Source organism: Petropleomorpha daqingensis, assembly GCF_013408985.1.
In the GTDB taxonomy this organism is placed as follows: Bacteria; Actinomycetota; Actinomycetes; order Mycobacteriales; family Geodermatophilaceae; genus Petropleomorpha; species Petropleomorpha daqingensis.
The window spans coordinates 2,985,981-3,042,025 of sequence record NZ_JACBZT010000001.1 but is presented as its reverse complement, the minus strand read 5'-3'; the positions used below and the strand labels follow the sequence as shown (position 1 = coordinate 3,042,025).

Annotated in this window: 57 protein-coding genes and 1 tRNA gene (2 of these 58 cut by a window edge); 21 read left to right on the top strand and 37 right to left on the bottom strand. The window is 73.2% G+C overall.

Going from position 1 to position 56,045, the window contains the following annotated elements; genetic code table 11:
* Together GGQ55_RS15040 and GGQ55_RS15035 are read right to left on the bottom strand one after the other, a co-directional pair.
* Positions 1–1,365, bottom strand: the 5' portion of a protein-coding gene (locus GGQ55_RS15040; protein WP_179718022.1) for an ATP-dependent Clp protease ATP-binding subunit. 1,173 nt of this gene lie to the left of the window's left edge; the window shows 1,365 of its 2,538 coding nt (coding positions 1–1,365); the start codon lies at positions 1,363–1,365; the stop codon falls past the left edge of the window.
* A gap of 350 nt (positions 1,366–1,715) precedes the next feature.
* Positions 1,716–2,387: a TetR/AcrR family transcriptional regulator gene (locus GGQ55_RS15035; protein ID WP_179718020.1), complete on the bottom strand. Its 672-nt coding sequence runs from the start codon at positions 2,385–2,387 to the stop codon at positions 1,716–1,718.
* Between the two features lie 128 nt (positions 2,388–2,515).
* Here GGQ55_RS15035 and GGQ55_RS15030 point away from each other — a divergent pair, with 128 nt between their 5' ends.
* Positions 2,516–3,442, top strand: a complete 927-nt coding sequence (locus GGQ55_RS15030) for a LysR family transcriptional regulator (protein WP_179718019.1) — start codon at positions 2,516–2,518, stop codon at positions 3,440–3,442.
* Here the strand turns inward: GGQ55_RS15030 and GGQ55_RS15025 are convergent.
* The 7 genes from GGQ55_RS15025 to GGQ55_RS14995 all read right to left on the bottom strand — a co-directional run bounded on the left by GGQ55_RS15025 (position 3,426) and on the right by GGQ55_RS14995 (position 10,356).
* The gene (locus GGQ55_RS15025) at positions 3,426–4,712 is read right to left on the bottom strand and encodes a sensor domain-containing phosphodiesterase (RefSeq protein ID WP_179718017.1); all 1,287 of its coding nucleotides are present in this window, start codon (positions 4,710–4,712) and stop codon (positions 3,426–3,428) included. The two genes, GGQ55_RS15030 and GGQ55_RS15025, sit on opposite strands and share 17 nt — an antisense overlap.
* A 134-nt stretch (positions 4,713–4,846) precedes the next feature.
* Positions 4,847–5,917, bottom strand: a complete 1,071-nt coding sequence (locus GGQ55_RS15020; RefSeq protein ID WP_179718016.1) for a hypothetical protein — start codon at positions 5,915–5,917, stop codon at positions 4,847–4,849.
* Positions 5,910–6,563 (bottom strand): DUF1345 domain-containing protein, encoded by a 654-nt coding sequence (locus GGQ55_RS15015; protein ID WP_366489382.1) that lies wholly within the window; start codon positions 6,561–6,563, stop codon positions 5,910–5,912. Before GGQ55_RS15015 ends, GGQ55_RS15020 begins: the two co-directional genes overlap by 8 nt.
* Before the next feature lie 180 nt (positions 6,564–6,743).
* Positions 6,744–7,682: a LysR family transcriptional regulator gene (locus tag GGQ55_RS15010; RefSeq protein WP_179718012.1), complete on the bottom strand. Its 939-nt coding sequence runs from the start codon at positions 7,680–7,682 to the stop codon at positions 6,744–6,746.
* Between the two features lie 48 nt (positions 7,683–7,730).
* Positions 7,731–8,579, bottom strand: a complete 849-nt coding sequence (locus tag GGQ55_RS15005; RefSeq protein ID WP_179718010.1) for an aldo/keto reductase — start codon at positions 8,577–8,579, stop codon at positions 7,731–7,733.
* Between the two features lie 48 nt (positions 8,580–8,627).
* The gene (locus tag GGQ55_RS15000; protein ID WP_179718008.1) at positions 8,628–9,230 is read right to left on the bottom strand and encodes a hypothetical protein; all 603 of its coding nucleotides are present in this window, start codon (positions 9,228–9,230) and stop codon (positions 8,628–8,630) included.
* A 16-nt stretch (positions 9,231–9,246) separates the two neighbouring features.
* Positions 9,247–10,356, bottom strand: a complete 1,110-nt coding sequence (locus tag GGQ55_RS14995; RefSeq protein ID WP_246323820.1) for a zinc-dependent alcohol dehydrogenase — start codon at positions 10,354–10,356, stop codon at positions 9,247–9,249.
* Between the two features lie 275 nt (positions 10,357–10,631).
* Between GGQ55_RS14995 and GGQ55_RS14990 the strand changes: the two genes are divergently transcribed.
* The 6 genes from GGQ55_RS14990 (at position 10,632) to GGQ55_RS14965 (ending at position 15,822) form a co-directional block, all read left to right on the top strand.
* The gene (locus GGQ55_RS14990) at positions 10,632–11,348 is read left to right on the top strand and encodes a type 1 glutamine amidotransferase domain-containing protein (protein ID WP_179718004.1); all 717 of its coding nucleotides are present in this window, start codon (positions 10,632–10,634) and stop codon (positions 11,346–11,348) included.
* 148 nt (positions 11,349–11,496) lie between these two features.
* Entirely contained in the window at positions 11,497–12,525 is a 1,029-nt protein-coding gene (locus GGQ55_RS14985; protein WP_179718002.1) for a helix-turn-helix transcriptional regulator, read from the top strand.
* Positions 12,522–13,844, top strand: coding sequence for a DUF2254 domain-containing protein (locus GGQ55_RS14980; RefSeq protein WP_179718000.1), 1,323 nt, complete (start codon positions 12,522–12,524; stop codon positions 13,842–13,844). The genes GGQ55_RS14985 and GGQ55_RS14980 overlap by 4 nt, the downstream gene beginning before the upstream one ends.
* 133 nt (positions 13,845–13,977) lie before the next feature.
* Entirely contained in the window at positions 13,978–14,868 is an 891-nt protein-coding gene (locus GGQ55_RS14975) for a methyltransferase (protein ID WP_179717998.1), read from the top strand.
* Positions 14,869–15,104: 236 nt separating this feature from the next.
* Positions 15,105–15,401 carry a hypothetical protein gene (locus tag GGQ55_RS14970; RefSeq protein ID WP_179717996.1) on the top strand — a complete coding sequence of 99 codons (297 nt, stop codon included), beginning with the start codon at positions 15,105–15,107 and terminating at the stop codon, positions 15,399–15,401.
* A 10-nt stretch (positions 15,402–15,411) separates the two neighbouring features.
* Positions 15,412–15,822, top strand: a complete 411-nt coding sequence (locus tag GGQ55_RS14965; RefSeq protein WP_179717994.1) for an ANTAR domain-containing protein — start codon at positions 15,412–15,414, stop codon at positions 15,820–15,822.
* Between the two features lie 603 nt (positions 15,823–16,425).
* Here the strand turns inward: GGQ55_RS14965 and GGQ55_RS14960 are convergent.
* Both GGQ55_RS14960 and GGQ55_RS14955 read right to left on the bottom strand, forming a co-directional pair.
* Entirely contained in the window at positions 16,426–16,872 is a 447-nt protein-coding gene (locus GGQ55_RS14960) for a VOC family protein (protein WP_179717993.1), read from the bottom strand.
* A gap of 46 nt (positions 16,873–16,918) precedes the next feature.
* On the bottom strand, positions 16,919–17,515 hold the full coding sequence (locus tag GGQ55_RS14955; RefSeq protein ID WP_218859285.1) for a TetR/AcrR family transcriptional regulator: 597 nt from the start codon (positions 17,513–17,515) through the stop codon (positions 16,919–16,921).
* A 92-nt stretch (positions 17,516–17,607) separates the two neighbouring features.
* Here GGQ55_RS14955 and GGQ55_RS14950 point away from each other — a divergent pair, with 92 nt between their 5' ends.
* Positions 17,608–18,798, top strand: coding sequence for a winged helix DNA-binding domain-containing protein (locus GGQ55_RS14950; RefSeq protein ID WP_179717991.1), 1,191 nt, complete (start codon positions 17,608–17,610; stop codon positions 18,796–18,798).
* 84 nt (positions 18,799–18,882) lie between these two features.
* Here the strand turns inward: GGQ55_RS14950 and GGQ55_RS14945 are convergent.
* The 9 genes from GGQ55_RS14945 to GGQ55_RS14905 form a co-directional block, all read right to left on the bottom strand.
* Positions 18,883–18,955: transfer RNA gene (locus GGQ55_RS14945), tRNA-Ala, on the bottom strand.
* A gap of 83 nt (positions 18,956–19,038) precedes the next feature.
* Positions 19,039–19,449, bottom strand: coding sequence for a VOC family protein (locus GGQ55_RS14940; RefSeq protein ID WP_179717990.1), 411 nt, complete (start codon positions 19,447–19,449; stop codon positions 19,039–19,041).
* Between the two features lie 20 nt (positions 19,450–19,469).
* Positions 19,470–19,883 (bottom strand): helix-turn-helix domain-containing protein, encoded by a 414-nt coding sequence (locus tag GGQ55_RS14935; protein WP_179717988.1) that lies wholly within the window; start codon positions 19,881–19,883, stop codon positions 19,470–19,472.
* Between the two features lie 13 nt (positions 19,884–19,896).
* Positions 19,897–20,658 (bottom strand): M23 family metallopeptidase, encoded by a 762-nt coding sequence (locus tag GGQ55_RS14930; protein ID WP_179717986.1) that lies wholly within the window; start codon positions 20,656–20,658, stop codon positions 19,897–19,899.
* A 235-nt stretch (positions 20,659–20,893) separates the two neighbouring features.
* Positions 20,894–21,946 (bottom strand): hypothetical protein, encoded by a 1,053-nt coding sequence (locus GGQ55_RS14925; RefSeq protein ID WP_179717984.1) that lies wholly within the window; start codon positions 21,944–21,946, stop codon positions 20,894–20,896.
* Positions 21,943–22,617 (bottom strand): SCO family protein, encoded by a 675-nt coding sequence (locus GGQ55_RS14920; protein ID WP_179717982.1) that lies wholly within the window; start codon positions 22,615–22,617, stop codon positions 21,943–21,945. The genes GGQ55_RS14925 and GGQ55_RS14920 overlap by 4 nt, the downstream gene beginning before the upstream one ends.
* Positions 22,614–23,327 carry a YcnI family copper-binding membrane protein gene (locus tag GGQ55_RS14915; protein WP_179717980.1) on the bottom strand — a complete coding sequence of 238 codons (714 nt, stop codon included), beginning with the start codon at positions 23,325–23,327 and terminating at the stop codon, positions 22,614–22,616. Before GGQ55_RS14915 ends, GGQ55_RS14920 begins: the two co-directional genes overlap by 4 nt.
* Before the next feature lie 40 nt (positions 23,328–23,367).
* Positions 23,368–25,146 (bottom strand): copper resistance CopC/CopD family protein, encoded by a 1,779-nt coding sequence (locus GGQ55_RS14910; RefSeq protein ID WP_179717978.1) that lies wholly within the window; start codon positions 25,144–25,146, stop codon positions 23,368–23,370.
* Positions 25,143–25,781, bottom strand: a complete 639-nt coding sequence (locus GGQ55_RS14905; RefSeq protein ID WP_179717976.1) for a zf-HC2 domain-containing protein — start codon at positions 25,779–25,781, stop codon at positions 25,143–25,145. Before GGQ55_RS14905 ends, GGQ55_RS14910 begins: the two co-directional genes overlap by 4 nt.
* Before the next feature lie 80 nt (positions 25,782–25,861).
* On the opposite strand from GGQ55_RS14905, the gene GGQ55_RS14900 reads away from it, so the two are divergent.
* The 5 genes from GGQ55_RS14900 (at position 25,862) to GGQ55_RS14880 (ending at position 30,712) form a co-directional block, all read left to right on the top strand.
* Positions 25,862–26,416 (top strand): sigma-70 family RNA polymerase sigma factor, encoded by a 555-nt coding sequence (locus GGQ55_RS14900; RefSeq protein ID WP_179717975.1) that lies wholly within the window; start codon positions 25,862–25,864, stop codon positions 26,414–26,416.
* Positions 26,417–26,502: 86 nt separating this feature from the next.
* Positions 26,503–27,120, top strand: a complete 618-nt coding sequence (locus GGQ55_RS14895; protein ID WP_179717973.1) for a DUF47 domain-containing protein — start codon at positions 26,503–26,505, stop codon at positions 27,118–27,120.
* Positions 27,121–27,128: 8 nt separating this feature from the next.
* Positions 27,129–28,136, top strand: a complete 1,008-nt coding sequence (locus GGQ55_RS14890) for an inorganic phosphate transporter (protein ID WP_179717971.1) — start codon at positions 27,129–27,131, stop codon at positions 28,134–28,136.
* A gap of 13 nt (positions 28,137–28,149) precedes the next feature.
* The gene (locus GGQ55_RS14885) at positions 28,150–29,565 is read left to right on the top strand and encodes an MFS transporter (RefSeq protein WP_366489374.1); all 1,416 of its coding nucleotides are present in this window, start codon (positions 28,150–28,152) and stop codon (positions 29,563–29,565) included.
* Positions 29,566–29,782: 217 nt separating this feature from the next.
* On the top strand, positions 29,783–30,712 hold the full coding sequence (locus GGQ55_RS14880; protein WP_179717969.1) for a sulfite exporter TauE/SafE family protein: 930 nt from the start codon (positions 29,783–29,785) through the stop codon (positions 30,710–30,712).
* Here the strand turns inward: GGQ55_RS14880 and GGQ55_RS14875 are convergent.
* The 6 genes from GGQ55_RS14875 to GGQ55_RS14850 all read right to left on the bottom strand — a co-directional run bounded on the left by GGQ55_RS14875 (position 30,694) and on the right by GGQ55_RS14850 (position 36,104).
* A complete protein-coding gene (locus GGQ55_RS14875; protein WP_179717967.1) occupies positions 30,694–31,668 on the bottom strand; it encodes an NAD-dependent epimerase/dehydratase family protein in 975 nt (324 codons plus the stop codon). The two genes, GGQ55_RS14880 and GGQ55_RS14875, sit on opposite strands and share 19 nt — an antisense overlap.
* Positions 31,669–31,735: 67 nt before the next feature.
* Complete coding sequence (locus tag GGQ55_RS14870) at positions 31,736–32,170, bottom strand: DUF5994 family protein (RefSeq protein ID WP_366489371.1); 435 nt, start codon at positions 32,168–32,170, stop codon at positions 31,736–31,738.
* Between the two features lie 333 nt (positions 32,171–32,503).
* Positions 32,504–34,393, bottom strand: a complete 1,890-nt coding sequence (gene typA / locus GGQ55_RS14865) for a translational GTPase TypA (RefSeq protein ID WP_179717964.1) — start codon at positions 34,391–34,393, stop codon at positions 32,504–32,506.
* Positions 34,394–34,494: 101 nt separating this feature from the next.
* Positions 34,495–34,842, bottom strand: a complete 348-nt coding sequence (locus tag GGQ55_RS14860) for a hypothetical protein (RefSeq protein ID WP_179717962.1) — start codon at positions 34,840–34,842, stop codon at positions 34,495–34,497.
* Positions 34,843–34,861: 19 nt separating this feature from the next.
* Positions 34,862–35,620 (bottom strand): DsbA family protein, encoded by a 759-nt coding sequence (locus GGQ55_RS14855; RefSeq protein ID WP_179717960.1) that lies wholly within the window; start codon positions 35,618–35,620, stop codon positions 34,862–34,864.
* On the bottom strand, positions 35,610–36,104 hold the full coding sequence (locus tag GGQ55_RS14850; RefSeq protein ID WP_179717958.1) for a MauE/DoxX family redox-associated membrane protein: 495 nt from the start codon (positions 36,102–36,104) through the stop codon (positions 35,610–35,612). Before GGQ55_RS14850 ends, GGQ55_RS14855 begins: the two co-directional genes overlap by 11 nt.
* 125 nt (positions 36,105–36,229) lie before the next feature.
* Here GGQ55_RS14850 and GGQ55_RS14845 point away from each other — a divergent pair, with 125 nt between their 5' ends.
* Entirely contained in the window at positions 36,230–36,637 is a 408-nt protein-coding gene (locus GGQ55_RS14845; RefSeq protein ID WP_179717956.1) for a YkvA family protein, read from the top strand.
* A gap of 59 nt (positions 36,638–36,696) precedes the next feature.
* Here the strand turns inward: GGQ55_RS14845 and GGQ55_RS14840 are convergent, their stop codons facing one another.
* Positions 36,697–37,260 (bottom strand): YceI family protein, encoded by a 564-nt coding sequence (locus GGQ55_RS14840; RefSeq protein WP_179717954.1) that lies wholly within the window; start codon positions 37,258–37,260, stop codon positions 36,697–36,699.
* A 92-nt stretch (positions 37,261–37,352) separates the two neighbouring features.
* Between GGQ55_RS14840 and GGQ55_RS14835 the strand changes: the two genes are divergently transcribed.
* Positions 37,353–37,871, top strand: coding sequence for a MarR family winged helix-turn-helix transcriptional regulator (locus GGQ55_RS14835; protein ID WP_179717952.1), 519 nt, complete (start codon positions 37,353–37,355; stop codon positions 37,869–37,871).
* A 115-nt stretch (positions 37,872–37,986) separates the two neighbouring features.
* Here GGQ55_RS14835 and GGQ55_RS27880 read toward each other — a convergent pair whose 3' ends face one another.
* From GGQ55_RS27880 to GGQ55_RS14820, 3 genes are read right to left on the bottom strand one after another with little or no spacing between them, the layout of a single operon-like run.
* Positions 37,987–40,080 carry a xanthine dehydrogenase family protein molybdopterin-binding subunit gene (locus tag GGQ55_RS27880; RefSeq protein WP_179717951.1) on the bottom strand — a complete coding sequence of 698 codons (2,094 nt, stop codon included), beginning with the start codon at positions 40,078–40,080 and terminating at the stop codon, positions 37,987–37,989.
* Complete coding sequence (locus GGQ55_RS14825; RefSeq protein WP_179717949.1) at positions 40,077–41,069, bottom strand: FAD binding domain-containing protein; 993 nt, start codon at positions 41,067–41,069, stop codon at positions 40,077–40,079. The genes GGQ55_RS27880 and GGQ55_RS14825 overlap by 4 nt, the downstream gene beginning before the upstream one ends.
* Positions 41,066–41,587 carry a 2Fe-2S iron-sulfur cluster-binding protein gene (locus tag GGQ55_RS14820; protein WP_179717947.1) on the bottom strand — a complete coding sequence of 174 codons (522 nt, stop codon included), beginning with the start codon at positions 41,585–41,587 and terminating at the stop codon, positions 41,066–41,068. The genes GGQ55_RS14825 and GGQ55_RS14820 overlap by 4 nt, the downstream gene beginning before the upstream one ends.
* 74 nt (positions 41,588–41,661) lie before the next feature.
* On the opposite strand from GGQ55_RS14820, the gene GGQ55_RS14815 reads away from it, so the two are divergent.
* A complete protein-coding gene (locus tag GGQ55_RS14815; protein WP_179717946.1) occupies positions 41,662–43,044 on the top strand; it encodes a BTAD domain-containing putative transcriptional regulator in 1,383 nt (460 codons plus the stop codon).
* 6 nt (positions 43,045–43,050) lie between these two features.
* On the opposite strand, the gene GGQ55_RS14810 is transcribed toward GGQ55_RS14815, so the two are convergent.
* The 6 genes from GGQ55_RS14810 to GGQ55_RS14785 all read right to left on the bottom strand — a co-directional run bounded on the left by GGQ55_RS14810 (position 43,051) and on the right by GGQ55_RS14785 (position 48,873).
* Positions 43,051–43,701: a hypothetical protein gene (locus GGQ55_RS14810; protein ID WP_179717944.1), complete on the bottom strand. Its 651-nt coding sequence runs from the start codon at positions 43,699–43,701 to the stop codon at positions 43,051–43,053.
* 84 nt (positions 43,702–43,785) lie between these two features.
* The gene (locus GGQ55_RS14805; protein ID WP_179717942.1) at positions 43,786–45,234 is read right to left on the bottom strand and encodes an FAD-binding oxidoreductase; all 1,449 of its coding nucleotides are present in this window, start codon (positions 45,232–45,234) and stop codon (positions 43,786–43,788) included.
* 175 nt (positions 45,235–45,409) lie between these two features.
* Entirely contained in the window at positions 45,410–45,706 is a 297-nt protein-coding gene (locus tag GGQ55_RS14800) for a YciI family protein (protein WP_179717940.1), read from the bottom strand.
* Between the two features lie 31 nt (positions 45,707–45,737).
* The gene (locus GGQ55_RS14795; RefSeq protein WP_179717938.1) at positions 45,738–46,634 is read right to left on the bottom strand and encodes an enoyl-CoA hydratase-related protein; all 897 of its coding nucleotides are present in this window, start codon (positions 46,632–46,634) and stop codon (positions 45,738–45,740) included.
* Positions 46,631–47,623, bottom strand: a complete 993-nt coding sequence (locus GGQ55_RS28450; RefSeq protein WP_179717936.1) for an acyl-CoA dehydrogenase family protein — start codon at positions 47,621–47,623, stop codon at positions 46,631–46,633. Before GGQ55_RS28450 ends, GGQ55_RS14795 begins: the two co-directional genes overlap by 4 nt.
* Positions 47,620–48,873, bottom strand: coding sequence for an acyl-CoA dehydrogenase family protein (locus tag GGQ55_RS14785; RefSeq protein WP_179717934.1), 1,254 nt, complete (start codon positions 48,871–48,873; stop codon positions 47,620–47,622). The genes GGQ55_RS28450 and GGQ55_RS14785 overlap by 4 nt, the downstream gene beginning before the upstream one ends.
* A gap of 104 nt (positions 48,874–48,977) precedes the next feature.
* Between GGQ55_RS14785 and GGQ55_RS14780 the strand changes: the two genes are divergently transcribed.
* The 5 genes from GGQ55_RS14780 to GGQ55_RS14760 all read left to right on the top strand — a co-directional run bounded on the left by GGQ55_RS14780 (position 48,978) and on the right by GGQ55_RS14760 (position 55,183).
* Positions 48,978–49,625, top strand: coding sequence for a TetR/AcrR family transcriptional regulator (locus GGQ55_RS14780; protein ID WP_179717932.1), 648 nt, complete (start codon positions 48,978–48,980; stop codon positions 49,623–49,625).
* A gap of 31 nt (positions 49,626–49,656) precedes the next feature.
* On the top strand, positions 49,657–50,526 hold the full coding sequence (locus GGQ55_RS14775) for a class I SAM-dependent methyltransferase (RefSeq protein ID WP_179717930.1): 870 nt from the start codon (positions 49,657–49,659) through the stop codon (positions 50,524–50,526).
* A gap of 63 nt (positions 50,527–50,589) precedes the next feature.
* Positions 50,590–52,188, top strand: a complete 1,599-nt coding sequence (locus tag GGQ55_RS14770) for a long-chain-fatty-acid--CoA ligase (RefSeq protein WP_179717928.1) — start codon at positions 50,590–50,592, stop codon at positions 52,186–52,188.
* 184 nt (positions 52,189–52,372) lie between these two features.
* On the top strand, positions 52,373–54,106 hold the full coding sequence (locus GGQ55_RS14765; protein WP_179717926.1) for a class I adenylate-forming enzyme family protein: 1,734 nt from the start codon (positions 52,373–52,375) through the stop codon (positions 54,104–54,106).
* A 36-nt stretch (positions 54,107–54,142) separates the two neighbouring features.
* Entirely contained in the window at positions 54,143–55,183 is a 1,041-nt protein-coding gene (locus GGQ55_RS14760) for a potassium channel family protein (RefSeq protein ID WP_179717924.1), read from the top strand.
* Here GGQ55_RS14760 and GGQ55_RS14755 read toward each other — a convergent pair.
* Positions 55,180–56,045, bottom strand: partial view of an adenylate/guanylate cyclase domain-containing protein gene (locus GGQ55_RS14755; RefSeq protein WP_179717922.1) — the 3' portion only. Its footprint extends 634 nt past the window's final position; 866 of the gene's 1,500 nt are visible here — the last part of the coding sequence; the start codon falls outside the window, past its right edge; its stop codon occupies positions 55,180–55,182. The genes GGQ55_RS14760 and GGQ55_RS14755 overlap by 4 nt on opposite strands.

The window sequence follows — 56,045 nt, the reverse complement described above, 5'->3', positions numbered from 1 at the left end:
CTGGTCCTTCTCCCGCTGCAGCCGCTCGACCTCCTGCTCCAGGCCGCGCAGGTCGGTCGGCGGCGTCTTCACCCGGCGGCGCACGCGTGCTCCTGCCTGGTCGATCAGGTCGATCGCCTTGTCGGGCAGGTGCCGGTCGGTGAGGTAGCGGTCGGAGAGCTCCACGGCCGCGACGACGGCCTCGTCGGTGAACCGCACCTGGTGGTGCGCCTCGTAGCGGTCGCGCAGCCCGCAGAGGATCTGCACGGTGTCCTCGACGCTGGGCTCGGCCACCAGGATCGGCTGGAACCGGCGCTCCAGCGCGGCGTCCTTCTCGATGTTGCGGCGGTACTCGTCCAGGGTCGTGGCCCCGATGATGTGCAGGTCCCCGCGGGCGAGGGCCGGCTTGAGCATGTTGCCCGCCCCGCCGGACCCCTCCGACGCCCCGGCCCCGACGACGGTGTGCAGCTCGTCGATGAAGACGATGACCTCGTCGCTGTGCTCGCGGATCTCGTCGATGACCTTCTTCAGCCGCTCCTCGAAGTCACCCCGGTAGCGGGTGCCGGCGACCAGTCCGGTCAGGTCGAGCTCCACCAGCCGGCGGCCGCGGAGGGTCTCCGGGACGTCGCCCTCGACGATCTGCGCGGCGATGCCCTCGACGATCGCGGTCTTCCCGACCCCGGCCTCGCCGATGAGCACGGGGTTGTTCTTGCGCCGCCGGGACAGCACCTCGACGGTCTGCTCGATCTCCTGCTCCCGGCCGATCACCGGGTCGATCTCCCCGTTGCGGGCCATCGCGGTCAGGTCGCGGCCGTACTCGTCCAGCGTCGGGGTGCTCGACGCGGGCCGGCCGGCACCGCCCTGGCCGCCGCCTCCGCCGCTGACGGCCTGCTGCAGGGCCTCCGGCGTGACGCCCCGCTGGCGCAGGAGCCGCCCGCCCGGCGAGTCCGGGTTCACCGCCAGCGCGAACAGCAGGTGTTCGGGACCGATGTAGGTCGAGCCCAGCGCCCGGGAGATCTGGTGGGCGTCGAGGAGGGCGCGCTTGGCCGCGGGCGTGAGGGCCGGCGTCTCGGTGCGCGGCTCACCGCGACGGGGCAGATCGTCGAGCTCGGCGCGCAGCGAGCCCGGGTCCGCCCCCGCGCGGCTGATCAGCTGCCGGGTGGGTTCCGCCTCGGTCATCGCCCACAGCAGGTGGTCGGTGTCGAGGTCCGGGCTGCCCACCTCGGCGGCCCTGCCCGCGGCCGCGTTCACCAGTTCCCGCGCCTGCTCGCTGAGGAACTGGGTGATGTCGACGCGCTGCCGGGGCTGGCGAGCGCCGCCCATGTAGCGGGCGAAGAAGTCGTCGAAGGGGCTGCCGTACGGGCCTGGGAAGTATCCGCTGGTCATCGCTCGTCCGTCCCGGGAGTGGCGTGGTCCCCTACTGGGCTACTCGTCCTCGGGCGGGATCTCCATCGGTCATCCTGCCGAGACGGCTGCGAGGAGCGCTTCGGCTGCTGACCCGCGTGCCATCGGAACCGTCGATGGCGGTCAGCGAGAAGGCGTGATTTACCAGGTGCCGCAGCGGGACAGAACCTGGGAGCCGGACGGCGCGGTCGGAAGGATCATCGGTGAGCGAGCACGTGACGTGGGAGAGCTGCCCGGACTGCGGGCGGTCTGCCGCGGTGGGGTGGCTCGACGGGGAGCCGGTCGAGTTCGACTGCCCCCGAGGCTGCCGGCTGCCGGCCGAGGTCGTGTCCTCAACGTTCGGACGACGGCGTCCCGGGCGCCGGTGCGTCCGGTAGCCGTTGGGCACCGTGATCCCGCAGGAGGGGCAGCACCACCCTGTCCACCACGGCCGTCACCAGTTCCTCGTCGATGTGCTGCCCCAGGAGCAACCAGCGCTGGACGAGGATCGCCGCGCCGGCTTCCGCAGCGAGAGACGCGTCGACAGTGGGCGCGATCTCGCCTCGCCCGACGGCACGACGGAGGACCTCGTCGAAGGCCGCGGCCCACTGGGCCACCGGCCCGGAGTGATAGGCCGCTGCCAGCGCCGGGTCGTCGTGCACCGCGCTGAGCAGGGCCCGGTTGGCGCGTCCTGCCGGGCCGTTGAAGTGGGCGACCGCCGAGGCGAGCAGCCCGATCAGGTCGGTCCTGAGCGAACCGGTGTCCGAGACGTCGAGGGTGCCCTCGATCGACCCCTCGGTGTAGCTGGCCAGCAGGTCGGTCTTGCCGGCCCACCGCCGGTAGATGGCCGCCTTGCCGACGCCCGCGCTCAGCGCGACCTCGTCCATGGTGAAGCCGCGCAGGCCCAACCGGTCCAGCACGTCGACCACCGCCGCCGTGATCGCCTGGTCCTTCGTCCGGTCCAGGCGCCTGGGGCTGCGAGCCGACCCCTGCGCCCGTGGCGGCCCGGCGTCCCCCGATGCCATGGGCCGACTGTAGGGCGATCCAGTCGTGACACGGCACCCGCGCGTTCCGCCCCGGCTGCCTACCGTCCGCGGCACACGACCGCCGGGCGACACCGTCGCCCGCGCTCCCGAGCACGAAGAGGAACGCCGTGGAACTGAGGCAGCTGGAGTACTTCCTCGCCGTCGTCGAGGAGGGCTCCTTCACCTCCGCCGCGGCGCGCCTCTACATGGTCCAGTCGAGCCTGTCGGCGTCGCTGCTGTCCCTGGAACGCGAACTCGGCACCGAGCTGTTCATCCGCGGTCGTCGCGGCACCGAGCTCACCGACGCCGGACGGGCCCTGCTCGAACCAGCCCGTGCCGCCCTGGCCGAGACCGAGCGCGCCCGCGATGCGGTCGCGGAGGTCATCGGCCTGCTCCGCGGCTCGGTCCGCATCGCCGTCCTCGCCCTTCCGCGAGCCATCGACGTGGCAGAGACGATCCACCGGTTCCAGTCGGAGCACCCGGGCGTCGACGTGCACGTGCTGCCCGCCCCGGCTCAGCGGATGCCGGACCTCGTGGCCGAGGGCCAGGTGGACTTCGCCATCGGGCCCCGGATCCCGCGCCTCGGCCCGGGGATCCGCTTCACCCCGCTGATCAGCACCCCGCTGAGCCTCGTGTGCCCCGCAGGCCACCGGCTCGCCGGAGCGCGGGACGTGACCCCCGCCGACGTCGTCGAGGAACCGATCATCGACCTGGCGCGCGGATCGTGGGCCCGGGCCCTGTTCGACACCTGGGTGCAGGAGAGCACGCTGCCCCGCCAGGTCCGGCTCGAGATCAACGAGTGGCTGACCCTGCAGAGCATGGTGCAGCGGGGCATGGGCATCGCCTACGGCCCCGACGCCTGCATCGACCGCGAGACGTTCCCCGGCGTGGCGACGGCGACGCTGACCGGTGCACCCCAGTGGGAACTCGGCGTCCTCACCCGGGACGAGATGCTGCGCGGTGCCGCGGGTCGGGCCTTTCTCGCCGCCTACCTGGACCGGTGCCGGCCGGTCTGCACCGGGCTGGACGCGGCAGCGGTCACGACGTCGTCCTGAGCAGCGCCGGGGTCGACAGCCGCGGCCACGGCGAACGGCGCCAGGCCCGCCAGTCCCGCTCGTCGGTGCTCGGCCGGCCGAACAGGTACCCCTGGCCGGCCTGGACCCCGAGGCCCATCAGGACGGCCAGCTCGGTGGTCCGCTCGATCCCTTCGGCGACGACCACGCCCCGCATCTCACGGGCGAGGGCCACGACGGCGCCCGCGAGCACCCGCCGTGCGGGATCGCCGTCGATGCCGCTGATGAGGCTGCGGTCGAGCTTGATGAGGTCCGGCGCGAGCCGGAGGATGTGCCGGAAGGTGGCGTGGCCGGCGCCGGCGTCGTCCACGGCGATCCGGAGCCCAGCCCGGCGCAGCGGTTGCAGCGCCCGGTCGAGGGCGTCGTAGTCCTCCACCGCGGAGTGCTCGGTGAGTTCCACGACGATGCGGGACAGCGGGATGGATGCGCTCCGCAGGGCGTCGGGGAGCCCTGGCCAGAGCAGCGTCTCCGGGGAGAGGTTCACGGACACGTACGTGTCCTCCGGCAGGGTCGTCGCCTGACGCAGCGCGTGCAGCGCGGCGTGGATCTCGAGGTCGACCCCGAGCCCGACCCGTGCGGCGTCGGTGAACCAGTCCTCGGCGGTGCGCCCGTCGTCGGCCATCGCGAACCGGGACAGCGCCTCGGCGCCGAGCACCCGCCCGTCGGCCAGGGAGACGATCGGCTGGAAGGCCGTCCGTAGTGCATCGTCGGCGAGCACCCGGACGATCGCCGCGGACGTCCTCGCCGGCTCGCCGGGTGGGGCCTCCCAGACCCGGTGGGACGCGCCGAGCAACCCGGTGAACCGTCCCTGACCGTCCGCTTGCGCCACGGCGGTGCTCTGCAACCACACCGTCGCGCCGTTCTTGGCGACGCACCGGAACGGCCGGCGCCGCCATCCCCGCCCGGACGAGATCAGGTGGGTCACCACGGCGTGCTCGTCGGGATGGACGACGTCGAAGATCGAGAGCGACGACGCCTCCTCGGGCGTGTACCCGAGGAGCTCCAGGCACTGCGAGCTGGCATGCGTGAACCGGCCGCCCGCGTCGCACTCCCAGACGACCTCCTCGCCGACCTCGTCCCGCGCGGCCGAACGACGGCTCGGAGCGGCACCGGACCGGAGAAATCGACCGGCTGCCCACGCCGCACCCACGACCAGGACCAGCGCCGCGTCGCGGACGGAGATCACCGCGCCCAGGATGGCGCAGATCGCGAGGCCCAGGACGGCGCCACCGGTGACGTGCTTTCCGCGCACGAGAACTCCTCGCGATCCCTCGGCGCTCCCCCAGCAGAAGCTCCTACCCGAGTGTCGGCGCGACGATCTGGAGAATTGATCACGCGTCCCCGATGGGCGCCATCGACGCCGGCGATGGAGCGCCGGCACCGGGTTCAGCCGCGGTCGTCGGGCCCGCCGTCGGGGCAGCTCTGCTCCGAGCGGGCACGCTGCCGCGCCCCGTACGCGGCCCGTCGGACGGTGTCCCCGTCCTCCGCCCCGGACCCGAGCGCACCCCCGACGGTGGCCAGCGAGGCGATGAACCAGCTGATGTCGAGGTAGTCGCCCCAGCTCGGTGAGTGCCCCAGATTGCGCCCGAGGACGGCACCGTCGACGAGGAAGGCGACGGTGACCGTCATGACGGCGACCAGCGCTGCGTAGAACACCAGGACCCCGAGGACGAGCGTGGCCGCGGTGGTGACGTTGTACAGGCGGGCCAACCGCCGTTGCCGCGCGTCCTCGGGGCGCTCCCAGAGTCCGTGCTGCACGATCAGGTAGACGACCATCGCGGCGACCGACAGGCCCGTGATCACCGACAACCGAGCGACGCCGAGCCGGTCGGCCAGGACCCAGAGCGTCACCGTGAACACCCCGAAGACGCTCGCGGCGAAGGCGGCCAGCAGGGCACCGGAGAGCGCCCCGACCAGCCGCCACGGCCGGTTGGCGCGCACCATGCCACCGAACAGGCGCCAACGTCCCAGAAGAGCGGGCAGGACCAGGCGCCGGCTCGAGGACTCCTCGTCCCCGAGGACGGCCAGCCCCGCGGTGGCGACGGGCGAGGCGGCCGACGTGCCGAGCAGGTCCAGGACGAGTCGGACGACGACGTCCTCGGCCCGGTGCGGCAGGCGGAGCACCCCCAGTGCCGGCACGGAGGTCAGGGCCACACCGCGCTCGGGATCGAGATCGGCGACCACGGCGCGGGTCCCCGCCCGTCGCGGCAGGTCCGTGAGCCCGATGGCCACGTCCCACCCCTCGGCGACCTTCCGCTCGCAGACCGCCTGCAGGAGCGGTTCCTCGTCCCCGACGTGACCGGCGACCAGGGCGACCACGTGCGCGCTCGCCCGCCAGTCCCGCGCACCGTCGGCCCGCGCCAGCGCCGCCGGCAGGGTGCCCGCGAGGTCTTTCGCCAGCTCTCCCGGCAGATCCGGATCGGCCACCAGGCCGACCACGACCGGACCGTCAGACATTGGTCAGCAGGCTGACGGAGACGGCGATGAGCACGGTGCCGAACAGGTAGGACAGCAGCGCGTGCCCCAGTCCGACCTTGCGCATCTGCGCGTCCGCCAGCCCGGTGTCGGACACCGCGAAGGACATGCCGACGGTGAAAGCGAGGTAGGCGAAGTCGCTGTAGGCGGGGCGCTGGTTCTCCTCGAAGCTGATGCCGCCGTCCCCGCCCGCGTAGTAGAGCCGCGCGTACTTGAGGGCGAAGACCGTGTTCACCAGCGCCCAGGAGAGGATCGTGTCCACGACGGCGAGGACGACGGCCACGACCGCGACGGCGTCGTGACGACTCGTGCTGACCACGCCGACGAGCACCGCGACCAGGCTGGCCACGGCGGCGACGAGGACCGCCGTGTCGGTGACGTGGGACCGCCCCTCGTCCTCCGCCAGGCGCTTGGTGCCGCCGTAGTCCTGCGGCCAGCTGATCCGCCAGACCCATCCGAGGACGGCCGACGCGGCCACGGTCCAGCCGACGAGGACGCTCAGGCGGACGGACCCGACCAGAGCCACGGCGACCGCGGCCGCCGCCCCTGCGGCGAGGGAGACCAGCAGGCGGCGCCACGAGATGATCCGGCGTTCCCGGCCGACGGTCGCAGAGCTGACCTCGTCCACGCCGTCGCCGATCCCGATGACCTTCCCCAGGTTCGCGCGCCCGGACCAGCGGCCGGGCTCGACATCCGCCCGGCGACGCCGGACGCTCCTCCATCCGACGCCGACCGGGGAGCCCGCGGTATCGGCAGACATGCCTATGTGTGCGGGGTGCGGGCCGCCGAGGGCGCCAGAGTTATGTCCTCACGCCGTGATCGGCTGCCCGGCACCGCCAGCGGGATGCTCGAACGCCTCGATGGCGATACCGGGGTCCCGTGCCGATCGCAGCAGGAAGTCGACGAGCCTGCCGACCGACTGGCCGGCGTGCGGCCGCCAGACGACCTCCAGTTCGAGCCGCAGGTCGGGGTCCAGGCGTCGGGCCGCGATCCCGTGGACCCCCATGGCGTCCACGGTCCCCAGGATGCCGGCTGCGATGCCGACGCCCGTGGCCACTGCGCGCAGCACCGCATCGGGGCTGTTGAGCAGGTTCGGTTCGACGACGACCTGACCATGGCCGGCCCCGCCGGGGAAGAAGTGGGCGACCGTGCGGTCCCAGATTCCGGCGAACGGTTCTCGCGGAAACATGACCAGCACGTCGCCGGCGAGGGCTCCGACCGGCACCGTCGCCGAGCCGGCTGCCCGGTGGCCGAGCGGGACGACGACGCCGAACACCACCGAGCCGAGGACGACGCCTTCCAGGTCGCGGTCGACCGGTGCCCGGCTCCAGACGATCGCCGCGTCGGCCCGGCCCTGACGGACCGCCTCGAGCGCGTCGTCCCCCCGGCTGGAACTCACCGAGACCTCGATCCCGTCGATGCCCAGACCCAGGCCCCTCAACGGACCGTCCAGGACCAGCTCGGCCATGTTGGCCACCCGGAGGGTCAATCGCCGGCGGTCCCTTCCGGCGGCGCGCACGTCCGCCCGGGCCCGCTCCACCTCTGCCAGGATGATCCGGGTCCGCTCCGCCAGGACGACACCGGCCGGGGTCAGCCGAGCCGCTTCCGGGGTGCGCTCGAACAGCGAGACCTTGAGGTCCCGCTCCAGCGCACTGATCTGCTGCGAGAGCGACGACGCCGCGATGTGGAGCCTCTGCGCGGCCCGGTTGAAGCGCCCCTCCTCGGCCACCGCCAGGAAGTAGCGCAATTGGCGAAACTCCACGGTCCAAGTTATCGCCAACCCGGCCGAGCTGCCCTACAGGACGTCGAGCGGGACCTTTCCGGACGGCGGGGGGAACAGCCGGTCGAGCTCGTCGAGCTCGGCCCGGCTGAAGCCGATCTCCAACGCCGCGCGGTTGTCGATGACGTGCGCGCGGGTCGATGCCTTGGCGACGGCGAACACGTCCGGCAACCGCAGCACCCACGCGATGGCCAGCTGGGCCGTGGTGACCCCCTTGTCCGCGGCGAGGTCGCGCACGGCCGGGTGCTCGAGGAGCCGGCCGTGGTCGACGGGCGAGTACGCCATGAGGGGCATGCGCCTGCCGCGGCACCAGGGGATCAGGTCGTACTCGGGGCCGCGTCTGGCGAGGTTGTAGAGCACCTGGTCGGTCTGGACCCGGTTGCCGCCGGGCAGCCCGACCAGCTGGTCGAGGTCCGGGACGTCGAAGTTGCTCACACCCCAGGAACGGATGAGCCCGCGGGAGGTCAGCGACTCGAAGGCGGCGACGGTCTCCTCGACGGGAACCCGGCCGCGCCAGTGCAGCAGGTACAGGTCCAGGCGATCGGTGCCAAGTCGGCGCAGGCTCCGCTGGCAGGCGTCCACCGTGCCCTGGCGCGAGGCGTGGTGCGGCAGCACCTTGCTGACCAGGAAGACGTCGTCCCGCCGGCCGGCGATCGCCCGGCCGACGAGCTCCTCGGCGGCGCCGTCGCCGTACATCTCGGCGGTGTCGACCAGCGTCAGGCCGAGGTCCAGGCCGGTGCGCAGGGCGTCCAGCTGGAGATCGATCCGGCCGGGGTCCTCACCCAGGTACCAGGTGCCCAGGCCGAGGGCCGGGACGGCGGTGCCGTCGGGGAGGGTCGCGGTGCGCGTCGTGGATGCGGTCATGCGGGATCTCCTCCCTGAGCAGGCGCCGTCGTCCCTCCCCGTTCCGGCTCAGTGCACCGGCCGCTGTCCGTTCGACCCGGCGTGCGCCAGCGACTTCGCCACGCTCCGGGCGCCGGCGTAGACCGCCCCGGCCGCGGCGATCCACGGGCCCGCGACGATCACCGGGTCGAGCGGCTGGTGCTTGAGGTCCGTGCGGTGCTGGCCGACCCGCGAGCGCAGTCCGTGGTGGGTGAACTCGGCCTTCACCCCGGTCTCGGTGATCGGGTTGTCCGGGCGCAAGGTGAGGAACGACTTCAGGTGGTTCTCCCACGCGTCCACCCGGTCGGCGACGATCAGCAGCAGCCAGTGCGCCGTGCGGCCCTCGCTGTAGTGGTAGGCGTAGCGGCGGATGGCACCCGAGACGCCCGACGGCGGCTGGGCGGTGCCGAAGACCGGGGTGAGCATCCCGTGCTCGACCGAGCGCTCCCGCGGATACTTCTCGGGCTGCCGCTCCGGGAAGTCCCAGTGCGCGCCGGTGAAGTCCTCCTGGAACTGCAGCTTCGGCACCGACGGCCGGTCCTTCGGGTCGAGGTCGACGCCCCAGCCCGGGATGCGCTGCCTCAGCTCGTCGGGCGACTCGGCGATCGGCGGCTTGTGCGGTGTGTAGGTCATCGGGATCTCCTGTCGCTCACGCCGCGGTCGGGACGACGAGGGGCTTGATGATGCCGTCGAGCTTGGCCGAGAAGATGTGGTAGCCCTCGGCGATGTCCTCGAGCGGCACCCGGTGGGTGGCGAGCTCGCTGGGCTTGAGGTAGCCGTTGCGCACGTGCTCGAACAGCCGGGGCCACTGCCGTTTGACCGGGCACTGGTTGGTGTGGATCGTCAGCCCCTTGTTCATCGCGTCGCCGAACTTGACGGCGCTGAACAGCGGGCCGTAGGCGCCCATCACCGAGATCGTCGCGCCCTTGCGGACGGAGTCGATCGCCCAGTTCAGCGCGACCGGGGAGCCGCCCTGCAGCTTGAGCTTGGACGAGGTGACGTGCTGGATGAAGTTGCCGTCCGCCTCGGCGCCCACGCAGTCGATGGCGACGTCTGCGCCGAGGTAGTCGGTGGCCTTCTTCATCTCGAGGACGATGTCGCCGTACTCGGTGAAGTTGTAGGTCTCGGCGTGGGCGAAGGTTCGCGCCTTCTCCAGGCGGTGATCCAGGTGGTCGATGACGATGACCCGGCCGGCCCCCATCAGCCAGGCGGACTTCGCCGCTATGAGTCCCACCGGCCCGGCGCCGAAGACGAGAACGACGTCGCCCTCGACGATGTCGCCGAGCTGAGCACCGAAGTAGCCGGTCGCCGTCATGTCGGTCAGCAGGACCGCGTCCTCGTCGGCCATCCAGTCCGGGATCTTCGACGGGCCGACGTCGGCGAAGGGCACCCGCACGAACTCGGCCTGGCCGCCGTCGTAGCCTCCGGTCGTGTGCGAGTAGCCGTAGATGCCGCCGACGGCGGTGGCGTTCGGGTTGACGTTGTGGCAGTTGGAGTACAGACCGCGCGCGCAGTACCAGCAGGTGCCGCAGAAGATGTTGAACGGCACCATCACCCGGTCGCCCACGCTGAGGTTCTGCACCGAGGAGCCGACCTCGTCCACCACACCGATGAACTCGTGGCCGAAGGTGTGACCGATCCGGGTGTCCGGCATCATGCCGTGGTAGAGGTGCAGGTCAGAGCCGCAGATCGCGGCCAGCTGCACCCGGACGATGGCGTCGTTGGGGTGCTCGATCCTCGGCCGCTCCTTCTCCTCCATCCTGACCTTGTAGGGACCTCGGTACACCATCGCTCGCACGTGACCGCCTCCTGGGCGCGGGTTCCCCGTGACTCGTGCGAGCACCCCGGGGAGTCAACCGGCCGGCTCTGCTCACCGGCCCCCTGACTCTGCGCCGGCTCCGTTGGCGCGGCCACCCCGCATCCGGCCTCATCGCGGGGCTCGGCCGAAAGATCGGCAGATCTACCGATGGCAGACGTCATCCCCGTCTCGGTCTGATGGGCTCGGACGACTCCGTGGAGCGACAGGGGGACGACATGCCCAGCAGACGCCGGCTGAAGGGCCGCACGATCGCTGCCCTGGCGGCCGACGGCTACGAGAAGGTCGAGCTGGTCGTCCCGCTGCGCGCCCTCAAGGCCGCCGGTGCCACGGTGGACGTCGTGTCCCTGCGGCGCGGACGGATCCGCGGCGTGAACCTGCACATGCCGGCCAGCCGGGTCCGCGTGGACAAGACGATCGAGGAAGCCGATCCCGGCGACTACGACGCCCTGCTGCTGCCCGGAGGATTCATCAATCCCGACCTTCTCCGGCAGTCCGCCCCTGCACGGGAGTTCGTCCGCGCGTTCGCCGTCAGCGACAAGCCCATCGCCACCCTCTGCCACGGGCCGTGGGTGCTGGCATCGGCGGGACTCGTGGACGGACGGACCCTCACCTCCTGGCCCGGGATCCGAGACGATCTGGTGAACGCGGGCGCCACGTGGCTGGATCAGCAGCTCGTCCGGGACGGGAACCTCACCACCAGCAGAGGGCCTCAGGACATGGCCGCGTTCGTCCCCGGGATGATCGGTGCCTTCGCGACGACCGCGCCCGCCCCGGCGACGACGGCAACACGTCGTGAGTCCGATCGGCAACGCGAGGCCCCCGTCGGCTGGGCCGTCGCCGCGCTGCGCTGGTCGCCGAAACCGTCGGCCGTCGCTGCGGTGAGCATCGGCGTGGCCGCTGCCGGCCAGCGGGCCCTGCGCACGCGTCGTTAGCCGGAACCTCAGGACGCTGCGGTTTTTCCTCACCGTGCACGGGACTACTCCGGCCGTCCCGGCGGTAACCGGGCACGCGGGGACTCCGGCGTCGGCACACCGTTGAACAGACAGCGTGCTCGCGGACGCGGCGGTCCCGGGAGCACCCATGGATGCAATCGCGGGCCTTGACCTGGCCGAGGTCGCCGCCTCGCCAAGTCCTCTTCCCCAACGTTCGCAGGAGATGCTGCAGAGCCTCCGCGGCCTCGTCCCGTTCGACGCCGCGTGGCTGGCCGTCGCCGACCCGATGAGAAGCAGCTACACGGGCGTGGCCAGTACCGATCTCGACGAGTGCACCCTGCGGTACCTGAGCGGTCCCTCGATGGCGCACGACATCGAGGTGACCCATACCGACCCCGCGCGCCCGCCGCTGAGCCCGTCCGACCTGCCCTACCCCGCCGCGGACCTGCCGACGTGGGCCGAGTGCTTCATCCCCGCTGGCTTCCACGAGGCCCTTGGCGTCGCCCTGTTGGACGGCGGGCGGCGCCACGTCGGGCACCTGGCGCTGCTCTTCAGCAGCAAGGAGCCGCCATCCCCCGTCGCTCGGCGACGGTTGCACCAGCTCACCCCTGTCCTGGCCCGCGGGATCGACCCATTGAGCTCGCTGGCCGCGGCAGCGCAGGTGGTGCGGGGGGCGACCGCCGGCACGGTGCTGTGCTGCGACAGGGTCACCCGGCCGCTCCCCGGCCTGGACGGCGACGCACTGCTCGCTGAGGGATCGGCGGTCGTCGCCGTCGCCCGGTCGTGCATCGACGACAGCCAGGTCTTCACCTCCTTCCTCTGGCCGCGTGGGGGCAGCCACGCCCCGGACGGGCACGTGCGAGTGTCCGTCCTGGCCAGTCCCGGGGAGGGACCGGCGCACCTGCTCGGGGCGGTGGTCCTCTCCCCCGTGACCGACCTGCGGGGGCTGACGCCGCGCGAGCTGGAGGTGCTCGGGTTGCTGATCGACGGGTGTTCCAACCAGCAGATCGCCCACGCGCTCGTCGTGGCGCCGCGAACCGTCGCTGCCCACATCGAGCACATCCTCGTCAAGCTCGACGCGCCCTCGCGGACGCTCGCCGCCGTGCGCGCCGAGCGCGAAGGCCTCTACGTTCCCCCGACTCCGTCGCCCTGCCGACCGCAGGGCTGCACCGCATGAGCACGCTGCGGCTCCAGCGCTTCGTCCGCACGAGCCTGTGGCTGCGGCCGCTCGGCTGCCTGGCCGCGGGCGCCCTCCTCGCCGTCGGCACGCTCGCCGTGGACCGGGCGACGGACTACGAGCTCCTCCCCCAGAGCCTGACCGGGACGCCGTCCGACGCGCAGACGATCCTGTCCTCCTTCGCCACCGCCATGGTGTCGCTGACCACCCTCGTCCTGACGGTCACCCTGGTCGCGGTCCAGCTGGCGATGGGCCAGTTCTCGCCCCGCATCGTGGGGGCGCTCCTCACCGACCGGTGGAGCCAGCTGGCGATCGGCCTGTTCGGCGCGAGCTTCCTGGTCGCGGTGCTGACTCTCCGCGAGATCCGCGGCTCCGACACCGGCACCGTGCCCGGGCTGTCGATGCTGCTGTCCTACGTCCTGATGCTCGCCAGCATCGTCGTGCTCGTCCTGTTCGTGCACCACGCCGGCCAGGGCCTGCGGGTCTCCGGGCTGATCGACCTCGTCGGCGACCGCAGCCGCGAGTTCATCGTCCGCGAGCACGGGGACGTACCCGCCGTCACCGGTGGTCCGGACGGGATCGTCGCCGCGGAGCCCGGCAACCTGGTCCGCGTCGACCGGCCCGCCCTCGTCGCCGCGGCCCGGCGGGCGGACTGCGTGCTGGAGCTGGTGCCGGTCATGGGGGACTTCGTCGTCGGCGGCGCGCCGCTGTTCCGGGTGCATCCCGAGCCCTGGTCGGCGGTGAGCGGGAACGGGGGGCCGGCCGTTCGGCTCCAGGCCACCGACGTCACCCACCACGTCCTGCTCGGCCCGGAGCGCGTCCACACCGAGGACCTGGCCTACGGCTTCCGCAAGCTCGTCGACATCGCGGTGCGGTCGATCGCCCAACCGTTCAACGACCCCACGACAGCGGTCCAGGCGCTGCACCGGCTGCACGACCTGCTGCGCCAGATCGCCGGTCGCCCCCTTCCCTGCGGTGAACACCGCGACGAGGACGGCGTGGTGCGCCTGATCGAGCGGACCGTCAGCTGGGACGGCTACGTCCGGCTGGCCTTCGACGAGATCCGCCTGGCCGGGGCGTCGGAGCCGCAGGTGACCCGGAAGATCTGCGCGGCGCTGGCCGACCTCAAGAGCGTGGCACCGCCCGACCGGCAGGAACCGCTGGACCGCCAGCTCCGGCTGCTGGAGGCCGGCGTCCGACGGGCCCACGAGGATGCGGAAGACGTCCTCGCTGCCCTCACGCCGGACACCGAGGGCATCGGTTCGGGGGCCGACGTCACAGCCACGCCGAAGCCACGGTCGACTCCCCGACCGTCGTGAGGGTGCGCGACACCCGATCCCGAGCGCGCCGCTACGAGCCCACGAGCAGCCGTCCGACTGATGATTCCCAGGAAGATCTCAGGCGATTGTCAGGCGGCTTTCTGGCGCGTGCGGCAGGTATTCAGGAGTCGAATTGCCGGAGGCTGAGCGGCCGCGACATGGGCGAGGACTACCGGAGGTTCCCCTGAGCGACACCACGAGCCGCCCTTCGGCGACGGACCCCGGCTACGTCCTCGACCCGGCCTGGCACGCGGAACGGGAGCGGCTGACCAGCCTCACCGGCCTCTACGACGGCACCACCCTCCGGCTCGCCGACCAGCTGGGCCTGACCGCCGGGTGGCAGTGCGTCGACGTCGGTGCCGGCACCGGCACCGTCGCGCAGCGGCTGGCCGACCGCGTCGGACCCACCGGGCGGGTGCTCGCCATCGACACCGACACCCGCTTCCTCGCGCCCCTCGCCAGCGAGGTGCTCAGCGTGCAGACGCACGACATCACCACCCAGCTGCTGCCAGAGGGACAGTTCGACCTCGTGCACGCCCGACTACTGCTCGAGCACCTGCCCGGCCGCGACCAGGTCCTGCGCCACCTCGCCTCAGCCCTCGCCCCCGGCGGGTGGCTGTTGATCGAGGACTTCGACTGGGCGACCGCCGCCGTCATCGACCCCCCGGCCCCGGTCCACCAGCGGGTCACCCAGGCATGCGGCAGGCTCCTGCAGGCCCACGGCTACGACCCGCACTACGGGCGGCGCCTTCCCCGCTCGCTGCGCGAGCTCGGCCTGACCGACGTCGGAACCCACGCCGTGGCAGAGCAGGTCGACGCCGACCCGGTCCACGGCGTCCCGCAGTGGGAACTGCTCATCCACCAACTCTCCCCGGGCATGCTGGCCGCCGGCCTGGTCACCCAGGTCGACCTGGACGCCTTCACCGACCTGCTGCACGACGGCCGCACCGTGGTCTTCGCCCCGCTCATGGTCAGCTGCTGGGGTCGACAACCCCCCGTCTCGGCCGACGATGGGATGCGCTGACCAAGCCCACTCGGAGACGATGGGAGGAGTCGGAGGTCTGGAGCACGCCCAGCGCCGAACTCTGGATTGATCGGCGGTCGGAGCGTGCAAGCAAAGGCGAATCGCCCGGCCCGATGCCTCCGAGCCACCTCTCTGTGTCTGCAGGCGGCCTGAGCGATAGGCGCACGACCGCCTGTGACGGCGATCGCCGCGGGCTGCTCATGTGTTGGAGCGCCGGATCGCCCTACAGTCCCTGCGTGGCCAGTCCAGAAGAGGGCCAGGACCTGATGCGGCAGGGCCGCGAAAGTCGGGCACGGTTGCGCGAGCAGGTCGCTGACGCCCACCAGCGCCTCGGTGAGGCGGAGCACGCGGCCGAGGAAGCGTTGCATCGCGTGGCCGGTCAGCTGCCCGACCCTGAGCGGGTCCACCGCCGGGCCAGCGCGCTCTCCGCCCACGGTGACGAGCATCTGCACGCGGCCCAGCGGGAGCGCACAGAATCCGAGACGGACGGCGGTCGCCCCGCCGCCCACCCGGTTGATGGCCATTCGGGCTGAGGGGCGTGCGATGCGAACCCCCGCGGAGCCCTCCCGGCTGCACGATGACTTCGCAGATCTCTCGACCGAAGCCGTGCAGAACTGGGCGCAGTCGGCCCGGCTCCGGGCACAGCAACTGTGCGATCAGGCCGAGGCGCAGCAACACCGGGCGTCCGCGCTCTGGGTCGAGCTCGGACTCGGCGCGGCCGACAGGACCGACAGCCGCCTGCGCCGGCGGCTGCAGTTGGCCGAGCTGCAGATCGCGCACCTGGAGAAGGCGCTGGCCAGCAATCGGCGCATCGGAATGGCCATCGGCATCCTCATGGCCCGCCACGGGCTCACCGAAGATCAGGCGTTCGCAGCCCTCCGGCTGTTGAGCAACCGGCGCAACGTCAAGCTGCACGTGCTGGCCGAGCAGATCATCTACGCCGGCGAGCCGTAGCAGGCTTTGACGCTCCTGCTCTGCCCTCGCGGTTGTCCCACATGGTCCTGCCGGGGACAACCGGCCGGCTCGGCAGGAGGGCAGGCCTCCGGGTGATCCCTGTCAGGCGGCCACAGGCGCGTCGGTCAGGTGATCGGCGGTCTCACCTGCTCGGCGGCGATGGATTCGACCTGCTCCCTGTCCACGACGCAGCCGCCTGGGCAGTCGAACTCCACGGGCCACTCATTCGACCAGCCGACGGCCGCTCGTCGCCCGCAGTTCGGGCAGTCCTCCCAGGTCACCCGCTCACTCTGTTCCACGATGGCGCCTTCCGACCCCACCCAGCGCGCGCTGGAATGGGGAGGCGACCCGCTCACACTGTTCGAAGCAGAGGCCCCTCGGGATGAAGCTTCCCTCCCCCTGGGAACCGTTGCCAATCCGAACGATGGGGACGCGCGCCGTCCCAGATCGGGCCGCCTCGACAGGCGCGGCAAGGGGAGACGACGCAGGGTCTTTTCTGGTGGGCGGGGCCGCGCGGAGCCCGCATAGCTGCGGCAGCATGCGCAAGGCGGGTTATCCCCCGATGGGCGTCTCGCGGTGCGTGACCGAACCCCTGCCGAAGGGTCAGTGGGCGTCACTCGAGACTGGGTGGGAGGGAGCGGTGTCGACGCCGACGATCCACGTCACACCGTAGCGGTCGGTGAGCATGCCGTACAGCGGCGCGAAGGGAGCCGGCGCCAGCGGGATCAGCACCGCCTGGGCATCGGCGGCCAAGCCGTTCCACAGCGGCTGGATCTCAGCGCCGTCGGTGCCCTGCAGGGTGATGTAGAAGGGGTTCGTGCCGGGGTCGTAGCCCTTGGACGGCTGGACGTCGTAGGCCATGAGGGCGAAGCCGCTGGGCGCGTCGAGCCGTCCGAACGCGACCTGCTGTGCCTGGGCGGGGTCCTCGACGGCGTGGATGTCGGTGTAGGTGGCGAGTGAGATATCGCCGCCGAACACCGACCGGTAGAACTCCAGCGCCTCGCGCGCCTGACCGCGGAAGTTGACGTGGGTGGTCGTGGTGACGCTCATGACGGGCCGCCTTTCGATAGGGGGTTCCGGGCCGGTGCTGGGACGGTCAGCCGCCGCGCAGGGCGGGGAGCAGGACGCCGTCGATCAGGGTGAGGCTGAATTCGCGGGTGATCGGGAGCTGCTGCACCGCACGCGCGATGCACATCATCGGGATGAGCTCGGCCAGGGTGTCCAGATCGACCGGTGGCCGGAACTCGCCGCGCTCGACCGCGCGCCGGATGAGGGTCCGACCGGCCTCGACCCACGGTCCGATGCCCGCGCCCGCGACGATGTCGGCGAGGCGAGGGTCGGCCTTGGCCACCGCCAGCAGACCGGCCACGGCCTGGATGCGTACTTGCTGCTGCTCATCGTCGAAGGGACGGATCATCGCGGCCAGGTCGCCGCGCAGCGTTCCGGTGTCGGGCAGGTGCGCGGCGTCGACGTCGCCGCTGCTCATGCCGGACACCGCCTGAAGGACCAGGTCGGCCTTGGTCGGCCACCGCCGGTACACCGTCGCCCGGGCCATGCCCGTCCGGGCCGCCACCATGTCGATCGTCATCCGGTCGTAGCCCTGCTCGGCCAGCACGGCCAACGTCGCGTCCAGGATCACGGCGTCGCGGGTGTGATCACGCTTGCGTCCCGGGCGGCCCCGCTCCTCGCTCACAACCAACACGATACGCATGCATCTCGATATGAGCAAGTATTGATATGGTTCGCTGCGACGCCTCGGATCGACCGGGGGGCAGGGAGGTCGGCGTGCGGACTGTGTCGATGCACGACCGCCGGCGCGCGATGGTGCGACGACACCACCTCGCCGGCGCCGCCGGGACGCCGGAGGAGGTGACGCGATCGCTGGTCGCCCTGCACGCCACCGATCCGGCCTCGGTCTACCTGTCCGTGCTCGCCCGCAGCGCCGCCTCGACGCTGAGCGACGTGTCCGCGGCCCTGTACGACCGACGCAGCCTGGTCCGGTGGATGGCGATGCGGCGCACCCTGTTCGTCTTCCCGCGCGAGGACATCCCGCTGGTCCAGGCGGCGGTCAGCACCCCCTTGGCCGCGGTGCTGCGGCGGCGCCTGATCAGCCAGCTGGAGCGCAACGGGAGCGAACCGCCCGTCGACGGCGATCCCGCCGCCTGGATCGACGAGCTGGAGCGACGGGTCGAGCGAGCCCTCTCCCGGCGCGGGACGGCCACCGGCGGGCAACTGCGCAGCGACGAGCCGGCCCTGGCCACCCGCATCCCCGCGCGAGCCCCCTCCGAGCGCCCGCAGCTCGTCACCACCTCGCTGTTGACGCTCATGAGCGCCGCCGGCCGGCTCGTGCGTGGCACCCCGACCGGCCCCTGGACCAGCCGCCACCACCGATGGGAACCGATCGGGCAGTGGTGGCCCGACGGGCTGCCCGACGTCGATCCGATCCGCGCGCAGCGCGACCTCGCCCGCCGCTGGCTGACCCGGTTCGGACCCGCCACGTTCGAGGACCTGCAGTGGTGGACCGGCTGGACCAAGACCACCACGGGCCAGGCGCTCGCACAGCTACCGATCGAGACCGTCGACCTGCACGGCGCCGAGGGCATCACGCTCACCGATCCCGACGACGAGCCCGGCTCCGAAGAGCCGGAGCCGACGGCGACCCTGCTCCCCGCCCTCGACCCCACCCCGATGGGCTGGAAGTCCCGCGACTGGTTCCTCGGCATCGACAGCCGCAGTCTGTTCGACCGAGCCGGCAACATCGGCCCCACCCTCTGGTGGGACGGCGAGATCATCGGCTCGTGGGCCGTCACCCCGCACGGCGACGTCCGCACGACCGTGCTCGCCGACCGCGGCGTCGCCGCCGCGCAGGCGATCGAACGAGCCGCAGCGACGCTCCAGCACCGACTCCAGGGGGCCGTCGTCACCCCCGCCGCCCGGACCCCCCTCGAACGATCGATATCGGAGGAGGCGCGGTGAGGACCCGCGGCTGAAGCCTCGGCGGTACCGCACCAGAGACGACGCAGGCCGCTCTCCCGAGGGAGAACGGCCTGGTCAACGGGGTGGAGCTGAGGGGACTCGAACCCCTGACCCCCACACTGCCAGTGTGGTGCGCTACCAGCTGCGCCACAGCCCCTTGCTCTGGTCCGGTGCTCCCGGAGCCGTTGGCAACTGTACAGGGCTGGAACGGCGAAGCGGCGGAGGGGTGGCGAGCGGGTGTCAGCCCTTCATCTGCGCGATGCGGAGGTGGTTGCCGAAGGGGTCGCGGAGACCGAAGTCGATGCCGTAGGGCTGGTCGACCGGCTCCTCGCTGATGTCGACGCCCTTCTCCTTGAGCTCGGCGTAGGTCTTGTGCGCGTCGTCGCAGCGGAAGAAGAGGTGGCCGCCGGTCGCGCCCTTGCTGAGCAGCTCGCGAACTTGCGCCGCGGTCTCCTCGCTCATCGACGGCGGGCCGGGGACCTCGAGGAGGATGCCGCGGCCGGCGTCCCCGGGGACGTTGATGGTCAGCCAGCGCATGAAGCCGAGGTCGACGTCCTCGCGGACCTCCATGCCGAGCTTGCCGACGTAGAAGTCCAGCGCCTTGTCCTGGTCGGTGACGTAGATCTGCGTGGTGCCGAGTGAGTTCAACATGGGCAGAACGCTAGAAGGCCTCACCGACCTGGGGCTTCTCCAAAACTGCTCGGTCTGGTCCAGGCCATCGCGAAGCAGGACGGCACGGGCGGCAGCGGCCCGCGCTCGCGGTAGACGCTCGGCGGCTCGCCGACGATGTCGCGGAAGACCCGGCTGAACGTGCCGAGGCTGGCGAAGCCGACGTCCATGCAGATGTCGGTGACGCTCTTGTCGGTCGAGCGCAGCAGCCACATCGCCCGCTCGACCCGCCGCCGCTGCAGGTAGCGGTTCGGGGTCTCGCCGAAGGTCGCGCGAAACGACCGGATGAAGTGGGCCTCGGAGACGTGCGCGATCCGCGCCAGGGTGGGGACGTCGAGCGGTTCGGCGTACGAGCGGTCCATCGCGTCCCGAGCGCGCAGCAGCCGCCGGTTGTTCTCCTCGGTCGCCCGGCTCACACGGGCGATTGCATCAGATGGAGACGCCGCGCTCGCGCAGCCACGGGATGGGGTCGATCTTCTTGCCGTTGATGCCGCCCTGGTGCACCTCGAAGTGCAGGTGCGGGCCGGTGGACTGGCCGCGCTGACCCAGCAGCGCGATCTGCTGGCCGGCCTCGACGTAGTCGCCGACCTTCACGAGGATCTTCTCCATGTGGCCGTAGACGGTGACGTCGCCGTTCTCGTGGAGGATGTAGACGGCCAGACCGAAACCGCTGGCCGCCCCGGCCCTGAGCACGACGCCGTCCATGGCCGCGTACTCCGGGGTCAGCATCGGGGCGGCGAGGTCGATGCCCCAGTGCATGGTTCCCCAGCGCATGCAGAAGCAGGTGGTCAGGCGGGCGCCGTTGACCGGAAGCACGGCCTTCGGACGGGCGGCCTCGCGAGCGGCGGCCTCGGCCTCGGCGCGGGCGGCCCGGGAAGCGGCCACCTCCTGCAGCCGGGCCTGCGCCTCTGCCTCGGTGATCGAGGCCATCGGCATGATTTCGCCGCCCTGCTCGCTGGTGTCGAGCGCCTGCCGGGCGGCGAGCACCGAGGTCGCCTCGGCTGAAGCAGGGGTGATGCCGTGGAAGCCGACGACGCCCGCGGCAAGGCCGCCGGCGACGAGCGCCACCAGCAGGGCGAGGGGACGGCGGTGCAGCCGGTGCGTGCGCCGAGGGCGGCCGTGCTGACCGCGGCGGGCGGAAGGCCGTGCCGGCCGCTCGAGGAGGTCGGCGTCGTCGATCCGCGCGCTCATGCACCTGCCCGTCTCGGGGAAGCGGCCCGATCCGGGCCCGTGGGGGTCTCCCCCATGTAAAGCGTTGCGTGACCGATTCGTAACCCCCTGTACGGCGTGTTGACACGAACACGCCGTGTGAACGGTCTCACGAAGGACACCGATGGGGTTCGGAACGTGCACTCAGGCCCGGGTCGAGCCGGTCGGGAAAGGGTTGAGCCGCGGGCTGCTGCGGCTCAACCCCAGTTCGTCCAGGTCAACCCGCGCCGGTAACGGCGCTCGCCGAGGCCGGACGAGCATCGCGGAAGCGCCGGGCGGCGAAGGCACCACCGACCACCAGACCGGCCCCGAGCGCCACCATCACCGCGACGGCAGCCCGCCCCAGCAACGACGGCCCGCTCGACAGCACGTGCGAGGTCCACAGGACGTCGACGTCCGGCAGACCCTCGACGAGGAGCAGCCAGCCGAGCAGCAGCGCCATCAGCCCGGTCATCACCCCGCGGCCGCGCCACGCCGAGCGCACACCGAGCACCGCGATCAGCAGCACCAGCACCGCCGGCAGCAGCGCCGACACCACCGCCCCCGTGTGCGACCCGACCGACGCCGCCGGCGCCGGGGTCGCGAGCCCGTGCCACAGCGCCGCCGCAGCGCCCACGGACAGCAGCACGCCCACCGGCCGCGGCGACCGCGCCACGAGACCGGACACGACCCCGACCAGCGCGAGCAGCAGGTACGCCGGCCACACCAGCCACGGCGACGGCGGCGGACTCCAGGTCAGCTCGCCCGTCACGACCGCCTTCGAGGACCCGTAGGACACCGGGATCGACCACTCGAACACCCGGTGCGGCCGCGACGGGTCGGCGGCGACCGCCGGCGGCAACTGGCCGGCGATCATCCAGTGCGTGCGGTGGTCGTGCCACACGTAGGCCGCGTCCGTCGAGACCCGCTCCCAGTCGGGGTCGGCGTGCGCGTCCGCGTACGAGGGCAGCGGAGCGCGGCCGGACGGATCCAGGTTGATGTAGGTCGACGGGCTGTTCCGGTTGCGCCAGACGCCGTCCGGGCCGATCCGCAGGTACGGCTCGTCGGTGTAGCCGGGCACCACCACCTCGGTCGCCGATGCGTTGACCAGCTCGACGTCGTCGCCGAACTGCAGCACCCGCACCGAGACGCCGGGCATCGGCGGCGTCACCGCCAGCACCCGGCCGTCGAAATCACTCCCGGCCGTACCGCCCCCGACGTGGGCCTGGGCCGGCCCCGCCACCACCAGCGCAGCCAGCACGCAGAGCAGGACGACGAGCAGTCGCCTCACGACCCGGCGGCGACCTTCGCGAGGTCCGACGCGATGTCCTTGGGCGTGTTCCCGGCGTCGAAGGCCACGTGCGCCTTGTCGTCGGCCCCGTAGAGCAGCAGCAGCGCGGAATGCGTCTGCCCGCCGTCCTGGGCGAGCGGCACCCCCGCGGACAGCTGCGCCTGGTCCAGCGTCGCCTGGTCGCCGGTCAGCCCGACGAACGGCGTCGGCAGGTCGGCGTCGAACCGGTCCAGCCACTCGCGGATCACCTGCGGGGTGTCGCGGGCCGGGTCGGTGGTCACGAACACGACCTGGATCTGCGCGGCCACCGCCGGGTCGAGCTTGCGCAGCGCGACGGCGATGTCGGCGAACGTCGTCGGGCAGACGTCGGGGCAGTTCGTGTAGCCGAAGAAGAGCAGCGTCGGCCGGCCCTGCGTGGCGGTCGTGAAGTCGTAGGCCGCGCCGGAGGTGTCGGTGAGCGTGAACGACGGCCGCTGGTAGGGCGGGTCCAGGTCGATGCCGGCGTAGGTGCCGCCGTCGTCCCCCCGGACCTGGGCCGGCGCGGAGTGCGAGTGCTCGGCCCCGGCCTGCGACACCTCGGTGCCCGACGAGCCGCCGGACCCGCCGCAACCGGCCAGCAGCAGCCCCGCGGAGAGCAGGACGGCCAGCCGGTTGCGCACGGACCCACTCACGAGGACACGGTACGTCGCCCGGCTCGCAGCCCCAGGACGACACCGGCGCCGCCGAGCACGAGCGCCACGATCGACAGGATCAGCGCCACGGTCCCGGTGCTGCTCGAGCCATCGGAGGACGACGACGCCGACGACGAGCCCCCATCCGAGGACGAGGACGACGACGCCCCCACCGTCAGCGTCGGCGCCGGGTGGTCCGGCTCCGGCTGCCCCTCGACGGTCGGGTCGATCCACGCGGTCTCGGTGCCGTCGCTGTAGGTCTGCACCGCGGCGAACGACAGCGCCTTGGCGTCCGGGAACGGTCCGACCGACAGCGAGAACTCCTGGAACTGGCCCGGGCCGATCCCCGGGTTGCCCGGGTCCGCGGCGAACTCCACGACCGAGACCGCCTCGGTGATCTCGTTGCCGTCGTCGTCCTTCTCCGGCGGGTTCAGCGCCGTCCGGGTCAGCGTCGTCGTCCACCCGGGCATCGGCTCGGTGCTCACCGACGCGAACGGGTGGTCGGTGGGCAGCTGGATGCGCAGCTTCACCGTGCTGGCCGTGTCGCTCTCGTTGGGCACGCGGAAGACGATCTTGCCGTAGCCACCCTGGGTGGCGTCGGGCGAGGACACGCTGACGTGCGCGGACGCGACGCCGAGGCCGGCGAACAGCAGGCCGACGAGCGCGACCAGGACGATGCCGAGCCGGGTGGCCGGACGGGGCAGGGACACAGCTCTCCTCAGGGTTGTTCTCGGGTCACGGCTTCCACGGTCACCTGACCGGGAAGGTGGTGCTGGCCGTGTAGGCGGTGAACTCGTCCTTGCGGACGCTGATCTGCAAGGTCCAGGTGCCGGCCGCCGGGATGTCCATCGCGTCGGCCGAGTAGTGACCGGGCCCGGCGGGCTGGAGCTTCACGTCGATCGGCCCGAGCTGCTGCGAGGGCTCGGCGATCGTCACCGTGATCCCGGCCGGCTGGGTGAGCTGGCCGGCGTCGTCGAACAGGTAGACGTGCAGCACGTTCGGCCCGGTCGACGCGGGCTCGATCGACACCTGCACGCTGCCCGAGGTCCCCGACGTCCCCTTCAGCGGCAGGGTGGTGTCGACCGGCTGGACGACGGCGCTCGCGGCCGGCGGCGTGCCGACCAGCACCGACGTCACCCCCAGGACGACGACGGCGAGCAGCAGCTCGACCACCACCGAGCGCCGCAGCCGCGGCAGGGCCGCCACCGCGTCACCCGCCTGGGCGCGCCTGCGCTCGACGACGGCGTCGTCGACGTCCTCGGCGACCGGGTCGGACGGCTCGGCGGCGAACGCGTGCGCGGTCACCCGCCGGCTGCCGGCGGGCCGGTGGTGCACGCCGAGGTGCTGCTGCACCCACACCCGCGAGACGCCGGCCGCCGCCAGGATCACCGCGACGATCAGCAGCTTGGTCACCAGCAGCCAGCCGTACTCGGTCGAGACCAGCGCCGCCGGGGTGCCCACCTCGCGCACCGCCTGCACGATCCCGGTGACCACCAGGGCCACCACCGCGCCGAACGCCATCCGGGAGAACCGCGGCATGGCCACGGCGAGGTCGTCCGCCGGGATCCCGGGCCGCAGGACGCCGACCACCAGCCCGGTCAGCCCGCCCAGCCAGACGGTCATCGCCGCCACGTGCACGACCGCGATCGGCAGCTCCAGCCCGGGCCACGGGCCGGCAACCGGGTGCCCGACCGCCGCGGTCGTGACGACCAGGCCGAGCGCGGCCACCCCGGACGCCGGCAGCATCCAGGACGTCGGCGGCTCACCGCGCCGCCAGGCGGGGGCCAGTGCGGCCACGAGGTACAGCGCCAGCAACGTCCGGATCATGAGGACGACGCCGTAGGTGGTGCTCGCCGTCGTGTCGAGCAGCGCGGTGTCGAACACCGACCCGAGCCCGGCGCCGGCGGCGTACGGCCCCTGGACGGCGAAGGAGCCCAGCGCCCCCAGCGCGGCGGCGATCGCGCCGCCCTCGCTCAGCCGGCGCAGCCGCACCGACGTCCAGCCGCCGGGCCAGCAGACCATGAGCAGCACCGGGATGCCGACGGCCAGCGCGAGGCCGGCGAAGCCGAGCCATCGGGCGACCGGCAGCGCCACCGCCACACCGGCATCGGTCGCCTGGCTGACGTCGCCGGCGCCGGCCGTGATCAGCGGCCCGTTGCCGACGGCGAAGGAGAACGCCCCCGCCACGGGGTGCGAGTCGGCCGAGATCACCCGGTAGGTGACCAGGTACCCGCCCTCGGGCAGCGTGTCGCGCAGCGGGATCGTGACGACGTCGCCGCTCACCTTCGGCGCCCCGGTGTCCACCCGCTGCTGGCGCGCGTCGAGCACTCTCGCGTACCCGGCACCGAGGGAGACGCCCTCGCTGAAGTGCAGCGTCACCTGCGCCGGCGCGCTGGACAGCCGGGCGCCGTCCTCGGGGTTGGTCGACTCCAGCTCGGCGTGCGCTGCCGCGGGACCGGCCAGGACGACGCCGGAGACCAGGAACCCGCCGAGCAGCGCGACCAGCAGCGCGAGCGCGCGGCGCCTCACGCGACCACCCGGCTCCGCACCGGCGCGGCCGCGGCCCGCCGGCGCCGGCCGCGCCAGGCCATCGCGGCGACCAGCAGCACCCCGGCGACGAGCAGCAGGTGCGCCACCGCGCGCTCGGCCGGCACGTGCCCGTTGCCGAGGTCCCGCACGGTCACGACGGTGAGCAGCACCGTGAACGTGCCGAGGAACGGCAGCGCCCCGGCGGCCAGGCGCGGCGCGGCCGCGACGGCCAGGAAGGCAGCGGCCAGGGCGAGGTTCCAGGCGCCGGTCTCGTGGGCCATGTGCACGGGCGCGCTCATGGAACCGTCGGCCAGGACCGGCCAGGCGATCCCCGCCTGCGCGACGCCGATCGCCAGCAGCGCCAGGCGCAGCGCGGTCTCGACCAGCCGGGCGCGGGCGGCCGCGGCCGTTCCGGGCAGCTCCCGCGGCAGCGCCTGGAGCACCCGCGCGGTCAGGTCGGGCACCACCGGGGCAGCGGCCAGGCGGGCACGGCGGGTGACGAGCGCGGCGTCGTCCGCCCACGCGGCGCAGGCCGGGCAGGTCGCGAGGTGCTCGTCGAGCGCGCGCTCGGGCACGCCGAGGGGTTCTCCGTCGATCCGCGCGGAGAGCGCCTCGCGGTACGCAGGACACTGCATGGTGCAGTAGTCGCCCGTGCGCGGACGTGGGTTCCCGCACGATCCCGGCTTTTTCGACACCCGGCTGCGAAAGTGGAGACGTGGAGGAACTCGAGCGGCTCGCGGCGGACGCCGTGGACGGCGACCCGGTCGCCGCTGCCGCGCTGGTCCGGGCCACCCAGTCCGACGTCTGGCGGCTGTGCGCGGCGCTCGGCGACCCGCAGGCGGCCGACGACCTCGCGCAGGAGACCTACCTGCGCGCCTTCGGCTCGCTGCACCGCTTCGAGGGCCGCTCGTCGCTGCGCACCTGGCTGCTGGCGATCGCCCGCCGGGTGTGCGCCGACGCCCTCCGCACGCGGCGCCGTCGTCCGTTCTCCCTGGTCCGGGACGACACCGACCTCGAGGCGCTGGCCGGCGGGGACGGCGCCGACACCGTGGGCGAGGGCGCCGTCGTCACCGATCTGCTCGACCGGCTCGACGCCGACCGCCGCGAGGCGTTCGTGCTCACGCAGCTGCTGGGCCTGCCCTACGCCGAGGCCGCGGAGGTGGTCGGGTGCCCCGTCGGCACCATCCGCTCCCGCGTGGCGCGTGCCCGGAGTGACCTGATCGACGCTCTCGCGGACGACACTCGGCAGGAGGAAGCAACGGGTAGGTGAACGGAGGCCGAAGGTTGGGCACCTAAGCTGCCCGACGGCCGCGGAACCTCCCCCGCGCCGAACCGTTCGCCGACCACGGAGCACGCGTGCCCTTCAGCCTGTCCCCCAAGGACTCGAGCTTCTACCCGCTGTTCACCGCCTCGGCGGAGAACCTGGTCGAGGCGACGAACGTCCTCTCGGACTTCATCCACGACCACGCCCGCCGTGAGGAGCTGGCCGGGAAGCTGCGCGAGCTCGAGCACGCCGGTGACCAGTCGACGCACGCGATCTTCCGGCAGCTGAACACCAGCTTCGTGACGCCGTTCGACCGCGAGGACATCTACAACCTGGCCAGCGACCTCGACGACGTCATGGACTTCGTGGAGGCGGCCGCCGATCTGGTGATCCTCACCGGCCTGGGCACCCTCCCGGCCGAGATGAGCCAGCAGACCGCGCTGCTGCAGCGGGCCGCGCAGACCACGGCCGAGGCGATGCCGCGGCTGCGGACGTTCAAGGACCTCTCCGAGTACTGGATCGAGGTCAACCGGATCGAGAACGAGGCGGACAAGCTCTACCGCCGGCTGATCTCGCGCCTCTACAGCGGCGAGTTCGACGCGCTGGAGATCCTCAAGCTCAAGGAGGTGGCCGACCAGCTCGAGGAGGCGGCCGACGCCTTCGAGCACGTGGCCAACGTGGTCGAGACGATCGCGGTCAAGGAGTCCTGACCCCTCCCATGGACGGGCTCTTCCTGGCGCTGATCGTCATCGTCGTGGTGGCACTGGCGTTCGACTACACCAACGGCTTCCACGACGCGGCCAACGCCATCGCGGTCGCCGTCTCGACCAAGGCCCTCACCCCCCGGGTGGCGCTGGCCCTGGCGGCGGTGATGAACCTGGTCGGCGCGCTGATCTCCACCAAGGTGGCGGCCACCGTCGGCGCCGGGATCATCGACCCGCCGTCCGGCCCGGGCGGGCTGCAGGTGGTCTTCGCCGCGCTCATCGGCGCGATCGCGTGGAACCTGATCACCTGGTACTTCGGGCTGCCCTCGTCGTCCTCGCACGCCCTGATCGGCGGCCTGGTCGGGGCGGCGCTCGCCGCGGCCGAGTCCGTGCAGTGGATGGGGATCGTCGACAAGGTCGTCATCCCCATGGTGCTGTCGCCGCTGGTCGGCTTCGGCCTGGGCTACCTGTTCATGCTCGCCATCCTCTGGACCTTCCGGAACCGGGCGGCGCACCGCACGGAGCGGGGCTTCCGCCGGGCGCAGATCTTCAGCTCGGCCGCGATGGCGTTCGGCCACGGCACGCAGGACGCCCAGAAGACGATGGGCATCATCACGCTGGCGCTGATCACCTCGGGCCACCTCTCGGAGGAGAACTTCGAGGTCCCGCTGTGGGTGATCCTCGCCTCGGCACTGGCGATCAGCGCCGGCACCTACTCCGGCGGCTTCCGGATCATCCGCACCCTCGGTCGCCGGGTCATCCAGCTCACCCCGGCCGGTGGCTTCGCGGCCCAGACCGTGGCGTCGGGCGTCATGATCGCGACCGCCACGGTGTTCGCCGTCCCGGTGTCCACGACGCACATCACGACCACCTCGATCATGGGCGTCGGCGCGACCCGGCGGCTGTCGGCGGTGCGCTGGGGCGTGGCCGGCAACATCGTCGTCGCCTGGGTGCTCACGCTGCCCGCGGCGGGCATCGTCGCCGCTCTGGCCTACTGGCTCACGCACGCGATCGTCGGCTGACAGGATCGCCCCGGTGACCGCCGGGCAGATCGAGCAACCGGTCGCGCTCAGGACGACGCGCGGCCGGTGGCTGATCGCGGTCACCGTGCTCGCCTCGGGCATGGCGTTCCTCGACGGGACGGCGGTCAACGTCGCCCTGCCCTCGATCGGCCGCGAGCTCGACGCGGGGCTGGCCGACCTGCAGTGGACGCTGTCGGGCTACACGCTCACCCTCGCCGGGCTGATCCTGCTCGGCGGTTCGCTCGGCGACCGGTACGGCCGCCGCAAGGTCTTCCTCATCGGCGTGGCCTGGTTCGCCGCGGCGTCCCTGCTCTGCGGGCTGGCCCAGGTCCCCTGGCAGCTCGTCGCCGCGCGGGCGCTGCAGGGCATCGGGGGCGCGCTGCTGACGCCCGGCAGCCTCTCGCTGATCCAGTCGTCGGTCCGGCACGGCGACCGCGGGCGGGCGATCGGCATCTGGTCGTCGCTGGCCGGCATCGCCGGGCTGGTCGGGCCCTTCCTCGGCGGTGCCCTGGTCGACGTGGCGAGCTGGCGGCTGGTGTTCTTCATCAACGTGCCGATCGCCGCGGTGATCCTCGTCGTCGCGCCGCGGCACGTGCCCGAGAGCCGGGACGGCGCCCACCACGGGCGCTTCGACTACGCCGGGGCCGTGTTCGGCGCGCTGGGCCTGGGCGGGATCACCTACGCGCTCATCACCGCCGGCGAGGACCCCGGCCGTCCCGACGTGTGGATCGCCGCCGCCCTCGGGGTGCTGGCCGGCGTGGCGTTCGTGGTACGCGAGCGGCGGGCGGCGGACCCGATGCTGCCGCTGCAGCTGTTCGCCGAGCGGCAGTTCACCGGGGCGAACCTCTCCACGTTCGCCGTCTACGCGGCGCTGGCCGGTTTCTCGCTGTTCCTCGTGCTGCAGCTGCAGGAGGTGCTCGGCTACGGCGCCACGGCCGCCGGCGCGGCGATGCTGCCCTCGATCCTGCTCATCACCCTGCTCTCACCGCGCGCCGGCGCCCTCGCCGAGCGGATCGGCCCGCGGATCCCGATGACGGTGGGGCCGCTGATCGCCTCCGCCGGCACCCTGTACCTGGTCGGGGTCGACGGCAGCGCGCCGTACTGGCTCGAGGTGCTGCCGGGCTCGCTGCTGCAGGGTCTCGGCATGGCCACGACGGTTGCCCCCCTGACCGCGACCGTCCTGGGCGCGGCGCCGGACTCGAAGGCGGGGATCGCCAGCGGCGTCAACAACGCCGTCGCGCGGGCCGCGCAGCTGCTGGCCGTCGCCGCGCTGCCGGTCGCCGTGGGCCTCTCGGGCACCGACTACGACCACCCGGAGGTCTTCACGGCGGGCTACCGCACCGCGCTCGTCGTCTGCTCGGTGCTGTTCGCGGTGGGCGGGATCATCGCGTGGGTCACCATCCGCCGCGACGTCCTGGAGCCGGACTGAGCCGCCGTCCCGCTCTCTGGGACGGCGCCTCGCCATTCCCGATCGGTCTGGTAGACATAGCGCCGTGACGGCGACCGCAGTGCTCCTCGTGGGCAGGATCCACGTCGACCTGCTGCGCGTCTGCACCGCCACCTGTCCGGGCTGCTGACTCCCGCACCCCTTCCTCGCCGCCGGGCCTCGCCGTGCCCGCGCGCCCGAACCCGGAGTTCCAGCCCTCGTGAAGACCCTCGTCCTGCTCGCCCTGGTCGGCCTGGGCGCCCAGCTCGTCGACGGCAGCCTCGGCATGGCCTACGGCGTCACGTCCACGACGCTGCTGCTGGCGATCGGCACCAACCCCGCCGCGGCCTCGGCCACCGTGCACCTCGCCGAGATCGGCACCACCCTGGCCTCCGGAGTGGCGCACTGGAGGTTCGGCAACGTCGACTGGCGCGTGGTGCTGCGCGTCGGCGTCCCCGGCGCGATCGGCGCCTTCGCCGGTGCCACGGTGCTCTCGCACCTGTCCACCGAGGTCGCCGCGCCGGTGATGTCGCTGATCCTCCTGGCCCTCGGCGTCTACCTGCTCGTTCGGTTCACGCTGCGCGGCATCGACCGGCGCAACCTCGGCAAGCCGCTGCGCAAGCGCTTCCTCACCCCGCTCGGCCTCGTCGCGGGCTTCGTCGACGCCACCGGTGGCGGCGGCTGGGGGCCGGTCGGCACCCCGGCGCTGCTGGCCAGCGGCCGCCTCGAGCCGCGCAAGGTGATCGGGTCGATCGACACCTCGGAGTTCCTCGTCGCGCTCGCCTCGAGCCTCGGCTTCCTGCTGGCCCTGGGCTCGCAGGGCGTGAACTTCGTCTGGGTGCTCGGGCTGCTCGCCGGCGGGCTGGTCGCCGCCCCGATCGCCGCCTGGCTGGTGCGGCACATCCCGCCGCGGCTGCTCGGGTCGCTGGTCGGCGGCATCATCGTGGTCACCAACACCCGCACGCTGCTGACGAGCGACTGGATCGACGCGTCGGACCCCGTGCGCTACAGCGTCTACGCGCTGCTCTACGCGGTGTGGGCACTGGCGGTCGTGCACTCCTTCCGGCAGTACCGCAAGGAGCGCGCGCTGGAGACGGTCGAGGCGAACGTCGCCGAGGAGCAGCCGGAGCCTCAGCCCGCCAGCAACTGATCCTCGAGCTCGGGCGGCAGGCCCGGCAGCGGGCGACCGGGACGTGGTTCCGGTCGCCCGCTGTCCTGCATCCAGGCCCAGGTGTCGGCGACCGAGTCGCGCACCGGCCGGCTGGGCAGCCCGAGCTCGCGGGCGCGGGAGGTGTCGACGTCCCAGGCCGTGCGGGCGGTCTCGTCGGCCAGCCACAGCGGCAGGTGCACCCACTCCTGCACGCCGGCGGCGAGCAGCTCGGTGTCCGGGATCGGCACCCACTCGGCGTCGCCGTCCGTGACCTCCCGGCAGACGTCGAGCAGGCCGCCGAGCGTGGTCATACCGGCCGGGCCGGTCGCGTTCACCGCACCGCCCTGCCCCTGCTCGGCCATGGCCACCAGCCAGTCGGCGAGGTCGCGCGCGTCGACGACGGCGATCGGCTGGTCGAGGTGCGCCGGGACGACGACGAGGCCGCCGCGGGCGATCCGGTCCAGCCACCAGCCGAGCCGGTAGAGCGGGTCGTGCGGGCCGATGATCAACCCCGCCCGCGCGGTGAGGAACCGGTCGCCGAGCGCCTCGCCGAGGATCCGCTCGGCCGCGGCCTTGTTCTGGCCGTACTCGTCCTCGTCGGTCTCCCAGGTCGGCTCGTCGTCCTCGGGTCCGATCGGGCCGGGCGGCCAGGTGCGGTAGGCGTTGAGGCTGCTGACGAACGCGTAGCCGGCGACGTCGGCCAGGACGGCGGCGGCGTTGGTCGCCGCCGGACGGGACTGGCAGGAGGTGTCGACGACGAGCTCGGGCGCCCAGCCGTCGAGGGCCGCGGGCAGCGCGTCGGGGTCGTCGCGGTCGCCGTGCAGCGCGCGGGCGCCCTCGGGCGGCTCCCCGGAGACGCCGCGGGTGAACGTGGCGACGTCGTGCCCGCGCTCGAGGGCGGAGGTGACGACGTGCCGGCCGAGGAAGTGGGTCCCACCGAGGACGAGCAGGCGCATGGCCCCACTCCAGCGGAGCCGCTCCCCCTCGTCCAGCGGGTTCGCCCGAAGCGGAACGGTCCTTCGACTAGCTCGCCGGGGTCAGCTCCGGCACCTGCGGGATCGGGGTGGCGCGGGCGGCGGCGAGCACCATCGACGGCGAGCGCGGCAGGCCGCGGCGGGTGCACAGCCGCAGGGCGCGGGCGCCGGTGACGACGTCGGTCTCCGGCGGGATGACCAGCAGGTCGGCCCGGCGGTCGCCGCCGTCCCAGCTGATGCAGACCACCTGCGGGTCCATGCTGCGGAAGCCGCCGGTGCGCACGACGCGGCCCAGCACGGCGATCTTGCGCGGGATCGCCTCCCACGCCTCGAGCGAGTAGGTGAACCGCTCCACGCGGACGCCGCGGCGGCCGAGCTCGGCGATGAGCTCGGGCAGCTCGACGGTGAGGTCCTGCCCCCGCGGCCACCAGGCGCCGTCGAAGGCCGAGTCGTTGGCGACCCCGGCGTCGTGCCGGAGACTCACCCGGACGTCGATCCCGCCCCGGAAACCGTTCCTGCCCAGGGCCGTACGGGTGATGACCATGCGCGCTCGCGCCGCCTCTCGTGCCTCGTCTCAGCGACCCGCGGGGAGACGGGTCCGATCAGAACGTAGGCGGGCAGAACCGCAGGTCAGCGGCAGGAAGAGGTGGGCGTGGCGGACCGGTCCGGCTCGTCGCCACGACCCGTGACCGGTCCGCCACAACCGCCTGCCGCAAGCGTGGATCAGGTCACCTGATCAGACGCTGTCCTCCCGCACCAACGCTGGTGCGGGAGGCCAGTCAGTGATCAGGTCACCTGATCACTGACTGCCGCGGGCTCAGAGCTTGGGCTTGCGGTTCTTGGCCTTGCCGCGCTCGTTCTGGTCGAGGATCACCTTGCGGATGCGGATCGCGGCCGGCGTGACCTCGACGCACTCGTCCTCGGCGCAGAACTCCAGGGCCTGCTCCAGGTTGAGGATCCGCGGCGGCACCAGGCGCTCGAGCTCCTCAGCGGTCGAGGACCGCATGTTGGTGAGCTTCTTCTCCTTGGTGATGTTGACGTCCATGTCGTCGGGGCGGGAGTTCTCGCCGACGATCATGCCCTCGTAGACCTCGGTCGTCGGGGCGACCATGAGCGAGCCGCGCTCCTGCAGCGAGAACATCGCGTAGGAGGTCGCCACGCCCTGCCGGTCGGCGACCAGCGAGCCGGTCGGCCGGGCACGCATGTCGCCCAGCCACGGCTCGTAGCCCTCGAGGTTGTGGTTGAGGACGCCGGTGCCGCGGGTCTCGGTGAGGAACTCCGTGCGGAAGCCGATCAGGCCGCGCGACGGGACGATGTACTCCATCCGCGCCCAGCCGGTGTCGTGGTGCACCAGGTTCTCCATGCGGCCGCGACGGGTGGCCAGGGCCTGCGTCAGCGTGCCGACGTACTCGCCGGGGACGTCGATGGTGACCCGCTCGACCGGCTCGTGCAGCTTCCCGTCGATCTCCTTGGTGACGACGGTCGGCCGGCCGACGGTGAGCTCGAACTCCTCGCGGCGCAGCTGCTCGACCAGGATCGCCAGCGCCAGCTCGCCGCGGCCCTGCATCTCCCAGGTGTCGGGCCGCTCGGTGGGCAGCATGCGCACCGAGACGTTGCCGACCAGCTCCTGGTCCAGGCGGTTCTTGATCAGCCGGGCGGTGAGCTTCTTGCCCGAGCGGCCGGAGATCGGCGAGGTGTTGATCCCGATCGTGATCGAGATCGACGGCTCGTCGACCGTCAGCGGCGGCAGCGGGCGCGGGTCGTTCGGGTCGGCGAGGGTGTCGCCGATCATGATGTCCTCGATCCCGGCGACGGCGACCAGGTCGCCGGGGCCGGCGCTGTCGGCCGGGGTCCGGTCGAGACCCTCGGTGACCAGCAGCTCGGTGATCTTGACCCGCTGGATGGTGCCGTCGGTCTTGCACCAGGCGACCTGCTGGCCGTTCTTGAGCTCACCGGAGTGGATGCGCAGCAGGGCCAGCCGGCCGAGGTAGGGCGAGGCGTCGAGGTTGGTGACCTGCGCGCGCAGCGGCTCCTCCGCGTCGTAGACCGGCGCCGGGATGGTCTCGAGCAGCGTCTTCACCAGCGGCGCGAGGTCGGGGCTGTCCGGGCTCGTGCCGTCCTCGGGACGGTTGAGCGAGGCCTGCCCGGTCTTGCCGTTGGAGTAGACGATCGGGAACTCCAGCGCCTCCTCGGACAGGCCGTTGTCCTCGAGCAGCTCCATGAACAGCTCGTAGGTCTCGTCGACGACCTCGGAGATGCGCGCGTCGGAGCGGTCGGTCTTGTTCACGACCAGGATCACCGGCTTGCGCTGGCCGAGCGCCTTGCGCAGCACGAAGCGGGTCTGCGGCAGCGGGCCCTCGGACGCGTCGACCAGCAGGACGACGCCGTCCACCATCGACAGCCCGCGCTCGACCTCGCCGCCGAAGTCGGCGTGGCCGGGGGTGTCGACGATGTTCACCGTGACCGGGTTGCCCTGCTCGTCGCGCAGCCGGATCGCGGTGTTCTTGGCGAGGATCGTGATGCCGCGCTCGCGCTCGAGGTCCATCGAGTCCATGACGCGGTCCTGCGTCGTGTCGGCGTCCGTGCCCTCACCCTTCGCGCGGTGGAGGGCGCCGGCCTGCCGGAGCAGGGCGTCGACCAGGGTCGTCTTGCCGTGGTCGACGTGGGCGATGATCGCCACGTTGCGCAGGTCGTCGCGAGTGGGCATGCGGAAGAGCACCTCAGGAGAGTTCGGGGAGTCCGCGGCGTCCACGCGCGCGGTACCTCGTGCAACAGCCGCCCGGTCGGCGACCTTCCCAGGGTAGTCGCTCAGCGCGCGGAGATCTGCGTCTCGCCCCGGTCGGCCACCCCGAACGTCACCCCTGAGGCGACGATCGTGACCAACGCCACGGACAACCAGTCGTTCAGCCCCACCCCGAGGGCGAGCACGTGGGCCAGCGCGAACGCGACGAGGTAGAGCAGCCCGAGCCCGACGGCGACCGCCCAGCCGCGGCGGCGCACCCACAGCGCGGTGGCGCCGAGACCGCACGCGGCGAGGACGATCCCGCCCAGCGCGCGGACGCCGGTGCCCTGCGCGACGCCGAACCCGACGGCCAGGCCGAACGCCACGAGCAGCGCCGACGGGAAGCGGGTCCGGGTCAGGGTCGAGGTCGCCATGCCCCCAGTCTCCCCGACCTCAGCCCTGCGCCGCCTGCACCGCCGTCGTGACGCCGCTCGGCGAGAGGTCCTCGAGCTGCTGGCCGTCGACCTTGACGGTCGGCGTCTGGTTGACGCCGTCCTTCGACGCCTGGTCGGTGATCTCCTTGACCCAGTCGCCGTAGGTCAGGTCGCGGATGGCGGACTCGACCGACGAGCCGCTCGCCCCGGCCTGCTGCGCGTAGCTGATCAGCTGGTCGTCGGTCAGCCCGGAGCCGCCCTCGGGCGGCTGGTTCGCGTAGAGCAGGTCGTGGAACTTCTGGTAGGCGTCCGGCCCGGCGGCGTCGACGACGGCGGCCGCGGCGTTGAGCGCCCGGGTCGAGTACTTGTCGTTGGCGCTCGTGTCGAGGAACGCCATGCCGTGGTAGTGCAGCTGCACGGTGCCGGCGGACACCAGCGAGGCGAGCGTGCTGCCGGTGGTCTTCTCGAAGTTGTCGCAGACCGGGCACTGGAAGTCCTCGTAGAGGTCGATCGTCACCGGCGCGGAGGTCTGGCCGACGACGATCACCTGCCCGCTGTCGACGGTGTTGGCCGGGACGGCGGCGTTCGCGGCGGTCGCCGTCCGCGAGTTCTGCACGACGATCGTGACGACGACGGCGGCCACCACGATCACCGCGGCGACGACGGCGCCGATCAGCGTGCGCTGCCGGCGCTGCGCGCGGGCCCGGGCGGCGGCCTCGGCGGCGCGCCGCTCCTCGATGCGGGCGCGGGCGGCGCGGCGCTTGGCGTTATCGGGCACGGGCGAACTCCTCGTTCGGAAGCGGGCGGCCGCCCAGGGCCAGCCGGGAGCGCGGCCAGCGGGCGAGCGCGAGGGCGACGAGCAGCAGGGCTGCGTCGCGCAGGACCTCGGTGGGATAAGCGGTGTCGGCCTTCGCGATCGCACCGCCGCCGCCGAAGCAGCCGCAGTCGATGGCGAGGCCGCGGGCCCAGGCGGAACCGACGCCGACCAGGTAGACCACCAGCAGCACGGCCGAGGCGATGGCCGCCGTCCGGACGAACACGCCGACGATCAGCGCGAGCCCCACGAAGACCTCCAGGACCGGCAGGCCGAAGGCGACCGGTGCGACGAGGGCCTCGGGCAGCAGCCGGTAGGCGCGCACCGCGCGGACGGCGGCGGCCGGGTCGGGGATCTTCAGCAGGCCGGCGACCAGGAAGACGCCGCCCAGCAGCAGCCGGGCGGCGGTGGCCAGCCAGAGTGCGACGGCGGCGCGCTTGTCTCCCACACCTACACAGTCGTGCGGTGCCCCGGAGAAGTTCCGTGGATCGGCTGGGAACTTGCTGTGAGAACGCCGGAGGCCGCGGCCGGGCACGATGAGGGACGACGGGGCCACCGAGGAACGGAGTGCCGATGCCCGGCTGGGCCTGGACGCTGATCGGCGTCGTCGCCGGCCTGCTGCTGCTGTGGGTGCTCCTCATCGCGGTGCTCTGGGCGACCCGCCCCGACGAGATGCGGCTTTCCGAGCTGCTCCGGCTGCTGCCCGACCTCCTGCGCCTGCTGCGCCGGCTGGCCGCCGACGGCACCCTGCCCCGCGGCGTCCGCGTCCGCCTGTGGCTGCTCCTGGGCTACCTCGCGCTGCCCATCGACCTGGTCCCCGACTTCATCCCCGTGCTGGGGTACGCCGACGACGCCGTCGTCGTCGCGCTGGTGCTGCGCTCGGTGGTCCGCCGGGCCGGGACCGACGCGCTGACCCGGCACTGGCCGGGCACCCCGGACGGCCTGGACGCGGTGCGCCGGCTCGCGCGACTGCCTGCCTGAGAACGACGCGGCCCCCGCCTCGCCGGAGGGCGAGACGGGGGCCGGACGTGCAGGGGAGATCAGGCCTTGCGGAGAACGGCCTCGATCTCGAGCTCGACGGTGACCTTGTCACCGACGACGACGCCGCCGCCGTCCATCGGCATCTTGATGTCGACGCCGAACTCGTTGCGGTTGATCTCGGTCTTGGCCGAGAAGCCGGCGCGGTAGCCGCCGTAGGCGTCGGCGCCGAAGCCGTTCAGCTCGAGGGCCAGGGTGACCGGCTTGCTGTTGCCCTTGAGGGTCAGCTCGCCGTCGACGAACCAGTCGGCGCCGTCGGTGCGCACCGCGGTCGACCGGAAGGTCATCTGCGGGTGGGTGTCGACGTCGAAGAAGTCGGCCGAGCGGATGTGCGCGTCGCGCTGCTCCTGCCGGGTGTCGATCGAACCGAGGTCGATGGTGGCGGTCACGCTGGACTGCGCCGGGTCCTCGGCGGTGACGAGCTCACCGGAGAACTCGCGGAAGTAGCCGCGAACCTTGCTGACCATCATGTGGCGGACGGAGAAGCCGACCGTCGAGTGCGACGCGTCGATGTCCCACGTGCCCGCGACGTAGCCGGGGATCTGGGTGGCGAGAGAGCTCGTCATGGTGGTGGTGCCTCCGAGTAGTTGAGCTTTGTACCTTCTGCCCGTCGCTAGCGTAGTTGAGAGCTTGACTATTCCGCCAGTACTCTGGACGCATGAGCACGCAGGTGTCGCCTTCGTCACAGAGGGCCGTGCCGGCGGACGGGCCGCGCTGGCTCGACGCCGAGGAGCAGAAGGCGTGGCGCGCCTGGCTGTTCAGCTCGATGCTGCTGCAGGACCGCCTCGACCGCGAGCTGACCCACGAGACCGGCATCTCGCACGCGTACTACGAGATCCTCGTGGCGCTGTCCGAGGCCCCCGAGCGCATGCTGCGGATGAGCCAGCTCGCCGACCGCTGCCTCTCCTCCCGCAGCCGCCTCTCGCACGCCGTCTCCCGGCTCGAGGAGCGTGGATGGGTGCGCCGGCAGACCTGCGAGGGCGACGGCCGCGGGCTGCTCGCCGTCCTCACCGACGAGGGCTTCGCCGCGCTCGAGGCGGCCGCCCCCGTGCACGTCGAGGGCGTGCGCACGCACCTGTTCGACCAGCTCTCCCCCGCCCAGGTCGCCGCGATGCGCGACATCGGCGAGACCCTGCTGAAGCACCTCGACCCGCCCACGGCCCCCGTCTCGGCGTGACCCCCACGGTTTCGCGCGCATAACCGCCCGCGGTCAGGCGCGCGAAACCTCGCGGATCTCCAGGTGTGGTGAGCTCTTGCGGGGATCCCCTGCACCCGGGGTCGGCAGCGCGCGGCTAAGCGCGCGAAACCTCGCGGAAGTACTTGTCGGGGGTGATCGGGAGGTCGCGGACGCGCAGGCCGGTGGCGTGCCAGTAGGCGTTGCCGACGGCGGCCGCGGCGCCGGTGATGCCGATCTCCCCGATGCCCTTGAGCCCCAGCTCGTTGACCAGCGGGTCCTCCTCCTCGAGCCAGGAGATGTCGATCTCGCCGATGTCGGCGTTGGTCGCGACGTGGTACTCGGCGAGGTCGTGGTTGGCGTAGTGGCCGAGCCGCTCGTCGGTCAGCGTCTCCTCGTGCAGCGCCATGGAGACGCCCATCGAGAAGCCGCCGAGGAACTGCGAGCGCGCGGTGCGGGCGTTGATGATCCGTCCGGCCGCGTAGACGCTGGTCGCCCGCGGCACCCGCACCTCGCCGGTGTCGGCGTCGACCCGCACCTCGACGAAGTGCGCCCCGAAGGAGTGCATCGAGTGGGTCTTCGCGGCCGGCGTCTCCCCGTCGAACCCGCCGTCCACGACGAGCCCCTCCGCCGGCGGCTCGCCGGACAGCCGGCGGCGCACCTCACGAGCGGTGAGCACGATCGCCGAGCCCCACGAGGCCGTTCCCATCGAGCCGCCGGCCCCGCCGGCCTGCGGGAGCGCCGAGTCGCCGATCCGCAGACGCACCGAGTCGAGATCGGTCTCCAGGGCGTCGGCGGCGATCTGCGCCAGCGCCGTCCACGCGCCGGTGCCGATGTCCGAGCCGTCGATCTCCACGACGTAGTGCCCCGGGTAGGCGGTGATCCGGCAGTCGGCCTTGCGCCGCTTCGTCGGATAGGTCGCCGCGGCGACGCCGGTGCCGATCAGCCACCTGCCCTCCTGCCGCTGCCGTGGCCGCAGATCGCGTCCCGCCCAGCCGAACCGCTCGGCCCCGGTGCGCAGGCAGGCCACCAGGTTGCGGCTGGAGAAGGGCACGTCCCGCTCGGGATCGCGCTCGGGCTCGTTGCGGATGCGCAGCTCGACCGGGTCGATCCCGAGCTCGGCGGTGAGCTCGTCCACCGCCGACTCCAGCGCGTACATGCCCGGGGTCTCCCCCGGCGCCCGCATGATCGTCGGCGGCGGGACGTCGAGCCGCGCGAGCCGGTGCGTCGTCCGCCGGTGCGGGGCCGCGTACATCACCCGCGTCGCCGTCGCGGTCTGCTCGGCGAACTCGCTGATCCGCGAGGTGTGCTCGACGACCTCGTGGCTGATCGCGGTCATGCGGCCGTCGCGATCGGCGCCCAGCCGCATCCGCTGGATGGTCGGCGTCCGGTGCCCGACCAGCGAGAACATCTGCTGCCGGGTCAGCTCGAAGACGACGGTGCGCCCGACCACGCGGGCGGCCATCGCGGCCACGATCTGGTTCGGGTGGGTGAACGCCTTGGACCCGAACGCGCCGCCGACGTAGGGCGAGATCACCCGCACCTGGCCCGGCTCCAGGTCGAACGCCTCGGCCAGGTCGCTGACGATGGTGTGCGGCCCCTGGTCGGCGTCCCAGAGGGTGAGGGAGTCGCCGTCCCAGCGGGCCATCGAGACGTGCATCTCGATCGGGTTGTTGTGCTGCGTGGGCGTGGAGTAGGTGACGTCGATGCTCACCGGCGCCGCGGCCAGCGCACCGTCGACGTCCCCGATCACCGAGTCGGTGTCGAGACCGGCCATCACCTTCTCGGGGGCGTAGAGGTCGGGCCGGTCGGCGGACAGCGCCACGTCCGGCGGCTCGGCGGCGTACTCGACGGCGATCTCGCCGACGGCCGCCTTGGCGATCTCCGAGCTCTCCGCGACGACCGCCGCGACGATCTGCCCCTGGTAGTGCACGTCGAGGGACTGCAGCACCGGCAGGTCGGAGGACAGGTTGCCCGACAGCCGGGGCGCGTTGGCCGGGGTCAGGACGGCGAGGACGCCCGTCATGGCCTCGGCGCGGGTCGGGTCGAGCCGCGTGATCCGCCCGCGGTTGACCGTGCTCTGCACGACCGCGAGGTGGCAGATCGGCTCGCCCGGGTCCTGCTCGTAGGCGTAGGGCGCGGTGCCGCGGACCTTCTGCGGCCCGTCGACGCGCGGGATGCCCGCGCCGAGGACGCGGTCGAGGGTGGTCACCGGGCGACCTCCAGCAGGGTGCGGACGACGAGGTTGCGGGCCAGCGGCACCTTGAAGCCGTTGTCGCGCAGCGGGGTGGCGGCGGCCAGCTCGGCGTCGGCGGCCGCGGCGAAGGACTCCTCGGTCGCGGGCCGGCCGCGCAGCGCCTCCTCCGCGGTGGTCGCCCGCCACGGCCGGTGCGCCACGCCGCCCAGCGCCAGCCGGACGTCGCGGACGACGCCGTCGGCGACGTCCACCGCGGCCGCGACGCTGACCAGCGCGAACGCGAAGGACGCCCGGTCGCGGGCCTTGCGGTAGCGGGATCGGGCGGCGAACGGGAGCGGCGGCAGCTCGATCGCGCTGATCAGCTCGCCGTGCCGCAGGGTGGTGTCGCGGGACGGGTCGTCGCCGGGCAGCCGGTGCAGCTCGGCGATCGGCACCGCGCGCTCCCCCTCGGGGCCGAGCACCTGCACGACCGCGTCGAGCGCGACCAGGGCGACCGCCATGTCCGACGGGTGGGTGGCGATGCAGGCGCCGGGGCCGTCGAGGGTCTGGCCGAGGATCGCGTGGTTGCGGTGCACGCCCTCGAGCGCGCCGCAGCCGCTGCCGGGTTCCCGCTTGTTGCAGGGCCGGGTGACGTCGGTGAAGTAGGTGCACCGGGTGCGCTGCAGCAGGTTCCCGCCGGTGGTCGCCCGGTTGCGCAGCTGCCCGGACGCCCCGGCCAGCAGTGCCTGGGCGAGCACGGGGAACCGCTCGCGGACCCGCCGGTCGGCGGCGAGGTCGGCGTTCGGGACGGCGGCGCCGATGCGCAGTCCGCCGTCCGGGAGGTCGGTCACCTCGGCGGAGGTGAGGGTGCGGACGTCGACGAGCACGTCGGGCGTGGCCACACCGAGCTTCATGAGGTCGACGAGGTTCGTGCCGCCACCCAGGAACGCCCCGGACGGCTCGGCGGCCAGCAGGGCGACGGCGGCGGCCGGGTCATCGGCGCGCTCGTAGCGGAACTCCCTCACCGCACGCCCTCCTTCTCGGCGACCGCGGCGACGGCCGGGACGATGTTGGCGTAGGCGGCGCAGCGGCACAGGTTGCCGCTCATCCGCTCGCGGATCTCGGCGTCGGTGAGGGTCACGCCCTCGGCGGTGAGGTCCTCGGTGACGTGGCTGGGCCAGCCGGCGCGCGCCTCGGCCAGCACGCCGGCGGCCGAGCAGACCTGGCCGGGCGTGCAGTAGCCGCACTGGAAGCCGTCGTGCTCGACGAACGAGTCGTGCAGCGGGTGCGGCCGGTCGTCGGTGGCCAGCCCGTCGGACGTGATCACCTCGGCGTCCCCGACGGTGACCGCGAGCACCAGGCAGCTGTTCACCCGCCGGCCGTCGAGCAGCACGGTGCAGGCCCCGCACTGGCCGTGGTCGCACCCCTTCTTCGGGCTCGTGTTGCGCAGCCGCTCGCGGAGCGCGTCCAGCAGCGTGGTGCGGGTGTCGACGGTCAGCGACCGTGCCGCCCCGTCGACCCGCAGCGTGATCTCGGTGTCCACAGGAACCCTCCTGCCCCCGCGACCCGGGAAGTCAAACCGGCCACCGGAGCGCCGCCGATGGCACGATCCGCGCCGTGTCCGCGCCCGAGCCCCCGGTCTCCTGCCGGGTGCTCGGGCCGCTGGAGGTGCACGCCGGAGGCGGTCCGCTGCCGCTCGGGGGGCGCAAGCAGCGGCTGCTTCTGGCGGTTCTGCTGCTCGCCTCGGGCCGCACCGTCTCCGCCGACCGGCTGGTCGACCTGCTGTGGGGCGAGGAGCCGAGCGACAAGGTCCGCAACACCCTGCAGGTGAACGTCTCGACGCTGCGCAAGCTGCTCCTGGCCGGGGAGACCGGGCTGACCGTGGCGCGCCGCGAGCCCGGGTACGCCATCGACATCGCGCCCGACGAGCTCGACCTGCTGCGCTTCCGCGCCGCGGTCGACGAGGGGCGCTCTGCGCTACGGGCCGGCCGCCCGGACGCCGCGGTCACCCTGCTCGACGAGGCGCTGGCGCTGTGGCGGGGCGCCGCGCTGGCCGACCTGGCCGACGAGCCGGGGCTGCAGGCGGAGCTCGGGGCGCTCGAGGAGGACCGGCTGGCCGCCGTCGGCACCCGGATGGAGGCGCACCTCGCGCTGGGCCGGCACGCCGAGATCACGCCCGAGCTGTCCGACCTCGTCGCCGCGGCGCCGCTGCACGAGCACCTCCGGGCGCTGCTGGTGCTGGCGCTCTACCGCAGCGGCCGGGCCGCCGACGCGCTCGTCGTCCTCCGCCAGGGCCGACGGGTGCTGGCCGAGGAGCTCGGCGCCGACCCGGGGCCGGAGCTGCGGGACCTGGAGCGGGCGGTGCTCGCCTCGGAGGACCTGCGCGGCGTGGAGCGCGAGGGCAACCCGTTCCTGGTCTTCACCGACGGCGGCGGTGCGCAGCGGGTCGTCGTCCTGGACCGGGCCCGGTCCCCGGTGACCGTCGGCCGCTCACCGGACAACGCGGTCGGCCTGAGCTGGGACCCGGAGGTCTCCCGCGCCCACGCCCGGCTCGAGTGGTGCCGGCTCGGGTGGGTGCTGGTCGACGCCTCGCGCAACGGCTCGCTGGTCGACGGCAAGGAGGTGCGGGGACGCCGGCTGCTCCGCGACGGCGCCGTCGTCACGGTCGGGACGACGCCGCTGCTGTTCCGCTCCTCCGGGCCGGCCTCGGCGCCGGCGGCGGAACCGGACCGCGCCACCGTGCAGGGGTCCGGCGCGCTGCTGCGGGGACTGCCGCCGGTGGAGAGCGACGTGCTGGCCGCCGTCCTGGCCGCCGCGCCCGGAGCCTTCCGGGTCGGCCGGCCGGAGGAGCTGCTCGCCGAGGCGCTGGCGCTGCCGGTCGAGGAGGTCGACGCCGTCCTCGGTGCGCTGTGCCGCCGGCTCGGGGTGCGCGACAGCGGACCGGCCCGGGTGCCCGACCTGGGCACCCGGGCGCGGGTGCTGGGGATCGTGCCCACCTGAGCACGCTCAGGCGGACAGCGCGTCGAGGATCTCCTGCAGGACGCCGGTGCTCTCGGGCGAGGCTGCGTCGGCCCGCTGCGGCTGGTCGGCCGCTGCCTCGATGCCGCTGTCGTCGTCGGCGAGCGAGCTGGAGGAGTAGCCGTACTCGGCCGTGGCCTCCCAGTAGACCCACCCGTCGGCCTCGACGAACACGTAGCTGACCGACGCGTAGGCGTAGGCGGTCGAGTCGGCCGGCTCGTAGTAGTCGGCGTAGCCGTCGTGGTCGACGTCGTAGTAGAGGGTGTCGGTGTAGCCGTCGAGGTTCTCGTCGACGCCCCAGACGTCGGGATAGGCGTCGCCGTCGGTGTCGACGCCGACCTCTTCGACGTAGCCGTCCTCGTCGGAGTCGAACGCCCAGGTGTCGGCGTAGCCGTCGAGGTTCGTGTCGGCGGCGATCTGCTCGACGACGCCGTCCTCGTTCCAGTCGATCGCCCAGGTGTCCTCGTAGCCGTCGCCGCTGTTGTCGAAGCCGTAGGCGTCGATGTAGCCGTTCGCGTCGGTGTCGTACACGTTGACGTCCACGGTGTCGGCCGAGGCCGGCCCGGCGAAGGCCAGGCCGAAGGCGAGGGCGGTGGCGGGGACGGCGGCGCGGAGCAGGGTGCGCGAGATGCGGGACATGGCGGGGGCCTTCCTCGGTGGTGGGAACCGGAGTCGGCTCCCGGTGCGAGGAAGGTCCTGCGCGGCGCTGAAGAGGCGCTGAAGTCAGCCGGTCGGCTGGGACTGCGGCGCCTCCGACGCGGCTCGTGGCTCGGGGATGCCGGCCGCCGGCGTGATGTTGGCGTTGTGGTGGAAGACGTTGTCCGGGTCCCAGATCGCCTTCAGCGCGGCCAACCGGCGGTATTTGGCCTCGCCGTAGGAGTCGCGGACGCGGGATTCGTCGACGTCGGCCTCGAAGTTCACGTACGTCGCGCCGGACGGCGCGAACGGGCGCATCGCGTCCCAGAAGCCGCGGGCCCACTGGCGGTCGGCGGCGAAGGCGTCCTCGGCCTCGACCGGGGTCATGGCGATGATGCTCAGGGCCCACTTCGCGCTGCGGGGGCTGCCGAAGGCGGTGGCCTCCTCGGGCATCTGCCGGTACCGGCCGCGGAGCGGGAACATCGGCGCGTACGACATCGGGCACGTGATGCGCGGCACCCACTCGAGGTAGGCCGCGATCGCCTCGTCGCTGAGGTCGTCGAGCGTGATGCCCTTGTCGTAGGCCCGGACGCCCCACGGGTTGCCCTCGTCGAGCATCTGCTGCAGCGCCACGTACGGGATGGGCATGGCGAACTCGACCGCCGCGCCCCGACCGCGCAACGGCGCGATCGCTGCAGCGTGGGCGGCCGCGTCGCCCCACCCGGCGACCACCACGGCGACGCCGGGTGCGCCCTGGTGCTCGGGCGGGATGAAGGGCAGCGGCGGGGCGCACATCCCCACCACGGCCTCGCCGATGGAGTCCGGCAGCGAGAACAGGTGGTCGAACACTCCCGGCAGGGCGGCGGCAGCGTCCTCGGCCCGCCAGAAGAAGAAGCCGACGTGGGCCATCGGGTCGACCTCGTGCAGCTCGAACACCAGCTCGGTCACCACGCCGAAGTTGGTGCCCGCACCCCGCAGCGCCCAGAACAGGTCGGGCTCGGTCTCCGCGGAGACGGCGACGACGCGGCCGTCCGCGGTGACCAGGGTGGCGCTCACCAGGTTGTCGCAGCTCAGTCCCTGCTGCGAGAGGAGCCAGCCCATGCCGCCGCTGAGGGTCAGCCCCGCGACCCCGGTGTGGCTGACCGTCCCGCCGACCACGGCCAGCCCGTGCGGCGCCGTCGCCGCGTCCAGAGCAGCCCAGGTCGCGCCGCCCCCGACCGTGGCGCGGCGGGTCGCGGGATCCACCCGGACCTCGTTCATCCGGGACAGGTCGATCATGACGGCGCCCTCGGCGACCGCGTTGCCGGCGCCGGAGTGGCCGCCCCCGCGCACGGTCAGGTCCATCCCGGCGGAGCGGGCGGCGAGCACCGCGCGGGCCACCTCCTCGGCGGTGGTGGGCCGCACGATCGCGGCCGGCTGCCGCCGGATGTCGGCGTTCCAGATCGCGGCGGCGCGCGCCTCCTCGAAGCCGTCGTCCGCCGGGGTGAGGACCTCCCCCGCGCGGCGGAGTTCGGGAATCGCGGTCTCCAGTGCCATGTCTGCCCCCTGGGGTCGACGGCCTGCGGCCCCGTGCTGAGCCCGGGCCGGACAGCCGCGCACCCTGGCACGGTGCCGGGGCCCGGTGGAGGGGGACCGTCCCGTCCGCACCGCACCCCGGGCGAGGCGTGACCCTCGGCAGACGCGCCGTGGCCGCCCGTTCCGGCGGGCCGGGTCAGTGCCGGACGCCGTCGAGCCAGATGGTCCACGGCTCGATCGACACGGTGCGCAGGATCTGCAGCGGCTCCCACGGATCGGCGGCGAGACGGCGCTCGACCTCGGCCTCGTCGTCGCCCCGGACCACGAGCAGCACGCGGTTGCCGGTGCCGAGCGGCCCGCCGAGCAGCACGAACCCGTCGTCGACCAGACCGTCCATGAACGCGGCGTGCTCGTCCCAGCCGGGTTGCTGGCGGCGGGCCTGCCCGTCGACCCACCCGGGCCCGTTCGCCAGGGTCACCACGAAGTGCGGCATGCCCGCGACGCTAGGAGGGCCGTCGGACAGTTCAGACGGGTCGGACGTCGTCCGGCGGGGCGGGCCAGCGGGGGACGCCGACGACGTCCGGGCCGTCGCCCAACGGCGTCGTGAACTCCGGCGGCCGCTTCTCGAGGAACGAGACGACGCCCTCGCGCGCGTCGGGACCGGCACCGAGCTGCATCAGCGCCTGCGACTCCAGGCGGTGCGAGTCCCACGGCGAGGGCGCGCCGAGCATCGACCACAGCAGCTCGCGGGCCGCGGCGACGGCGACCGCGGAGGTGTTCTCGACGATCTCGGCGGCCAGCGCGTGGGCGGTGGGCAGCAGGTCGTCGTCCGGGACGACGCGGGAGACGAGCCCGCCGCGCAGCGCCTCGGCGGCGTCGAAGACCCGCCCGGTGGCCACCCACTCCATCGCCTGGCTGATGCCGACCACCCGCGGCAGGAACCAGCCGGAGGCCGCCTCGGGAATGATTCCGCGGCGGGCGAACGGGAAGCCGAACCGGGCGGACTCGGCGGCGATCCGGATGTCCATGGGTAGGGTCATCGTCGCCCCGACCCCGACGGCGACCCCGTTGACCACCCCGATCACCGGCTTGCGCATGGCCGCGAACGCCAGCGCGACCACCCCGCCGCGGTCGCGGGGGACGCCGCCGATCGATTCGCTCATCGGCCCGCTCGGCCGGTTCGCCAGCCGCTTCCCGTCGAAGGTGTCCCGACCGCGGGAGAGGTCCGCGCCGACGCAGAACGCCGACCCGGCCCCGGTGACCAGCAGGACGCGGACCGCCTCGTCGGCGTCGGCCTGCGCGCAGGCCTGGACGATCTCGTCGGCCATCGTGCCGGTGAAGGCGTTGCGCTGGTCCGGGCGGTGCAGCGTGAGGGTGGCGACGCGCCCGTCGACCGCGTACCGGATCTCGGAGAAGCTCACCCGAGCGCCCCGGCGACGGCCAGCCGCGCGACCGCGTCGAGGTGCTCGGCCTCGTCGCCGAGCAGGAACCGGTCGACCTTCGCCCGCCGCCAGAACAGGTGCGCGTCGTGCTCCCAGGTGAAGCCGATGCCGCCGTGCACCTGGATCAGCGTCTCGGCCGCCCGCTCCAGCGCGCTCGCTGCGGTCGCCTTCGCGGCGGCCGCGGCCAGCGGGAACTCCTCGGGTGCGGCGTCGGCGGCCCACGCCGCCCACCACACGAGCGAGCGCAGCTGCTCCACGCCCGCCCAGGCGTCGACGAGCATGTGCTTGACCGCCTGGTAGGAGCCGATAGGGCGGCCGAACGCCTCCCGCTCCTTGGCGTAGGCGACGCCGAGGGCGACCGCGCGGTCGGCCGCGCCGAGGTCCTCCGCGGCCAGGACGACGGCGCCGGCCAGCCGCGCGCGGGCCCACAGCTCGCCGGCGTCCTCGACCAGCACCCGCCGCGAGGTCAGCCGGACGTTCGCCAGGCCGCGGGTCGCGTCCATGGGCTTCCCGGGCGTGGCCTCGCCCTCGCCGACGACCAGCGCCGTCCCGTCGAGGGCGAGGAACGTCGTGGCGTCGGCGGCGTCGATCGAGGGCGCCGAGCCGTCCGGGGAGCCGTCGACGACCGCGAACGCCGCCGAGCCGTCGGCGAGCTGCGCGGCCAGCTCCGGCTGGTCGGCCAGCAGCACCGCGGCGCGGGCGGCGGTGACCAGCGACGGGCCGGCGAGCACCGCGCCGCCCTGCTCGGCGACGACGGCGAGGTCGAGCAGCGAGCCCCCTCCCCCGCCGGCGGACTCCGGCACCGTGATGCCGAGGAAGCCGATGTCGGCCAGCGCCTTGCGGCCCGGGCGCACCGGTCCCGCGCCCTCCAGCGCCTGCCGGGCCGCGCCGGGCGAGGCCTGCTCGGTGAAGAACTCCTTCGCGCCCGCCGCGGCGTCGCGCTGGTCCTGGTCGAGGTCGAAGTTCACGACTCACTCCCGTCAACTCGCCCACTCAGGCGGCCTGCGCCCCCGCTGAACGGTGCGGTCTTGTCGGTGCGGGGTTCCGGCGGCAGCCCGAGCACGCGTTCGCCGAGGATGTTGCGCAGCACCTGGTCGGTGCCGCCGGCGATGGCCAGCCCGGGCAGGTAGGCCTGCGTCTTCTGCCAGGTGTCGTCGCCGTCGGCGGTGGCGGCGTAGACGGCCTCGTCGCCGAGCAGCCGTACCCCGGCGTCGGCGATCAGCTTCGCCGCCGTCGTCCCGCCGAGCTTGCCCGCGCTGGCCTCCGGACCGGGGATGCCGCCCTGGCTGAGCACGGTGAACCGGCGGTAGCCGGTGTAGCGGGTGGCCAGCGCGGCGGCGACGGCGCGTCCCACGGCCTGCCGCGCCAGCGCCTGCTGCTCGGGGGTCAGCGACGGCAGCCGGCCGCGGGCGTGCGCGGCGAGCACCTCCGGGGAGAGGCCGAGGTCGGTGCCGGCCCCGCCGATGGTGACCCGCTCGTTCATCAGCGTGGTCAGCGCGACCCGCCAGCCCTCCCCCGGCTCGCCGAGCCGCTCGGCGTCGGGGATGCGGACGTCGTCGAAGAACACCTCGTTGAACCCGGCGCCGCCGGCCATCTGCCGCAGCGGCCGCACGGTCACGCCGGGCGCGTGCATGTCGACGACGAACATCGTCAGGCCGGCGTGCTTGGGCCGGCTCGGGTCGGTGCGGGTGAGCAGGATGCCGTAGTCGGCGACGTGGGCCAGCGTCGTCCAGACCTTCTGCCCGTTAACGATCCAGTCCTCGCCGTCGCGGACGGCGGAGGTGCGCAGGGCGGCGAGGTCGGAGCCGGACGCCGGCTCGCTGAACAGCTGGCACCACACGTCGTCGGCGCGCAGCAGCCGGGCGAGGTAGCGGCTCTTCTGGTCGTCGCTGCCGTGCGCGATGACCGTCGGGCCGCACATGCCCAGGCCGATGTGGTTGATCAGCGCCGGGATCCGCGCGCGGGACAGCTCCTGCGCGACGATCGCCTGCTGCACCAGCGTGCCGCCCTGCCCGCCGTGCTCGCGCGGCCAGGTCACGCCGACCAGCCCGTTCTCGGCGAGCACCCGCTCGGTGCGGCGGAAGTCCGCCTCGTGACGGGCCGGGTCGGGGGACTGCTCGCCCGGTGCGACGTGCACCAGCTCGTCGGCGTGCTGCTCCAGCACGGAGCGCACGTGCGACCGGAAGGCGGCCTCGTCAGGGGTGTCGTCGAAGTCCACGGCGCGCCTCTCGTCGTCGAGCGGGGTCTGCTTCGGAGCCTGGCATCCGGTCGCGGTAACGGTCAACGGTGACCGTTCGGCGTCCCACGGCCTACGCTCGCGCGGTGACCGCCCCGGCCGACCCGTCCCCGCCGGACGGCGGCGCGCGGGCGCGGCGCACCGCCGACAGCCGGGCGCTGATCCTCGAGGCCGCCGTCGACTGCCTGGTCGAGGAGGGCTACGCCGGCGCCTCGACCCTCGCCGTCCAGGCGCGCGCCGGGGTGTCGCGCGGGCGGCTGCTGCACCACTTCCCGTCACGCGCCGAACTGCTCGTCGCCGCCGCGCAGTACCTGGCCACCAGCTCGCTGGCCGAGCTGCAGGAGCGCGCCACCGCGCTCATGGCTGGCCAGCCGGCCGGCCCGGCACGGGTCGACCAGGCGATCGACCTGATGTGGGCGACGTTCCACGAGCCGCCGTTCTGGGCCGCGCTCGAGCTCTGGACGGCGGCGCGCACCGACCCCGCCCTGCGCCGGGCGCTGCAGGTGGAGGAGAAGCGGCTGCGCGCCGCGATCCAGGCCGTCGCCGACGGCATCTGGGGCCCGGAGGTCACCGGCGCGCCCGTCTACGGCGAGCTGTGCCAGCTGCTGTTCACCAGCATGCGCGGCGTCGCGCTGGTCTACGCGTTCGAGGAGCGGACCCCGGCCACGGACCCGCACGTCACGCTCTGGAAGCGGCTCGCCCGGCGGCTGCTCTACGGCGCTCCGGACGAGTGACGCGGGGGCCGGCGCGGGTAAGCATGACGACATGCAACCCGGGGCCCACGGGTACGTGTTCGGATCGGCGGAGCCCGATCCGGAGCTGGCCCGGCTGGCCGCGCTGGGCGAGGTCTACGGCCGGGCCACGGAGGAGTGGCTGGACGCCGCCGGCCTGGAGCCGGGGATGACCGTCGTCGACCTCGGCTGCGGGCCGGGCGGGGTGACCCTGGCGGTGGCCGATCGGGTGGGCCCGACCGGCCGGGTGATCGGGATCGACACGGTGGACCGTCCGCTCCGGCTGGCCCGGCACCGGGCCGCCGAGGCCGGCCTGACCCACGTCACCTTCGAGCGTGCCGACATCACCACCTGGCGGCCGGCCGGGCAGCTGGACGCGGTCGTCGGCCGGTTCATCCTCGTGCACATCGACGACCCGGTCGCGCAGGTCGCGCTGGCCGCCGACCTCGTGCGGCCCGGCGGGGTCGTCGCCTTCCTGGACGTCGCCCTGTGCACGCGGGCCGCGCAGCCCGAGCTGCCGCTGCTGACCACGTACAACCGTTGGCTGCTGGAGACCTTCCGACGGGTCGGGCGGCCGGTCGACATGGCGCTGCGCCTGGCCGCGGCCTACACGGCCGCCGGGCTCAGCCGCGTCACGCTCACCTCCGCTGCCCCCGCCGAGCGGGGTGGCGACGCCGTGGGCCTGGGGCTGGCCGGCGGGGACGTGACCAGCCTGCTGCCGCTCATGGAGCGGGTGGGCGTGACGACCGCCGACGAGGTCGGCCCGGAGACCTTCGAGCGGCGGCTGCGAGCCCAGGCCGCCGAGCGCGACGCGGTGCTGCTGAACCCGCTCGTCGTGGGCGCGTCGGCGCGCACCCCGGTCCGCCGCGCGCCGGTGCCCCCGCCGCGACGCGGTCAGGGTTGACCGTCCGGGATCCCCGCGGAGAGCATGACCGGCACCACACCCCGTGCCGCGAGGAGTTTCCGCATGAGCGTCCAGATCCCCGTCCTGCAGGGCCGCGGCATGACGACGAGCGACCAGCTCGCCCGTTGGGCGCGCCGGACCCCGGACGTCGCGGCGCTGCGGTTCGACGGCACGGGGCTGACCTACCGCGAGCTCGACGAGCGGGTCACCCGGCTGGCCCGGGCGCTGGCGGACCGGGGGGTCGGCGTCGGGGACCGGGTCGCCGTCCTGGCGCTCAACGCCATGGAGGTCTGGGAGGCCTACCTCGCCGGGGTGCGGCTGGGCGCCATCGTCGTCCCGGTCAACTTCCGGCTGGTCGCCGACGAGGTCGCGTACGTGCTCGCCGACAGCGGCGCGGTGGCGATCGTCGTCGACACCCCGCTGGCCGAGGTGGCGGCGAAGGCCCGCGAGCAGGTGCCGGACGTGCGCACCGCGCTGGTCGTCGGCGGCGGCAACGCCGGGCCGGGCAGCGAGGACTACGAGGCCGCGCTGCAGGCGGCGTCGGCCGAGCCGTTCGATCTCGTCGTCGACGAGAACGCCCCCGCGTTCATCATGTACACCTCCGGGACGACGGGCCGGCCCAAGGGCGCGGTGCTGACCCACCACAACCTGCTGATGCACGCGTTCAGCCAGATCGCCACCTACGGCGTGGACCCCACCTCGGAGAAGGTCGGCGCTCCCGGGGCCCCGATGTTCCACATCGCCGGGCTGGCCGGTGGGCTGCCGCCGCTGCTGCTCGGCGGCACCCACGTGATCATCCGCTCCGGCGGCTTCGACCCCGTGGCGACGCTGGACATGATCGAGCGGGAGCGGATCAACAGCCTGTTCCTGGTGCCGGCGATGTGGGCCGCCGTCGTCGCCGTCCCCGACATCGCCTCCCGCGACCTGTCCTGCCTGACCCGGATCTCGTGGGGCGCGGCGCCGGCATCGACCACGCTGCTGCGCACGATGATCGACACGTTCCCGCAGGCCGAGGTGATGACGGCGTTCGGGCAGACCGAGTGCAGCCCGGTCACCACGCTGCTGCGCGGCGAGGACTCGGTGCGCAAGATCGGCTCGGTGGGCACGCCGATGCTCAACGTCGAGGTCCGCGTCGTCGACGAGCTGATGAACGACGTGCCGCGCGGCGAGGTCGGCGAGATCGTCTACCGCAGCCCGATGGTCATGAAGGAGTACTGGAACAAGCCCGAGGCGACGGCGGAGGCGTTCGCCGGCGGCTGGTTCCACTCCGGCGACCTCGTGCGCGAGGACGAGGACGGCTACTACTACGTGGTCGACCGCAAGAAGGACATGATCATCTCCGGCGGGGAGAACATCTACTGCGCCGAGGTCGAGGACGTGCTCGCCGGGCACCCCAAGGTCGCCGAGGTGGCGCTGATCGGCGTCGCCGACGAGAAGTACGGCGAGGCGCCGCTGGCCGTGATCAGCCCGCGCGACCCGGCCGACCCGCCGACGCCCGAGGAGCTGGCCGAGTTCTGCCGCGAGAAGCTGGCCCGCTACAAGAACCCGAAGCACTACTCGATCGGCGGCCCGCTGCCCCGCAACCCCAGCGGCAAGATCCTCAAGACCGAGCTGCGCACCCAGCACAAGGCCGGCTCCCTGGTCGCCGACCCGGTGGTCTGAGCGCGGCCACGATCAGCTGCGCTGAGCCAGGACGACGCACGCCCTCGCCGTGTGGTCGCGAACCGCGCGGCGCAGCGCGAGGGTGCCGACCACACCGCGCGGCAAGTGGGCGCGTGGCACCCCGTGCCACCTGTGAGGTGGGCCACGCTAACGTCCGGGACGGACCCGTACCGAGAGGACGCCGATGACCGCGACACAGTCCCCCGCCACCAGCTGGCCCGCGTGGCTGCCCCGCTCGCTGGAGTACCCGCAGGTGCCGGTCGGCTCGATCCTGCGCGCGGCGGTGCGGCGCTGGGGCGACCGTGAGGCGTTTCTCCACCACGACGTCCCGCTGACCTTCACCGAGCTGGGCCGCCGCGCCCACGCGGTCGCCAACTGGCTGGCCGACCACGGCATCGGCCGCGGGGACGTCGTCGCCGTCCACCTGCCGAACTCGCGGCAGTACCCGGCCGTCTACTACGGGATCCTGCTGTCCGGGGCGACGTTCTCCCCCACCAACCCGCTGCTGCCGCCGGCCGAGCTCGCCGCGCAGCTCACCGACGCCGGTGCCCGGGTGCTGGTCACGTGGGAGCAGGTGCTGCCCGTCGTCCGGGCCGCGCTCCCGGCCACCACGGTGGAGACGGTCGTCGTCACCGGCCCGGCGCACGTGCTCGACTTCGCCGCCCGGCTCGAGGGTCTGGGCGAGGGCGAGCTCGACCTGGCCGAGCTGCTCGCCGGCGACGACACCGACCGGCACCTCGACGCCGGCATCGACGTCGTGAACGACCTCGCGCACCTTGCCTACACCGGCGGCACGACCGGGGTGAGCAAGGGCGTGGAGCTGATGCACCGCAACGTGGTCACCAACGTGCTGCAGTCGGCGTGCTGGACCTCCGGCGGGCTGCCGACGCTCGACGCCGAGGGCGACGTGACCGTCGAGCAGGTCGGGCCCGAGGAGGAGTACCGCACCAAGCTCGGCACCGCGACGATCATCAACCTGACGCCGTGGTTCCACGCCATGGGCGCGATCGGCTACCTCAACGGCATGGTCATGGGCGGCACGACGGTCGTCATCCACGACCGGTTCGACCCGGCGAAGTACCTCGCCGACGCCGTCCGCTACCGGGTCTCCAGCATCGGCGGCGCGCCGCCCATCTTCGTCGCGCTGCTGCAGGTGCCGGGCATCGAGGACGCCGACCTGTCCAGCGTGCGCGGCATCTCCAGCGGCGCCGCCCCGCTGCCGGTGCCGCTCATCGAGAAGCTCCGGAAGCTGTTCCCCGACGCCCCGATCGGCGAGGGCTACGGCCTCACCGAGGTCACGATGATGGCTACCGGCAACCCGTCGTTCCGGTCCGGCACCCGCAAGCCGGGCACCGTCGGCGTGCCGATCTTCGACACCGAGATCTCCATCCAGCCGCTCGGCGGCGGCACGCCGCTGCCGCCCGGGGAGCGCGGCGAGGTCTGCATCCGCGGCCCGCAGGTGATGCACGGCTACGCGCACCGGCCGGAGGCCACCGCCGAGGCGATCGACCCCGACGGCTGGTTCCACACCGGCGACGTCGGGATCCTCGACGAGGACGGCTACCTGTCCATCGTCGACCGCACCAAGGACATGCTGCTCTACAAGGGCTACAACGTCTTCCCGCGCGAGCTGGAGGAGAAGCTGTTCGCGGTGCCCGGCGTGGCCGGGGCGGCCGTCGTCGGCCGGCCCGACGAGGAGGCCGGGGAGCTGCCGGTCGCCTACGTCGTCCGCAAGGCCGACGACAACGGGGCCGCGCTCACCGCCGAGTCGGTCATGACCGCGGTCAACGACCAGGTCGTGCACTACAAGCGGCTGCGCGACGTCGTCTTCATCGAGGCGATCCCGGTGTCGGCGGCGGGCAAGGTGCTCAAGCGCGAGCTGGCCGCGCGGGAGAGGGCGACCACCGGGACGGCGTGACCGGGGCGCCACGGCGCGGCGGATACCCTCCGCGACGTGGCACCCCACGACCGCGCCGAGGCCGACCCGCACAGCGGGGTCCACCTCGCCCACCTCGAGGTGACGCCGCTGCGCCAGGTGCTGCGCCGCGTCGTGCTCGCGGTCGCGGTGCTGTTCGTCACCGTCGCGATCATCTACGCCGACCGCGACGGCTACCGCGACCTCGACCACCGCGGCCTGTCGGTCCTCGACTCGCTGTACTACGCCACGGTCACGCTCTCGACCACCGGCTACGGCGACATCACCCCGGTCTCACCGTCGGCCCGGGTGGTCAACATCCTGGTGATCACGCCGCTGCGGATCGCCTTCCTGCTCATCCTCATCGGAACCACCCTGGAGGCGCTCACCGCGCGCTCCCAGGAGGAGTTCCGCATCCGGCGTTGGAGGTCTCGGGTGCGCCACCACGTCGTCGTCTGCGGGTACGGCACGAAGGGCCGCGCGGCGATCCGCTCGCTGCTGGGCTCCGGCACCCCGCACGACGAGATCGTCGTCGTCGACCCGAGTCCGGCCGCGGTGGAGGAGGCCACCTCCATCGGGCTGACCGCCATCGCCGGCGACGCCGGCCGCACCGAGGTGCTCACGCGGGCCGCGGTGCAGCGGGCCCGCTCGGTCATCGTCGCGGCCAACCGGGACGACGCCGCGGCGCTCATCACGCTGACCGTGCGCCAGCTCAACCCCGGCGTGCCGATCACGGTGAGCGTGCGCGAGGAGGAGAACGCCCAGCTGCTGCGCCAGTCCGGGGCGAACACGGTGATCACCACGTCGGCCACCTCCGGCCGGCTGATGGGCCTGTCGACGTCGAGCCCCGGCGTCGTCTCGGTCGTGGAGGACCTGCTCACCTCGGGCACCGGGCTCGACCTCACCCAGCGGCCGGTCGCCTCCGGCGAGGTCGGGCTGCCGCCGCGGCAGCTGCGCGACGTCGTCCTGTCGGTGACCCGCGGCGCACGGACGCTGCGCTTCGACGACCCGCTGATCGGCACGCTCGAGACCGGCGACGTCCTCGTGGTCGTCAAGTCCCACGGGCCGGCGGCCGCCTAATCGGTGCGGCGGACCCAGGTGGCCGTCGGCTCGCCGCGGCCGCGCAGCTCCACCTCGGCGTCGCGGACCCAGTGCGCGCGCTCCTCCGCCGGCGCCGCGCAGACCGTCGGCTCGCTGGCCACCGCCCGGCCGGAGAGGTCCTTGGCCAGCTCGGTCAGCCGGGCGGCCTCGTTCACCGGGTCGCCGATGACCGTGTACTCCAGCCGGCTCGCCGCCCCGACCTGCCCGGCCCAGACCCGCCCGCAGGAGACACCGACGCCGATGTCGAGCTTCCCGGCCTTCCGGACGCCGTCGCAGATCCGGCGGGCGGCCCGGAGCGCGGCGCCGGACGGGTCGGGGTGCTCGGTGGGGGCGCCGAAGACGCACAGGGCGGCGTCCCCCTCGAACTTGTTGACCAGACCGCCCTCGTCCTCGACGGCCTCGACGACCACCTCGAAGAAGCCGTTGAGCAGGCCGACCATCTCCTCCGGCCCGGTGCGGCGGACCAGCGAGGTCGAGCCGACGACGTCGACGAACAGCGCCGCCACCGTGCGCAGCTCACCGCCGAGCTGCACACCGTCCTCGAGCGCCCGCTGGGCGACCGTCGTCCCGACGTGCCGGCCGAACAGGTCGCGCAGCCGCTCGCGCTCGGCGAGCCCGGCGGCCATGGAGTTCACGCCCTCCTGCAGCAGGCCGATCTCGCCGGCGTCGTCGACGGTCACGCTGGCGTCGTAGTCCCCCTCGCCCACCTTCTGGACGGCCTCGCGCAGCTCGCGCAGCGGCTGCCCCACGTAGCGGGCGGTGAGCAGCGTCGCCAGCCCGCCGACCAGCAGCGCCACGACGGAGAGGAAGACGACGGTGGCGCGGCCGGGGCCGTCCGGGT

What these genes read in the sequence shown, in the direction of transcription:
- GGQ55_RS15035 (WP_179718020.1), bottom strand. Translation starts at nt 2,387, where the DNA reads ATGGCATCGGGGGACGCCGGGCCGCCACGGGCGCAGGGGTCGGCTCGC.
- GGQ55_RS15020 (WP_179718016.1), bottom strand. Translation starts at nt 5,917, where the DNA reads ATGTCTGACGGTCCGGTCGTGGTCGGCCTGGTGGCCGATCCGGATCTG.
- GGQ55_RS15005 (WP_179718010.1), bottom strand. Translation starts at nt 8,579, where the DNA reads ATGACCGCATCCACGACGCGCACCGCGACCCTCCCCGACGGCACCGCC.
- GGQ55_RS15000 (WP_179718008.1), bottom strand. Translation starts at nt 9,230, where the DNA reads ATGACCTACACACCGCACAAGCCGCCGATCGCCGAGTCGCCCGACGAG.
- GGQ55_RS14995 (WP_246323820.1), bottom strand. Translation starts at nt 10,356, where the DNA reads ATGGAGGAGAAGGAGCGGCCGAGGATCGAGCACCCCAACGACGCCATC.
- GGQ55_RS14990 (WP_179718004.1), top strand. Translation starts at nt 10,632, where the DNA reads ATGCCCAGCAGACGCCGGCTGAAGGGCCGCACGATCGCTGCCCTGGCG.
- GGQ55_RS14985 (WP_179718002.1), top strand. Translation starts at nt 11,497, where the DNA reads ATGGATGCAATCGCGGGCCTTGACCTGGCCGAGGTCGCCGCCTCGCCA.
- GGQ55_RS14980 (WP_179718000.1), top strand. Translation starts at nt 12,522, where the DNA reads ATGAGCACGCTGCGGCTCCAGCGCTTCGTCCGCACGAGCCTGTGGCTG.
- GGQ55_RS14965 (WP_179717994.1), top strand. Translation starts at nt 15,412, where the DNA reads ATGCGAACCCCCGCGGAGCCCTCCCGGCTGCACGATGACTTCGCAGAT.
- GGQ55_RS14960 (WP_179717993.1), bottom strand. Translation starts at nt 16,872, where the DNA reads ATGAGCGTCACCACGACCACCCACGTCAACTTCCGCGGTCAGGCGCGC.
- GGQ55_RS14940 (WP_179717990.1), bottom strand. Translation starts at nt 19,449, where the DNA reads ATGTTGAACTCACTCGGCACCACGCAGATCTACGTCACCGACCAGGAC.
- GGQ55_RS14930 (WP_179717986.1), bottom strand. Translation starts at nt 20,658, where the DNA reads ATGAGCGCGCGGATCGACGACGCCGACCTCCTCGAGCGGCCGGCACGG.
- GGQ55_RS14905 (WP_179717976.1), bottom strand. Translation starts at nt 25,781, where the DNA reads ATGCAGTGTCCTGCGTACCGCGAGGCGCTCTCCGCGCGGATCGACGGA.
- GGQ55_RS14890 (WP_179717971.1), top strand. Translation starts at nt 27,129, where the DNA reads ATGGACGGGCTCTTCCTGGCGCTGATCGTCATCGTCGTGGTGGCACTG.
- GGQ55_RS14875 (WP_179717967.1), bottom strand. Translation starts at nt 31,668, where the DNA reads ATGCGCCTGCTCGTCCTCGGTGGGACCCACTTCCTCGGCCGGCACGTC.
- typA (WP_179717964.1), bottom strand. Translation starts at nt 34,393, where the DNA reads ATGCCCACTCGCGACGACCTGCGCAACGTGGCGATCATCGCCCACGTC.
- GGQ55_RS14860 (WP_179717962.1), bottom strand. Translation starts at nt 34,842, where the DNA reads ATGGCGACCTCGACCCTGACCCGGACCCGCTTCCCGTCGGCGCTGCTC.
- GGQ55_RS14845 (WP_179717956.1), top strand. Translation starts at nt 36,230, where the DNA reads ATGCCCGGCTGGGCCTGGACGCTGATCGGCGTCGTCGCCGGCCTGCTG.
- GGQ55_RS14840 (WP_179717954.1), bottom strand. Translation starts at nt 37,260, where the DNA reads ATGACGAGCTCTCTCGCCACCCAGATCCCCGGCTACGTCGCGGGCACG.
- GGQ55_RS14835 (WP_179717952.1), top strand. Translation starts at nt 37,353, where the DNA reads ATGAGCACGCAGGTGTCGCCTTCGTCACAGAGGGCCGTGCCGGCGGAC.
- GGQ55_RS14810 (WP_179717944.1), bottom strand. Translation starts at nt 43,701, where the DNA reads ATGTCCCGCATCTCGCGCACCCTGCTCCGCGCCGCCGTCCCCGCCACC.
- GGQ55_RS14805 (WP_179717942.1), bottom strand. Translation starts at nt 45,234, where the DNA reads ATGGCACTGGAGACCGCGATTCCCGAACTCCGCCGCGCGGGGGAGGTC.
- GGQ55_RS14800 (WP_179717940.1), bottom strand. Translation starts at nt 45,706, where the DNA reads ATGCCGCACTTCGTGGTGACCCTGGCGAACGGGCCCGGGTGGGTCGAC.
- GGQ55_RS14775 (WP_179717930.1), top strand. Translation starts at nt 49,657, where the DNA reads ATGCAACCCGGGGCCCACGGGTACGTGTTCGGATCGGCGGAGCCCGAT.
- GGQ55_RS14770 (WP_179717928.1), top strand. Translation starts at nt 50,590, where the DNA reads ATGAGCGTCCAGATCCCCGTCCTGCAGGGCCGCGGCATGACGACGAGC.
- GGQ55_RS14765 (WP_179717926.1), top strand. Translation starts at nt 52,373, where the DNA reads ATGACCGCGACACAGTCCCCCGCCACCAGCTGGCCCGCGTGGCTGCCC.